The organism is Enterobacter cloacae complex sp. EB5, from assembly GCF_031432835.1.
GTDB lineage: Bacteria > Pseudomonadota > Gammaproteobacteria > Enterobacterales > Enterobacteriaceae > Enterobacter > Enterobacter hormaechei_C.
In genome coordinates this window covers 56,113-112,748 of the sequence record NZ_CP133863.1, presented here as the reverse complement: position 1 = coordinate 112,748, position 56,636 = coordinate 56,113, and the positions used below count along the sequence as shown (strand labels likewise).

Genomic DNA, 56,636 nt, shown 5'->3' with positions numbered 1-56,636 from the left:
TTTTACCCAAATGCGCGTCCCCTGGTCATTCGCTCAGGCACAAGCAAATGCTTCAGCCCGGAAGAGAGGTCTCAGGCCGTCCGGGAGCTCTGTAACCGACGTGGAACCGCGCGTAAAGTTGCACAAAGCATAGGCGTCAGCGTCCCGGTCCTGTACAAATGGAAGAAAGACCTTATCAGTGACGAGGCTTATCAATCCATGCGCAAACGAAAGGCAGCCCCTCAGGATAAAAATCAGGATACTTTACTCGGTGAAATCCAGCGTCTCAGGAAGCAGGTTCATCAGCTGCAGCTCGAACGTGACATACTGACAAAGGCGAATGAACTGATAAAAAAAGATCTGGGCATCAGCTTTCTGAAACTGAAAAACAGGGAGAAAACCCTGATAGTTGATGCCCTTAAGAAAAAGTACCCCGTTGCTGAGTTGCTAAGCGTTCTGCAACTTGCCCGCAGCTGTTATTTTTACCACAAAGCCAGCAAACGTCTGTACGATAAGTATGCGGAAATACGCGTGATCATGGCCGATATCTTTGAGGAGAATTACCGCTGTTACGGCTACCGGCGCCTTCACGCGATGCTTCGCAGTAACAACAGGGTTATTTCTGAAAAGGTTGTCCGCAGACTGATGGCAGAAGAGCAGCTCGTTGTTAAGCGCACCAGGCGACGACGATATAACTCTTACTGTGGCGAAATCGGTCCGGCACCGGAAAAATACGCTCAACGAACATGATAAACCGGTGATACACAGCGATCGTGGTGGCCATTACCGGTGGCCGGGCTGGCTCGAGCGTATCAACACCTCCGGACTTATAAGGTCCATGTCGCGCAAAGGATGCTCGTCGGATAATGCTGCGTGTGAAGGCTTCTTCGGGCGTATCAAAAACGAAATGTTCTATGGCAGAGACTGGGCGGGTATCACGCTGGAAAAATTTATCTGCTTCCTGGACAGGTACATACGCTGGTATAACGAGAAACGTATCAAGCTATCATTAGGTGCAATGAGTCCTGTGAAGTACCGGCAGCATCTTGGGATCACAACATAACAGTCCAGGAAAACATCCGCAGCCCCAAAAGTGACATTACTAAATGGTTCTAACAAAGCCTGTTATTGCAAGATTAAAATGTCACCTCATTTAGCCAGTTTCAAATGTCACCTAAAATAGCTTGCAGAACGAAAGGGAAGATAGTTTTTGCAGAGGAAAGCAGGCAGGAATGACGTCCATGCCTGTGATTGAGAGGCTATATCAGTAAGCTGTTATTCGCCTTTTTTATGGTCGTGTTCCTTCAGGCCGGGATGCTTTGGTTTATTCTCCGGCGTTACACGCTGACGTTTATCTTCTTTTCCAGTTGATTTAGCGATTGGTTTTGGACCAGTTTTAATGCCCATAAAAATCTCCTGAGTGAAAACAGATTTAAACTTGCATGCTGTGGTAGTGATACCAAGATTGTAATGAGGGTTACCAGTCATAAAACCAACCGGCGTCTTTTCAGAAGTTTGCACTTCATCACATAGCGGTGGTTAAATTCGCTACATAAGCCAAAAAAGAGCAGGGGACTAACGTTTCAGGCTGGCCCTGAATTCCGCTGGGTTTGCCAGCACCGGATTGATAGCTCTTACTTGTTCCTGCACCCGGGCCTGTGCCCGCCTTTTAGGCATCTTCTTGCTACGGTCCCGTTTCCCGTCCCGCTCCAGTTCGTCCATCTTGTCCTGAGCGAGTTTCAGAACAGCCCCAAGACGCTTGTTATCAACGATTTGCCCCTGGTCGACACATTCCAGTTTGTCGAACACCTGATATTTGAGTGAACGGTAACCGTATTTGAATGCCAGCGTGCCGTCCGGATAGTCGAAGACTGTTATTTTTTCGCCAGCGATGCGAGTATTTTCTTCACTAGGTTCAACCAGATATATCATTTTGTCATAGCGGAATGTCAGCGTTTTAGACAGCTGACGCAGTTCCTGCCAGGCAAAGATATCATCCAGCTCTTCGTTGCTTTCAGCCACGGTTCGGTGCAGATCTTTGGGGTATTTTGCTGGTCTTGCGAAGCGACGATTGAAGTCGGCAATGAAGGTATCCAGCCAGGCGTTGGCTGCTTCAATACTGCTGATTCCCTCGAGACACATATCCTTGGTAAGCCGATCCTGAAGTGTCTGATTTGCTCGCTCTACGCGGCCTTTAGCCTGCGGACTGTTGGCACAAATCAGTTCGATCCCCAGTTCAGAAAGCACGCGGCCAAACTGGGTAACACCGGTTGTGGTTGAACCACCATTATTGACCCTGAAAATGCCGTGCTTGTCGCTGTAGAACGCAAGGGGCTTGCCGTGTTGCTCGAGATACTCGCGGGTGGCCATCATGTAATCAAAGGCTGATTCAGTCTCACCAAAGCGAAGGTGCATCAGGCGACCAGTCGCGTCATCAATAAAGACGAGCAGGCAGCATTTGGGGGCACGTCCTTCAAACCAGTCATGCGGGGAACCATCGATCTGAACAAGTTCTCCGAGGCAGTCACGCCGGTATCTGGGTTGATGAACACGTGGCCTGCGACGTGAGTATGGGACCCAGAGTCCTCAGCCGTCATCCATTTTCTGAGCGTTTCAACAGACACCGTGATGTTATGGCGTTCGCGCAATTTTCCTGCGGCAAGCGTTGGTCCAAAGTCGCTGTAGTTATCGTGAAGTAAAGAAAGTACACGCAGCTTCAGTGACTCAGGAAGCCTGTGATTACCGGGGTGTCCACGCCGAAGGGTTGCCAGACCTGCGGCACCAGACTCACGAAAACGGTTCATTAACCGCTGTGTCTGACGTTCGGTCAGAGCAAGCTGATGAGCAGCATCACGACGGCGCATGCGTTTATCAACAACTGACTGAATGACGTTGATCCGGCTGAGTTCTTTATCTGACATGGTCACAAGCATCCTGATGTCTCCATGGCCTGAGGATTGGATCCTTTATGCCAGAAAAAGTGACATCACTAAATGGGTTAAAAGTGACATCAGAATATTGCAGTTACAAAGCCGGTTCGCATAACAAAGATTATGTTAAATTCAATAGTAAAATCATTATAAATCAATATCTTAAATATCGAACAAGCCCCTTTCTTCCTCAAACCTCACTGTGGTAACTTTAAAAACAATGTCCGTTCCTGAGTTTGTGATGCCTTAAAGCCATGGTGAAGATAAAAGTTTTTGGCTTCTTCAGTCAGTGCATGAACCATAATCGCACGGACTCCAATATTCTCAGCTACACGGTAACAGCGCAGAACTGCATCATGCAGTAAATCGGCCCCGAGCCCTTGGCCACGGTATGAAACATCAACTGCCAGGCGAGCAAGTATGATTACGGGAATTGGATCTGGCATATTGCGCCTGAGGCTTCCCATTGCTTCCACGTGGTTAACGCTGCCGGTGGCCAGAGAGTAAAAACCGACAACCTGTTTAGTGTCTCTTTTACAAACGACGAACGTTCGTGATGCACCAAGAGCTTGGTTTTTTAATCCCCTCTGTTTAAGCCAGTCATCAAGTACTGCCTCACCACTGACGAACTCTGCTAGTTGATGGGAGCTGGATAATGGTTCTGGTGCTGTTACACGTCCCACTGAGGTTTCCTTGCCAGAAGTTTATCAATAGCCGCCTCATCCGAAACCGGTGCATCGAGCATATCGATAAACTCTGCATACTGCTCATCGTTAAAATTAAATACGCGACGATCGAGGATCACATTCTCCGCAGCCTGACATGCCATTTCCAGGATGAAGTCCGTGCGTGATTTATGGAGAATCTCTGCTGCAGCATCAATAAGTGCTCTTTGAGATTCTTTAGCTCTAAGGTTGAGCTGAACATCTGATTTCATGAGTGCGCTCCTTGTATAGCGATTGCTTTACAAGCATATCATATGGATTCTGTATAGCAAAAGCTATACGGTTTTTTAAGTGCAGTGAACATACGAAAGAGTCAACTTGCAACTATTAGGTAAAGCTCTTCCTCTAAATTATTTTCCTTGCTCTGGCCTACCAAATCAAACCCAACGCCCTGAATTTACTGCGTGCGATGCTTGCTAGCAGTCTCATCCGGACAATTAGCATGAAAACTATGGATTGTTATCTGGTCTAACATCTGGAAAAGTTACTGATGAGAAGGTAGTATTCGGATCGTCAGCGATCGTCTTGTGGTGGGACAGATTGTTGATTCAGATTACTTTTGTGTCCTAACTCAAACTGACGGTTTGACTGCTTTGTGGTGAGGCAGGCGGGTGGCAAAAGATGGTTTTACGGAAGAAATGCGGACTTCCGGAAACAGACAGGGACAGGACGTGTCCAGTAAAACGTTCAGGAGCAGGTAACGGGATTTCCCGGAGCCTGAATGCACAAACCCCCCGACATCTGTCATCATCTTGGCGGAAGACACAGATATCAGGGGGTCCAAAAGCAGGCGCGTGGCCTGTGAAGGATTATAACGCATGCACCACATAACACAACACCCGGCCGCCATAAGAACAGGCCGCCGTGAATGACAATCAGATTTCTGTTCACTGGTCAGATCTACCGAAAGATGAGCTAACCCGTTTCTGCCAGGATGTCGATGCCGGCACTCAGGGTAATTTCCTCATTGCACCGGTCAAAAAACTGACCCGCCGCAAACGCGGTGAGCATTCCACAAAAGCCAAATGTGAGAACCCGGCCTGGTATCGCCCGGAGCATTATAAAAAGCTCTCCGGACAGCTCGGTCATGCCTACAATCGCCTGGTGAAAAAAGACAAAGAAACCGGGCAGGTCAGCCTGCGCATGCATGTTTCTCGTCACCCTCTCTATGTCGCCGGCCGCCGTAAGGCGGGACGTAAATATGGCTTCCGTCCGGAACGTCAGCGCCTGCTCGATGCGCTCTGGCCAGTGCTCATCAGCTTCTGTGATGCCGGCAAGCATACCGTCGGCATGTGTATCTCCCGTCTTGCAAAAGAACTCAGTGCAAAGGACGCAAAAGGCAATGTCATTCCTGAAACGGAGGTGACGGTGTCACGCCTTTCACGGCTTATTGAGGAACAGGTACGGTTTGGCGTTCTGGGCCTCGCAGAAGAACGCGCCTGGGATCGTGAATCCCGCACCTGGTTGCCAACGTATGTCTATATAACCCCCGTGGGATTCCAGATGCTGGGCGTCGATATGGACAAGCTGTTTAAAGAGCAGGAGAAGAAGCTCCGTCAGAGCGCCGAGCGTGAGCAGCTGATCCGGGAAGGAGTGATGAGCGAACATGATGATGTTCAGGCCCACTCTGCGCGGAAATGCTGGTCTGGCCGTAAGCGTCGGGAGGCACTCGTTTACCGCCGCAAAAAAGGCGCGGAGCGTAAACGTGCCAACAATCTGATTAAGCTGCCGGCAGATGAACGACTCCATGCAATGTCTGAATGGATTTACCGCACCCTCCCGCCTGACGAAGCGTACTGGTGCACATCTGAGCGCCTGAAGGCTCTGGCCATCCAGCATCTTTACCAGCTGGATCTGGCGCTTTCTCCCCCGGACTAGTCACAGACGACACAACAGTCTTCTTGTTTACGGGCCCCTCACTGGGGCTTTTCGTGCTGGTTTTTTTCGGCCACTCTGCTCATTTTTCAACCTTCACTCCGTTCTCCTTCCGGTCACCATGACGTTCTGCTTGTCGTTATGGCCCCCAGTGGCCACTGTCTCTTTTTTTTACACAGAAATCCGCAAACGAATAAGTGAAGTAACCCGGAAACGAATAAAAGACATTCCGCAAAACAGTCTTACTTCACCGTTTTTATCTCTCTGTTCATTTCATTCCAGAGTAGATCTTTGTCTGCAGTCACTCTGTGGATAACGAAAAATGCCTTCGCATGCAGCGGCCTCACGGCCTCGCGCTCAGAACAAAATCAAAAGTACCTCCCGTCGCAAGCGCCGGGCCCCTTTCTGGCCAGAACCCGGCACCGCATACATACCTAACCCCTGCTAAACCGACGCCGCCCCGGCCCAAAGGGCCGGAACACCCTCGCTTTAAGAGGGATGTTGTAACTAGAAATCAGAGCCGCTGCAGTTTGAGTCGCGGTAAGCTCACTGTACACGCTCGTAAGCGCCTCACGGCGCTAACGCGGAGATACAGCCCGTCAGCGGCCTGTGGCCTCGACGTGCTCACTCCGACCGCGCACATCACAATCAGGCGTGGCGGTTAACGGATATGGCTTTGCAGGGTAAGGGATGGGACAGGCAGAACCTTTCAAACCGCAGCGGCTTACGCCGGTCACGGCGCCCATCAACATTCTCGCCCTGTCTGGCCTCAGCTGGCGCCTCCATGCCGCGATGCGGCATCGGTGAGTTCTGCAGGACTGCATGCCCATTTTTTGTTGTCAAAAATCGTTTCGGGAATATGCTTTCAGAAACAGATAAGCGAGGCGATAAAATGGACACGTTGCTTTTACCCGGCCAGAATCCCCGTGCCTGGGCGGAAACCATGATCAACCTGGAGGCCCGGAAGCTGGTGAATACGGCCAACACGGTGGCGGCCATGCACCTTCAGGATGGTTTTATCCGGATTCAATTTGTGGATGAGATCAGAGCATTCATCATGACCCAGTTTGAAGCCGCGCGCCGGGCAAAAACGGATGATGACTGTATGGCCTGTCTGCGGGCCTTACGGGCTGAAAATGCCAGCCTGCTGGAGCAGTCCCGATCGCTCAAAACCGGCTATGCAAAACTCTATGCCGAGGTGAAGGTTGTCCGGGACGAGAACAAAATTGTGGGCTACATCATTTCTGCGGTCGACGTCGTGGTGGCCGGTGCGGCCATTTTTGGTGGGATCGTCATGATGTCTTCGATGACGCCGGTGGGCGTGGTGGCCGGCGCGGTGATTGTCGTAAATGGATTCAATACGATTTCACGGGAAGCCGCGCACAACTTCCTCGGAGATAAGCAGACGGAAGGTATTTTCGCTGACGGCTCGATGGAGATCGCTGAATTTCTGGGATTCAGCCGGCAGCAGGGTCTGGGAACCTATAAGACGGTCACACTTTTCAGTGAAGTCTACGGTGCGTATGGCCTGAGGCTGAAACCCGAAGCACAACGGCTGTGGTACTGGACCAGGCCCGATTTTTTCAGGAAAGTATCCAGCACGCCACGTCCCGCGATGGCGCTTAAAATTGCGGGATGGGGGGTTAAAGCCAAAGTGGCGCTTGATTTGCTGACTATTGAGCCTTCCGGGAAATAGTTTTCTGCAGGCGGAAAGCTTTCCAGCCCAGCGCAGGTGGAAAGGTCACCCAGGCAATGATAAGGACAACAAGGGAGCTCATGCCCCCGGAAAGAATGTGTGTCCTGCTGCCGGCGATGAGGGTGACCAGCATAACCAGAACCAGCGCGACCGTGATCCATGCCGACACCCGGAAGCGCCGTGAGAGCGCTTCGATGAGATGCTGCATGGTGCCTCCGCCTGCTGCAAGTCGGCCCTGTAAGTTATCCACTTCGCTCTTGCTGAAACCTGCCTCAAGCAGGTCTTTCTCACTGATAGCCATTACGTCCTCCCTAATCAGGCGAAAGTATACTGTATCAGAACAATAATCCCCAGGTGACCAGCGTAAGCATAGTAAAAGAAATTACGCGGCATGAAACGCTGGCGGCCTTCCGGACAGATTTCCCTGCAGAAAGAAACCACCACCAGGGGGAATACCAGAGTAGGCAGCGTGGCCAGTAATAATGTTTCTGCGGGCAGGTTCGGGATATGCGACAACCCGTTTAAACAAATCAGTGACAGCACGACGCCAGCGACCGCCATTCGCTTCCCTCCGGGCATGCCACTGCCTGATAAGGTTGCCATACTGATGGCCAGCGTAATTCCTGCCAGCCCGTAGCTTTCCGGCTCCAGTGGCCAAATCATTAGGGCCAGGATCAGATATCCCGCAAGCATTCCTTTCCGGCCGTGCCGGTACTGCAGGGCAAGCAGCTGCGTGACGCCGGCAAATACGAACAGAATGTTCAGGGCCCACCAGGGCTGGTGATGCAGGAAGGCCAGGCTGAACACCGGCTGCGTAATGATTGCCCAGATCCACAACCGATTGGCTCTCTTCTGAAGTCGTTCCGGGGTGCGCTGTACGTTCATCGCCCATATAAGCGTGAACAGGGGGAAGGCCATCCGGCCAAGCGCATACATCATCGGCCAGGCTGGCGACAGAAACACCGTATTGGTGTGGTCGATAATCATGGCCAGAAGTGCGAGGAGCTTGACCATATCGAGAGCAGCGGGACTGAGCTGGCACGCGTTCCGGATACTGGGAAGAACGTTGGGTACTGAATGATTCATGCTGTATATTCCCCTGGCGACACGCGGTTAACAGCCAGCCCTGAACATAATGCCAGAATGCCCTGCCAGTTTGCGATGTGACCCTGACCTTTAGTTTCTCCAGAATCTTGCGCACCGCAAATTCTGATTTATCACGCAGCACGCGCATTGCACCTGCCACATCCTTATTCTGAATACAGATATTTAAAATATGAAAATCGTTCATAACACTCCCTTCCTTACTACATATATCGGCAAATATATTGATATATTTAGTTTAAGGAGTGCAATTGCTTATTATTTTACCATATTTTGCATGGAAAGATTTTTATAATTATAAAACATGCTGCTGCAAAATAACTTAATATACATCTCAACCTAAAACCGATTATTCCTGGCTGATATCCGAAGATTGAGCAGGATGAAGCTTTGCATAATCTTCTCGAAGCGATTTTGCCGCGGGTTTCCAGGCTTTCGCCCACTCATCATCCATTCTTCCTACACCAACAATCTTCAGTGCGACAGCATAGGGGGTGCGCCCTTGCTGTTTTGAAAGCCACAGGATGTGATCATCAATTCTGTCATCAGGTATATCGTCGATAATGGAATGGATAACATCGAGATCCTCTGGCAGCCACGGCTTTCCAGTACGGGGAAACACCGGGTCCGGTTCGCGCGGTTTCTTTACCTTCTCGTTTTTAGCGATCTGTCTGGCTTCTTTCTCCGCAGAAATGAGCCGTAGTCGCTCCTTAAGCCCACCCAGTGTGGCAACCGTTTTAATTAAATTTTCTCGCTGTTCGCGAGTAATGCTTTGCTCATCGCAGATCAGGTCGTTCAGGGTATCGATGAGTGTATCTACCCGATTTTCTGTTAATTTCATTTCCAGTTCTCGCTTAAGGCTACAACTCAGCATTCTATTAGATATCTATTTGATTTCGCATCCCTGTTGATCTCATAAATGCAGTCCATAGTCTCGATCACTGAGCATGGAAGCCTGATGCTAAAATGATATACTGATGTAAGAACAAATCTTACATAATGAAACGGAGGGGTTATGGCCCGTACGATGACGGTGGACGTGGGTGATGAGCTGCGCGAATTTATCGATTCCCTGGTTAAGGCTGGTGATTACCGTACCCAGAGCGAGGTCATGCGAGATGCGCTGCGTCTTCTGCGAGAGAAGCAGGCTGAATCCCGCCTTCAGGAACTGCGCGATCTGCTGGCCGAAGGCATCAGCAGCGGCGAGGCGAAACCATGGAACAAGGATGCATTCCTGAATAATGTCAGGGCCAGGGTGGCAAATGAAAGAGATTGAGCTGACACCCAAAGCAGAAGAAGATCTGGAAGCAATCTGGGGCTACAGCTTCCGACAGTTCGGGATTGTTCAGGCGGATGCGTATATCAGCCGTATAGCAGCGGTTTTTAACGTGCTGGCCATGCATGACATCGGCACGCATCGCGCTGAGCTGGGAGACAATATCTGCTCGTTGCCGGTGGAACAGCACATGATCTATTTTGTGCCATCGCATTCGGTGGTTACGGTCATACGTATTCTCAGCCAGTCTCAGGATACGGCACGGCATGAACCCTGGATATAATCGGGCAAGAAACTTTAAATACATAAAAATCAATTACTTAGTTCGTGTAATCTATCTTATGTTAAATTTAGTCCGTCGTTCATTTAGTTCATAACAGGCCGCAGACTACGATTAATCATACACAGATATAATCTTTCATTTGGTTTAAAAAAAACGCTCCCGATCGGGAGCGTAAGCCAGTGACTTCGGCGTCAAATGAGGGTCTGACAAGTGGAGCTGCGGGTTAATTCTGGGTGATCTGGCTGCGATGCTTTTCAGCCTGCTGCTGATGAATAACGGAAGATTGACCATTATTCGCCTTCTCATGCACAACAGCGGCTTTCTCATGCTCGTTCATTTCGGAAAATGATTTTGCTGTTTCGTTAGAAGCTGCTGGCTTGGATTTCATCATTTTTTTATGCATTTCAGCCATGTCCTGATGGGCAGCAGAATTGCCGTTTTGCATCATTTCATGGGACATTGCGGCCTGATCGTGACCGCTCATATCCATCATTTTCATGCTCTCCCCCTGAACTGCACTTTTTTCAGCGGATGATTGCATCTGATGGGCAGGCGCCTGGGCATTATTTACCTGGTCATGCATGTTCATTGTCTCTGCAGCCCAGGCAGATGAAGCGACAGCCATCATAGCAATAAAGGATACAAGGATCTTTTTCATGGTTGGGTCTCCGGTGTTTTCATACCCGAACAATCAATGCTTATAACAGAGAAAGCATTTGATCTCAGGGCTGGTTGATCATCACGCCAGGAACCGGGCGATTGAATTATCACGCTGTCCTGATTTATGGCTGATTATAAAAAACCGCCTCTGTTTATCGCGTGACTGAACGATGACATTTTTGTCACCTTCCGGGTTTCTCCTGAATAACGGTATTAATCCATTAACAGACGCACACTGAACACAATTTCCCGCCCCTGCTGTTCTGCTGACAGCTCGCCGCCGTGAGCATGAATGATCGACCTTGTAATTGATAATCCCAGCCCCGCGCCTTCCGTATTGTAGAACCTTGATGAGTCTGCGCGATAGAACCGGTCAAACAAACGTTCCAGATTAGCGGGAACCTGGCCGGACATCGTATTCGTAATCATCACGTTCACACAGTCACTGTCACGCTCAAGGTGTATCGCTGTACAGGTGTTATCGGGAGAATACTTGATTGCATTGGAAAGCAGGTTACTGAAAGCACGTCGGAGCATATCGCTGTCTCCGGCAACAACGCCCTCTCCTTCAACCGTGATTGTCTTTCCTGTTTCGTCTGCCAGGGGCTCGAACAACTCACGTAATTCATTCAGTTCGGCTGCCAGATCCACATCATGTTTATCCAGCCGCAGCAGACCATGCTCTGAACGTGCCAGAAAAAGCATGTCACTGGTCATTCGTGACAACCTTTTCAGTTCTTCCAGGTTAGCGAATAAAATTTCGCGGTAATGCGAAACATCCCTTTCCTTAGCCAGTGCAAACTGCGTCTGCATCATCAGATTACTGACTGGTGTGCGCAGCTCATGCGCGATGTCAGACGAGAAATCTGACAGTTTCCGGAATGCCCCCTCCAGGCGATCAAACATATTATTGAACTCCTGCATGGTCTCAGAGATTTCCGGCGGAGCCAGATCGGGATTTAGACGCTGATCCAGGCTGTGTACAGTCATGGAGGAAGCCAGACTGGTCATTTCCCGTAACGGTTTCAGACCAATACGTGTGGTCAGCCAGCCCAGAAAAACAGAAATAAAGACCAGACCGATATTGAACCAGAACAGCCAGGTACTGAGTTTGTCCATAAACAGGGTGTGATACCCAGTATCCGTGGCAACCGTAATGATGACATGTTTGCTTTTACCCTGTTCCGGCGTCATGGCAACCCGCCGCGAGATACTGCGGTACACGGTGTTATTTTCTTCCGTCTGGATCATATAGTCGAGAATATCACCCGACTTATTAAGCAGGACCGCTGGAACAACAGAATTTTTGGCATAGAGTTCAACAATTTTTTCATTTTCCATGTTTTTTATAGAAATGAATAAACCATTGTGCCCTACCATCGCATCGTTTATTTTTTCTGATAATGACTTAATATCCGTTTTGTTCCGGAACGTCTCTGTTTTAAGAAACTCTTCGGTGAGCTGAAGTTTACCTGTCAGAAAATCGCGGTCCTGATTATCGAAATAGCCATTAAGGGTGCTAATCAGGATAAAACTTGATAACCACCATACCGTAAGCATCACCGCAGAAAAAATCAGGCTCAGGCGTGTGGTCAGGGAAATTTTGAACCTCACTCTTCTCTGATCTCCAGGACATATCCGGCACCGCGAACGGTATGGATCAGTTTTGGCTCAAAGTCATCATCAATTTTACTTCTCAGACGTCTCACGGCGACATCAATCACATTCGTATCACTGTCAAAATTCATGTTCCAGACCAGGGACGAGATAAGACTCCTGGGTAACACTTCTCCGGTGCGTTGCAGCAGCAACTCAAGCAGAACGTATTCTTTACCGGTGAGATGGATCTTCTTCCCCGAACGGATCACGGTCCGGCGCACCATATCAACGGTCATATCGGCGATGGTGCAGACTGTTGCGGCCTGCGAGCGTGCCCGGCGCAGTAGGGTTCTTACACGTGCAACCAGCTCCGTAAAATCAAAGGGCTTAATCAGGTAGTCATCTGCGCCAAGCTCCAGTCCTTTCACTTTGTCCCGCACGTTGTCCTTTGCGGTTAAAAACAGGACCGGTTCTTCGTGCCCGGACTCCCTCAGTGCGCTGATGATTTGCCACCCGTCGAGGAAAGGCAGCATCACGTCCAGTATTATCAAATCATACTGTCCCTTCGACGCGGCCCCGAGACCATCGCGGCCATTATTAAAGAGATCGGCCTGATAGCCTTCCTCAACCAGTCCCTGCTGCAGGTAACGACCTGTTTTTTGTTCGTCTTCAACGATTAAAATACGCTGCATGGTCAACTCGCTGATATGAAAGTAAAAATCTCACGCATGAGCTTTGGCTGTCCCCTAGCTGACCTGAGACGGAGCAAGCATTCCGAGCCACGCTACGGCGCCCAGAATGATAATCGCAACAACGAATTCTGTCAGGATGCTGTTTCGCATCAGGGCAACGCTGCGATCATAATTCCCTTCCCTGACCATAACTTCAAGCCGGGGACCCAGGTGAAACCGGTTTGCTGCAGCCAGAAGAAGCATCAGAACAAACAGAGCCGTCTTGGCAAGCAATATCCTCCCCCAGGAACTGTTGAATAAGGGAGTTAAGTTACCCTCAGCAATATACAGATAGTTGACCAGCGCACTCAGGATCAGGGCTACAACAATCACCGTTCCTGCCGTGGCAAATTTTGCCAGGGAGTCAGATATCACAATGACGCTCTGTGCATTATGCTCGTTTCTGCGCATCAGCAGGATAGCAAATGCAACCAGAGCACCTGTCCAGGCACCTGCAGCGCCGAGATGGGTCAGATCGCTCAGTAAATGGAGATAGTAATGCAGACCGTCATGCATAACGGCGTGTCCTCCCCAGGCAAGTGTAGCCAGCGCCACGCCCCCACTCATCGTCATCAGCAGGCAGGACAATACTCTCTTATTAGTGTAAAGGAACAAAGCACCGAGTGTGGTAAACAGGGCACAGAGCCTGACAATCCAGCTAATACCCACATCAGTTTCTTCTATCACCATCTCGATAACATGGATGGATAATTCTCTGAGGTCAGTTACTCCACTCATGGCATTAGATACCAGGAGCATATTAATGCCAGTAAGAATGATGCCTGTAACAACAGCAAAGGTTATAAACGACCTGAAATTAGTCAGGTTATAGGTTTCATGTCTGACACCGCTTATTCCATATATCTGAAAAAATGGCAATCCAAATATTACCATCAAATCCAGATAAAGAATAAAACGAATAACAATCATAATCAGGTCGTTCATAATATTACTTCACTGTAAAGGTGTAATTACCGGTAATAGGGTGCGTATCTGAAGAAACCGCGCGCCAGTCAACACGATAAGTGCCAGCGGGTAAAGGCTCTCGCGGAATAATGACCATCGATTTAGGGTCAGCGCCTGGCGCCACTTTTGCCGCGACCGGCATCGGAGAATGTGATGACATGCCTTTCATACCCGTCATCGTTAATTTTGCACCTGAGAATTTCACGGTCAGATTTTCCGAGAAATTAAGCTGAATCTTTTCCGGGGCCGCTACGGCTGAATCAGCCTGTGGCACAGAGCTTTTTAATTCCGGATGGGCCATAGCAGAGAAAGCAACGCCCATAACGAGGCCACCTGTAAGAATGGCTTTATTTAAAATCGACATTTTATTTACCTGTTTAGTTGAGTGTTTTATATCAGTGCGTTAAAACCAGATTCTGGCTCCCGCCAGGAATACTACCTGATGGTCTTTCTCACCTTCTCTTTTCGCCATATCGGATGTTTTCCCGTAAAGTTGATTCCAGGAAACGCCTATATAGGGTGCAAACTCACGGCGTATTTCATAGCGCAGCCGGAGCCCCAGCTCTGTGTCAGTCAGTCCCCTGCCGCGACCCCGCGATTCATCATCCTGACTGTAGAAATTCACCTCATAGGATGGCTGGAGTATGAGCCGGTTAGTCAGTAAAACGTCGTATTCTCCTCCCAGACGAAGGGCTGCTTTTCCGCCATTACTGACAAAACCCGTAATTTCAGACTCAAAATTATAGAGTGCCAGCCCCTGAAAACCGACAGCAGCCCAGGTCCGGGCAGAAGCAGGTCTGAAATCCTGCCTGACACCCGCAACCAAATCCCACCATGGGCCAACCGCATGTCCCCAGAGTAACTGCGCTTCAGCCGCCTCCGTTTCCCCATTGCTTCGTTCACCTTCACTCTTTAGCCAAATCCGATCTGTGTCGCCTCCAATCCAGCTGTTAACACTCCAGCTGAAATTGTTGGTGTTATCCGACCGTTGCCATTCCAGTTGATCCAGCAGAACCAGATAATTAATCGCACTGTCGTGAATCGCATGCCCCTGTAAATTGCCGAATGCAGCCTTCCGGTCGGCATCGGTAACAGGCGGAATTGGCGTTCTGCTCTCAGTTACAATGGGCTCCATTGACGTCATCTCAGTGAAATTCTCATCTGCTGGCATCTGCATGGCAGACATGTCGTGCCCGGCGTGGGGATCTGCAGAGACGGAGCCCGCCGCAATAGAAAGCTGTGAGGTAAACAAACCGGCGACCAGAACAGGTATGGCCTTCAAATTTCTCTTCATTCGCATCATTCCTCCACCCGGACTTCACGAAACATTCCCATTTCCATGTGATAGAGCAAATGGCAGTGATACGCCCAGCGGCCAAGCGCATCTGCTGTCACTCTGTAACTGCGTTTTGTACCAGGGGGAACATCTATTGTGTGTTTACGAACCATGAAATTACCGTTTTCATCTTCCAGATCGCTCCACATACCATGCAGGTGAATGGGGTGAGTCATCATGGTATCGTTGATCAGCGTGATCCTGAGCCGCTCACCGTATTTCAGCAGCACCGGTGCGGCATCTGAAAACTTGATTCCGTTAAATGACCAGGCAAACTTTTCCATGTGGCCGGTTAAATGCAGTTCTATGGTACGGCCAGGTTCACGTCCGTCAGGATCCTCAAAGCGGCTTTTCAAATCCGCGTACGTGAGAACCTTTCTTCCGTTATTTCGAAGACCAATACCCGGATCATTTAATTTCGGAGAGACGCTCATCGCCTGCATATCAACCAGTGGGTTATCCGTTTCTGACGCAGGATGACTTTGCATACCCGGCATTCCGGCCATCCGGGAATGATCCATACCGGCCATGCTGCTGTGATCCATGGGCGCGGAGGATGTCCCGCTATCCGGAAGGTCAGCACCGTCCATAGACATCATCTCTCCGCTGTTATCCATGCCTCCCATCTGGCTGTGGTCCATTCTTGCCATATCATGTCCCATTCCCCCCATACCCATATCTTCCATGGTCAACAGAGGACGGGGATCGAGGGGGGGAACGGCAGCACTTAACCCCTCTCTCGTGGCCAGTGTCCCTCGAGCGTAACCGGTCCTGTCCATGGATTGTGCGAAGATGGTATAGGCCTCACCCTGAGGCTCCACAATGACATCATAGGTTTCGGCAACGGCAATCCTGAATTCGTCAACGGTAACCGGGTTTACATACTGGCCATCTGCAGCCACGACCGTCATTTTCAGCCCGGGGATACGGATATCGAAATAGGTCATTGCCGAGCCGTTGATAAACCGTAAGCGTATCTTTTCACCGGGACGGAACAGTCCGGTCCAGTTTTTCAGCGGGGCCTGCCCGTTCATGAGATAGGTGTAGGTGTAGCCACTGACATCCGCGAGGTCAGTCGGATTCATTTTCATTTCAGCCCACATTTTCCGATCGGCAATGGTGGCTGACAGCCCCCTGGTATTCACGTCGCGGAAAAAAGAGCCAACGGTTGGTTTATTGAAATTGTAGTAATCCGACTGTTTTTTTAATTTTTTCAGCAGGCTGTGAGGATTTTCATCGGTCCAGTCAGACAACATGACCACATGCTCACGATCGTAAGCAAACGGTTCTGGCTCCCTGGCATCGATGATAATGGCACCGTATACCCCCTCCTGTTCCTGCAGACCGGAATGGCTGTGGTACCAGTAAGTCCCGTTCTGCTTAACCTTAAAGGTGTAAACGTAGGTATCATCAGGCTCTATGCCCATAAAACTCAGCCCCGGAACACCATCCATATTGGCCGGAAGAATAATGCCGTGCCAGTGAATGGACGTCTGTTCATTAAGACGGTTTTTGACCTTCAGGGTAATGGTGTCACCTTCTTTCCAGCGAAGAACGGGCCCCGGCAGGCCTCCATTGATTGTTTTGGCCTGACGCTCACTGCCCGTGATATTGACGGCCGTTTCACCAATGGTCAGGTCAAACTGAGTACCCTGCAGGGATGCGGCAACTGGCAGGCTCAGACTGGAACGCGCATTGAAACTCCATACGCCAAGACTTCCGGCTACGCCAGAGAGGGTTAACCCCTTCAGGAAAGTTCGTCGAGACGTTTTCAACAGCATGCGCATTCCCTTATTTAAAGTATGGTTACTGACAGAATTCGAGAACCGATTTAAATTAAATTACTGGTTCATCCACTTACAATGAAATGAATCTAGCACACCTTAAGAAACAAATTCATTACAATCGTGTAATGTACATAGCTGTATTACATTTACGTCATCTTCCCCACAGGTTGATTATTTTTATATATGATCATAAGGACATCTTTTATGTACCTCAGAAGGTAATTACACATGAATATATTAATCACGACCACTGCGTTTACAGCTTTATTTTGTGGGGCAGCTTTTGCTCAGTCCAGTGATATTGCCCATGAAGCACATCGATTTGTTAATAATGCCTCAGCCGTCAGTCATGTGAATTCCTCGACGCATGAAAACTTACCGGACAGGGTTAATAAAAACAACACGCCCTCATTCTCTGAAATGAATGAACATGAAAGGGCCATTGTTGCTCATTCATTTATGAACAACAGCGCGTCCTATGCGCATCAGAAAATGATTGAGGAACATAAAAAAATGCTGTCCGGCAGTGATGCAAATTCAAAGACCTCGTCTTCTTCTTTTAACGAACTGAATGCCGGAGAAAAAGCCGCTCTCGTGCATGAGCAGGTCAATAATGCCGGTGCGGAAGCACATCAGACGCAGGCAAGAAAGCTTCGCGGGCTGTATTCGACCAGGTAACTGCAGGCGGGTTAGTGCTTAGCGTCAGGTGCGCAGCAGGGCTTTACTGACGGGTTACGTAGCAGGACATGAGCCCCATATTGCTCTGCCGTAACCTGTTTCAGTCCCGTTAATCATCACCGTCGGGCTGGTCATACAGTTCCCAGAGCTTCCGGAGCAAACGGGAAACAAGATATGTTACAAAAATGACGACCATCAACGGTGCTCCCGATTAACTGACAGATGACACGCCTCCTGAAAACCCCTAGCATACGCCGCAGTGTTCATGCTAACGGCGAATTCCAGTAAATGTATTCTACCGATGTCGTAAAAGAAAATGCCTACCTTTCAGCCACCCGCTCGGGGCTGGAATCGAACGAGATCGCTACTCTTCAGCGCTCCTTGCCTTCCCGGTTTAATCTGCGGCATTTGAAAAAAAATGAATCATTAAAACTCGTACTGCAAAAGAAAGCGGGAAAATCACGTGTCGTGGCCTATAAATTTACGTCCGGTTCATTTAATTACACGGCGTATCGTATATCAGATAAAAAGTTCTATAACCTTTCCGATACTTCCGGGAAAGGCAGTCTCGATTATCCGTTACCGGCCACAGCAAGACTCAGTTCGCCTTTCAATCCTGCAAGACTTAACCCGGTATCGGGAAAAGTGAGTCCCCATAATGGCATTGATTATTCCATGCCCATGAACACGAAAATAGTCAGCGTCATCGACGGAAAAATCACCCGGGCCGAATACAACAGTACCATGGGATATTTTGTTGAAGTAACGGGAAAAGCCGGTGTTAAAACTCGCTATCTCCACCTCAATAAAATACTCGTTACTAAAGGGGCCAGGGTTACCCGGGGAGACGCTATTGCGTTATCCGGTAACAGCGGACGTTCATCCGGTCCTCATCTGCATTACGAGCTGGTCATCAATAACAATCCTGTTAACTCACTGGCGTTCCGGACGGCGGCACCCGCTGATAACAAACTCGAACAGCATGCCTTTGCGCATGCCAGAGACTACGAACGATACCTGGACTGATAACGGGACCGCGACGCGGTCCCGTCTGCCGGATTAATTTTTTTTATCGTTTTCACTTCCGTGATGTTGATGATCTCCATGCCCCCCGTGACCGTGGAAAAGATGCATGAGCGGACAAAGCAGCAGTAACAGATATGGCCAGTAGCCTGCCACATGTGACCAGTGTTCGCGCAGGAGAGCAAATGCCGCAATCGCGGCGACAGCAATAAGCGCATAGGTTGTACTTTTCATACCGGACTCCTTCTGTTCGTAACAGCCCCTTCACTCAGTGTTATTTCCCGAGCCTGACACTTTTCAGACGCAACGCATTTGCAATGACGCTAACGGAGGAAAGGGCCATGGCCGCCGCCGCAATAACTGGCGACAGCAGTATTCCATACACAGGATAAAGCAGACCTGCAGCTACAGGCACCCCAAGAGCATTGTAGATAAACGCAAAAAACAGATTCTGCCGGATATTTTTCATGGTGATCTCTGACAGATGACGGGCCCTGTTGAGTATCATCAAATCGCCTTTGAGAAGGGTAACGCCAGCACTTTCTATTGCCACATCTGTACCCGTTCCCATGGCTATACCCACGTCAGCCGCTGCCAGCGCCGGGGCATCATTCACACCGTCTCCGGCCATCGCAACCACATGGCCAGACTCTTTCAGTCGGGTTATCACTGCTTTTTTGCCATCCGGCAGAATCCCGGCTTCAACCTCATCTATTCCCAGTTTCCGTGCGACTGCTTCAGCAGTAAGCTGGTTATCCCCGGTGAGCATAACAATGCGGATCCCCGCCTGACGCAAAGCTTTAAGCGCATCCGGCGTGGTTGCTTTCACGGGATCCGAGATAGCTATCAGGCCTGCAAGGTTCCCGTCTGTGGCCACATAGATAACGGTAGCGCCTTCCATCCGCAACGTATCCGCAACGGCCTTTTGATTATCAATAACGATACTGTTTTCCTGCATAGCCAGTTCATTACCAATAACAACCCGTTGACCTTCGACATCGCCTGAGACACCTTTCCCCGACGGGGCATTGAAATTACTGACGGCAGGTATCACGATCCCCTTTTCATGCGCGGCTCTGACAACAGCCATACCCAACGGATGCTGCGAACCTTTTTCCACTGCAGCTGTTACACGTAAAAGAGATATTTCCCCACCCGGACTGAGACTGATAATCCCTGTCACCGTAGGCGAACCTTCCGTGAGCGTGCCTGTTTTGTCGACAACCAGCGTGTCCACTTTTTCAAGACGCTCAAGGGCTTCGGCATTCTTGATTAACACCCCGGCCTGGGCGCCTTTGCCCACCCCCACCATTATCGACATCGGCGTGGCCAGTCCCAGCGCGCAGGGACAGGCAATAATCAGGACCGACACAGCCGCAATGAGACCGTGCACCATCCTGGGCTCGGGCCCCCAGACAGACCAGATCAAGAAAGCAACAACCGCGATAAGTATCACCAGAGGAACAAACCAGCCTGAAACGCTGTCTGCCATTCTCTGGATGGGGGCACGCGAACGCTGTGCATCAGCGACCATCTGAACAATTCGTGAGAGCATCGTTTCATCACCGACTTTCTCTGCACGGATGATAAGACTACCTGTCTGATTAATCGTCCCCCCAATGACAGGGTCACCCTTCGTTTTGGTAACCGGCATAGACTCCCCGGTCACCATCGATTCATCCACGGTTGTTTTGCCTTCGATCACGATACCGTCGACCGGAATACTCTCTCCAGGTCTGATGCGGAGCTTATCGCCAGGCAGGACATCTTCCGCATTAATATCCGTTTCATGACCGTCATGATCCAGCCGTCTGGCGGTTTTGGGGGCAAGGTTCAGAAGCGCAGTAATGGCGCCTGAGGTTTGTTCCCGTGCCCGCAGCTCAAGAACCTGTCCCAGCAGAACAAGCACCGTAATAACTGCTGCGGCTTCAAAATAAACGGCCACCAGGCCATCCATGTTTCTGAACGATGCAGGAAACCAGGAGGGGAAGACGGTTGCAATGACGCTGTAAACCCAGGCTACGCCGGTCCCCATTGCAACAAGGGTAAACATATTCAGGGAGCGGTTACGTAACGACATTCCGGCCCGGGCGAAGAATGGCCAGCCACACCACAACACGACAGGGGAGGCCAGAAGCAACTGCAGCCATGTGTTGTACTGTGGCGGTACTGTATTCCTCAAGTCGGGAAACAGATGAGATCCCATTTCGAGTACCAGAACCGGAAACGCCAGCAACAACCCCAGCCAGAAGCGTCTTGTCATGTCGTGAAGTTCATCACTCGGCCCCGTGGATGCCGTAGCTACGAGCGGCTCCAGTGCCATTCCACAGACAGGACAGCTTCCGGGACCACTGCGGCGTATCTCCGGGTGCATCGGACATGTCCACACACCTTCAGAATTCTCTTTTTCCGCCTGGTTGTGAGGCTGTTTTATCTGATCAGGGCTGACTTCGTGATGATCGTGGTGATGGTGATGGGAATGTTCACTGGCATCTTCGGTAAAATAATGATCGGGATGGGCTTTAAATTTGCTCTCACAGCTGGCGGAGCAGAAATAAAGCTGATGGTCCTGGTATCGAATGCTGCTGTGCGCCTTGTCAGGCAGGATGACCATCCCGCACACGGGATCTCTCACCTTATGCAATACGTGGCCCTCGTCCGGGGATAATGTCTGCTCAGAAGCAGTCTGGTTGTTGTGTTGCACTGCATTGTCATTTTTCACAGTAACTCTCCTTATGCATACCGAAGCATCTTCTGTCTTCAGGGTATGTCATGGATGCGATTACCACGAATATCGCCGGCACAGGAGTGCCTGCTACCGGCGTCCCGTTATCAGCCGTTCCGCTGACTATTCGATTCGCTGGAAGACTTTTTTACTTCCATCCGGTGAGAATGCGATAACATCGTAAGCCTCTTTTCGGGCTCCCATCTCCATTCCAGGACTTCCTGCTGGCATACCGGGGGTGGCGAGACCGTATATACCCGAACCAGACTGCATTGCCTTATGTATCGTTGTCGCAGGCACATGGCCTTCAATGATCAAATTACCGGCAACCGCGGTATGACAACTTCGTAGTCCTGCAGGAACAGCATGCTTTTCTTTCAGGGCTGACAGCGCCTGATCATTCATGACGTGAGTTCGTACTTCGAACCCGTCTTTTTCCATCGCTTTGCCCCACAGGGAACAACAGCCACAGTTTTCAGATTTGTACATATCAATCACTTTTTCACTCGCCATCGCGGGTAGTGAAAGGCCGAGAGCCAGCGCCATTAGAACCACTTTTTTCATACTCACCTCTGTATATTATCGATATAAACCCTGACGTCAGGGTGAATCAGTAAAGAAGGACACCCACAGGGGGTGCCCTTTCAGGTTCAGGACACGCTTTTTTTATGTCTGCGCAGCCAGATTAATTTGTAGGCGGCAGGAATAATGAACAGGGACAGCAGCGGAGCCGTGATCATCCCACCAATCATGGGTGCCGCAATACGGCTCATGACTTCTGAACCTGCGCCGGTTCCCCAGAGTATTGGCAGCAGACCCGCAATGATCACCGCCACGGTCATGGCTTTCGGCCGGACACGCAGTACGGCACCATGATAGAGGGCTTCATCAAGACCTTCCGGTGTGAACGTCTCTTTACGGGACAATTCCGGGTGCGCTTCAATGGCATGACGCAGATACATCAGCATGACCACGCCAAACTCTGCTGCCACCCCGGCCAGGGCGATAAACCCGGTTCCGGTCGCCACTGACATATGGAAGCCCTGCCAGTACAGGAACCATATTCCGCCAACCAGGGCGAACGGCAGGCTCATCAGGATCAGCAGGGCTTCGTCAACCCGGCGGAATGCCAGATACAACAGGATGAAAATGATCATCACCGTCATCGGCACCATCAGCTTCAGTTTCTTGTTGGCATGCTCAAGCAGTTCAAACTGTCCGGAGAATGCCACACTGGTTCCCGGTCTCAGTTTCACTTTCTCGCTGATGGCCGTCTTAATGTCGTTAACCACCGACACCATGTCCCTGCCGCGGGCATCAACATAAATCCAGCTGGCTGGCCGGGCATTTTCGGTTTTCAGCATGGTTGGTCCAGAAACGACGTTAATATCCGCGACATCGCCCAGCGTGATCTGCTGCTTCATCGGGGTCAGGATCGGCATCTGTTTCAGCGCCTGCGGACTGTTCCGGTAATCCTGCGGGTAGCGAATGTTAATAGGGTACCGGGCCACCCCTTCAACCGTCTCACCCACCATAGCACCTCCGATTGCTGAAGAGACGAACAGCTGGACATCACCTACCGTCATCCCGTAGCGGGAGGCTTTCTCCCGGTTGATATCGATATCGATGTAGCGCCCGCCCTCAAGTCGCTCAGCCAGGACAGACACCACGCCAGGCACGGTTTTGGCTACCGCCTCGATACTCTGCGCCGTCGCGTCGATATCGGACAGAACAGTCCCGGACACTTTGATACCTATCGGGCTTTTGATCCCGGTTGAGAGCATATCAATACGGTTACGGATAGGCGGCACCCAGAGGTTTGCCAGACCCGGTAAACGGACTGTCCTGTCGAGTTCATCAATAATCTTGTCAATTGTCATGCCGGGACGCCACTGATCCTCAGGTTTGAGCTGGATCGTGGTTTCCACCATTTCGAGCGGCGCGGAATCCGTTGCGGTCTCTGCTTTACCGGTCTTGCCAAATACAGAAGCCACTTCAGGAACGCTTTTGATTAACTTGTCTGTTGTCTGCAGGAGCGCTGCAGCTTCTGCCGGAGAGACGCCAGGCAAGGTCGACGGCATATACAGCAGATCGCCCTCGTTAATCTTCGGCAGAAATTCACCGCCCACCTGACTCAGTGGCCAGATAACCGTGAAAATGGACAAGGCCGCAACCAGCAGGGTTGTTTTTGGCCAGTGGAGGACCCGCAGCAGCAAAGGATGATACGCTTTGATCAGCACCCGGTTCAGGGGGTTACTTGTCTCGGCAGGAATTTTCCCCCGGATCCAGAATCCCATCAGAATAGGAATGACGATGATGGCCAGTGCGGCCGCTCCCGCCATGGAGTACGTTTTCGTGAATGCCAGCGGGCCAAACAGACGACCTTCCTGCCCTTCCAGGGTAAAGATAGGAATAAAGGACAGGGTGATGATCAGCAGGCTAATGAACAACGCGGGTCCCACTTCCACGGAGGCGTCGGTAATCACCTTCCAGCGGGTGGCGTTGTCAATCTGCTCACCCGGATGCTGATGATCCCACTCCTCAAGCCGTTTGTGCGCATTTTCAATCATCACAATGGCGGCATCCACCATCGCACCGACGGCAATCGCTATCCCTCCCAGCGACATGATATTGGCGTTCAGTCCCTGGAAGTGCATGACGATAAAGGCGATACACAGGCCAAGCGGCAGAGAGATAATCGCCACCAGGGCAGAACGTACGTGCCACAGGAACAGAGCACAGACGATGGCCACCACGATAAACTCTTCCAGAAGTTTGGAACTGAGGTTATCAATCGCCCGGTCGATTAACTGGCTGCGATCGTAGGTGGTCACGATTTCAACGCCTTCCGGCAGGCTGGCCTTCAGCGTCTCCAGTTTATCCCTCACTGCCGTGATAACGTCGCGCGCATTTTTACCCGACCGCAGGATCACCACGCCGCCAGCGACTTCTCCCTGGCCGTTCAGCTCGGCAATACCACGCCTCATTTCGGGCCCGGTCTGCACGCGGGCAACATCCCGCAGATAAACCGGCACGCCGTTCTCACCTGTTTTCAGGACGATGTTATTAAAATCATCAATGCTCTGAAGATAACCGCTGGCACGGACCATATACTCCGCTTCGGCCATTTCAACGGATGAGCCACCGGCCTCCTGGTTAGACGATTCAAGTGCCTGTTTCACTTCGGGCAGGCTGATACCGTACTGGGACAGTTTTACCGGATTGACCTGAATCTGGTACTGTTTCACCACGCCGCCAACCGAAGCGACCTCAGCCACGTTCGGGATGGTTTTCAGCTCAAATTTCAGGAACCAGTCCTGCAGAGAGCGCAGTTCTGAAAGGTCGTGTTTTCCGTTGCGATCGACAAGGGCATATTCAAATATCCAGCCCACTCCCGTGGCGTCCGGGCCGATTTCAGAGCTCACACCCGCAGGCAGTTTGCCCTGAACCTGATTCAGGTATTCCAGCACGCGCGAACGGGCCCAGTACAGATCGGTGCCGTCTTCAAAAATGACATACACATACGAATCACCGAACTGTGAAAAGCCACGCACGGTTTTTGCGCCAGGTACGGACAGCATGGTGGTGGTAAGCGGATAGGTGACCTGGTTTTCTACAATCTGCGGGGCCTGTCCGGGATAGCTGGTTTTAATAATGACCTGCACATCTGACAGGTCAGGCAGCGCATCGACCGGCGTGTTAATTATCGTCCATGTGCCCCAGATGCTGAGAAACAGTGCGCCCATCATGACCAGGAAACGGTTGGCGACAGAGCGCCGGATAATCCATTCAATCATCGTCGTCTCCTCAGTGCCCTGAATGCATATTTACAGGCTGCTCAGACATTGCTGGCATACTGTTTTCTGTTTTTTCAGGGTGGCGCATACGTTCCAGCGCGCCCGTAATATTGGCTTCGGAGTCAATGAGGAACAGGCCACTGACCACCACGGTATCGCCTTCATTCAGGCCGGAGCCAATGCCGGACTGTTGCTGTGATTCATGCAGAACGTGGATCTGTTTCGGCACAAACTTGCCTTCATCATCAACAGTAATCACGCGCTGTTCTTTGCCGGTATCGATAACGGCCTGGCTTGGTATCAGCAGCATCTCCTGGCTCTTGGTATTCAGTTTCAGATAGGCATTCATGCCCGGCTTGAGAAACTCATCCTTATTAGAAACCTGGAGACGGACCTGAAGCGTACGGGTTGTCTGATCCACGCTGGGAAGAATGTTCCATTTTTCGACATGGAATGTTTTATCCGGATAAGCCGGTACCGAAATTTCAAACTGCGACGTATCTTTCAGCAGATAGGCGATAGATTCTGGCACTGCAGCGCTGATCCAGACCGGGTCCATCCCCTGAATCTGAGCCACTACTTTATCTTTCGAAATATTCATTCCGGTGCGCAGGTCAAACGCAGTAATGACACCATCAATAGGTGCTTTAATGGTAAAACGGGTCTGGATTGTGCGGGTTGAACGCAGCCTTTGAATATCCTCTTCCGGCATACCAGCCAGACGAAGTCGCTCCAGAACCCCTTTTATCTGGGTTGACGTACCGCCTGTACCGGATAACAGCAGGAACTCACTTTGTGCCTCAACCCATTCAGGAATGGTGATATCGATAAGCGGAGTGCCTTTCTTCACATGATCGCCAATCGTCAGGGGATACACTTTTTCGACGAAACCGTCAGAACGCGCCTGCACAATGACAAACTGATACTCGTTGTAACTGACATTAGCCGGGATTGTCTGGGAATAATTCAGCATTCCTCGCGTAACTTTTTGCGTTTTTAATCCCAGATTCTGAACCTGGGTTGGATCGATACGGATCCCGCCACTGCTTTTATCGCCACTTTCATCAGCATATTTCGGCACCAGGTCCATATCCATAAAGGGAGATTTTCCGGGTTTATCAAATTTGGTATCCGGTTTCATCGGGTCATACCAGAAAAGTACCTTTCGCTCCGGTGCCTTTTGTTCGGTTTGTACTGTTTTTTGTGATGAGTTTACATACTGCCAGGCAGTAACCGATATCAGCCCCCCTGCTATGAGGCTGCTGATAATTATTGCAGCATATTTTATCTTTAAAGAAGCCATACAATTTCTCGCTGAAAAATCAAAACACCTGGCATATGCGCCCGATCATTCATTCACAGTAATCCCTTAATGAATGTTCAGGCGCACTGGATGTATTCGCTCCGGACTGATAATCAGGATTGCGTAACGTTAATGCTTTTGAGTAAGGAGATATTGCCCTGCTGAATAAACGAGAAATCGACATGGTTGCCGGTTTTCAGGGCATTGATAGCGTCGTCTGCATTAACAAAAGTGAAGCGCATGGTCATTGCAGGCCAGCCCACAGCAGGGATTGCTTCGTGCGAAATGGTAATCTTTTTACTATTCATATCAATGTCTTTAACGACACCGGTGCCCTTGATAACCTGCTGTACCGAAGCATCACTGGCAGCATTCATATCGCCATGCTGATGTGTTTCAGCATGAAGACCGGCAGAAAACATGACAGAGAAGGCACCAAATAAAACGGCTTTAAGTGAATTACGCATTTTTAATTTCCTGATTAATTAAATAAATTTACTCTACCCAACCGCCACCCAGCGCGGTAAACAGATTAATTTCGTTAACCTGTCGGGAATAGGTAAGATCGAGAATGGTTTGCTGCGTAGCGAAGAGGGAACGTTCTGCATCCAGCACTTCGATGTAACTGACAGCACCACTTGCATATAATCCTCTGGCACGCTGGAGAGTTATCTGAAGTGAATCAAGATAACGCTGCTGTGACTCAAGTTGCTGGCTAAAGCTGTCGCGCAGCGCAAGCGTGTCGGAAACATCCTTAAAGGCTGACTGAATTTTTTGTTCGTAATTAACCACCGACTGTTGCTGGCGAATTTCAGCCAGCTTCAGATTGGCTTTATTCCTGCCAGCATTAAAAATAGGAATTTCAATTTTAGGGATAAAATTCCACATTCCACTTCCTGACGTAAACAGGCTTGACAGCTCCGTACTGCTTGCGGAAAGACCACTGGTCAGGGTAATGGAGGGGAAAAAGGCCGCTCGCGCTGCGCCAATATTGGCATCAGCCGCTTTCAGCTGATATTCCGCTTCCATAATATCCGGTCGCTGCAGCAAAATTTGTGAAGATAGATTTGGTGGCAATTTTACTGGTGCGATCTCCCCGCCTTTCATCCCTTTTTCTGACGGAAGTGCGCGGTACGTTCCCAGCACCAGTTGCAGGGCATTGTTTGCCTGAGCCAGATCGCCTTCTCGTTTGGCTATTTCGGCGCGGGTACTTTCGATTTGTCCTCTCGCCTGTTCAAGTGCCAGAACGTTCGTACTCCCGGTCACGAGCTGTTGCTCAACGAAAGCATAGGACTGTTCATAATTTTTCAGCGTTTCCCGCGCAATACGGAGTTGTTCGTACGCCAGTTGCTGGCTGAAATAGCTCTGTGAAACGTTGGAGACCAGCAGGATGTGTACGGCACGACGGGCTTCTTCGCTGGCAAAGTAGTTCTGGCGATCAGCCTCACTCATGTTCTTAAGTTTGCCAAAAAAATCGAGCTCATAGCTGAGCTCCAGACCCGCGTCGTACTCCTGTGTGGTCGGCTTGTCACCTTTCAGATCACCGTTGTATGTGATCCCGGATGAGGCATTCAGTTGGGGATAACGATCTGCATCCGTGACGTTGAACTGGGCCCGGGCCTCTTCAACCTTCAGGGCAGCCATTCTCAAATCACGGTTATTATTCAGGGCTTCACCGATCAGCCTGCTGACCTGGGGATCGACAAAAAAGTTTCGCCAGCCCGTATCCTGATAGCTGTTTACCGCAGGCGTCAGACTGTTTTTAGACAATGAAAACTGCTGGGGAACCGGAGCTGGCGGACGCTGATATTCAGGTGCCAGAGAAACACAACCAGCCAGGATGAATATGGTACTGATGCTGAGTAATTTTAATTTGAACATAACGCTTCTCGTACAGGCAGACCTGGTAAATGGTTCAAACGAAGTCCAGAGTATTGATAGGGATACTTTACCGAACGCTCTCTGTTTGCCGGGTGACAGGATAATGACAATGTTGTCATTTTTGCTGTAATCCGTTGATAACGATCGTGGGCGCAATAAAATGACATTAGCAGCCAGCCGGGGAGCATGATGAAAATATTAATCGTTGAAGACGAAATTAAAACAGGTGAATATCTCAGCAAGGGGCTGACAGAGGCGGGGTTCGTCGTGGATCACGCTGATAATGGTCTGACCGGATATCATCTTGCCATGACAGCCGAGTATGATTTAGTCATCCTGGATATCATGCTGCCTGATGTAAACGGCTGGGATATCATCCGTATGCTGCGCAGTGCCGGAAAGGGGATGCCGGTATTACTGCTGACGGCCCTTGGCACGATTGAACACAGGGTCAAAGGACTTGAGCTGGGTGCGGACGATTATCTGGTGAAGCCCTTTGCGTTTGCTGAACTGCTCGCCCGGGTAAGAACCCTCCTCAGGCGGGGAAACACGATGATCACGGAAAGCCAGCTTAAAGTGGCTGACCTCTCGGTTGATCTCGTATCCAGAAAAGTCAGCCGCGCCGGGAACCGCATTGTGCTCACCAGTAAAGAGTTCAGCTTGCTGGAATTCTTCATTCGCCATCAGGGAGAAGTTCTTCCCCGCTCCCTGATTGCCTCTCAGGTCTGGGACATGAATTTTGACAGCGACACTAACGCGATTGATGTCGCAGTAAAGCGACTCCGCGCTAAAATAGACAACGATTACGGGACAAAACTGATCCAGACAGTGCGGGGCGTGGGCTACATGCTGGAGATCCCGGATGCATAGCAAACCGTCCAGACGACCTTTCTCACTCGCTCTGCGGCTGACCTTTTTTATCAGCCTGTCCACAATACTGGCGTTTATCGCCTTCACCTGGTTTATGCTGCATTCTGTTGAAAAGCATTTTGCCGAGCAGGATGTCAGCGATCTGCAACAAATCAGCACCACACTGAGCCGTATACTCCAGTCCCCGGCAGATCCGGATGAAAAAAAAGTAAGCAAAATAAAGGAATCAATTGCCAGCTACCGCAACGTTGCCCTTTTGCTCCTCAATCCCAGGGGTGAAGTGCTCTTGAGCTCAGCTCAGGGGGCGGCACTACGCCCGGCAGTGAATTCAGCAGATTTTAGCGAGCACAGCCGCGCACGGGATGTCTTTCTCTGGACGGTGGAGGATCCTGCGGGACCGATGGATACCGGGTCCGGAATGAAGATGGAAACATACCGGATTATCGCCTCCTCTGGCCAGGCGATATTTCAGGGCAAACAGCAGAACTATGTCATGCTGACTGGCCTCTCCATTAATTTCCATCTCCATTACCTTGATGCGCTGAAAAAAAATCTGATTGCAATCGCTGTTGTGATAAGCCTGCTGATTGTTCTGATCATTCGCATCGCTGTCCGTCAGGGGCATCTGCCCCTTCGTAATGTCAGCAATGCCATTAAAAGCATCACCTCCGAGAATCTTGATGCGCGGCTGGAACCGACACGGGTTCCCATTGAGCTGGAGCAACTGGTTATCTCGTTCAATCATATGATTGGAAAGATTGAGGATGTCTTTACCCGCCAGGCCAATTTCTCTGCCGATATCGCGCACGAGATCAGAACGCCCATCACCAATCTGGTGACACAGACTGAAATCGCACTGAGTCAGGATCGAACCCAGAAGGAACTTGAGGATGTCCTCTACTCCAGCCTGGAAGAGTATAACCGGATGACCAAAATGGTCAGCGACATGCTGTTCCTGGCGCAGGCAGACAATAATCAGCTGATACCTGACAGGGTCATGTTTGACCTCAGAGCGGAAGTCATGAAAGTCTTCGAGTTTTTCGAAGCCTGGGCCGAAGAACGCAATATCACGCTCAAATTTGACGGGATGCCCTGCCTGGTTGAGGGAGATCCACAAATGTTCAGAAGGGCGATCAATAATCTGTTATCCAATGCCCTGCGTTATACCCCGGAGGGACAGGCAATCACCGTCTCAATAAGAGAGCAGGAGAGCTTTTTTGACCTTGTGATTGAAAATCCGGGGAAACCGATCCCTGAAGAACATTTATCAAGGCTGTTTGACCGTTTTTATCGGGTGGATCCATCCAGACAACGAAAAGGAGAAGGCAGCGGCATCGGCCTTGCGATTGTGAAGTCAATCGTGGAAGCACATCACGGAAGAGTGCAGGTGGAATCAGACGTACGCTCCACGCGTTTTATCTTATCCGTGCCCAGACTGGAGAAAATGATCCCGGAAACCCAATGCTGAAAATAAAGATGTAAATGACAAAGATGTCATTAGCCTGTCATGCAGCAAACAGAAGCCATTCGATATAATTAGTGCAACTTATCAGGAAGGCTGGATTGCTTCATCAATACCCGGCGTCAGAGTACGCCAGGAAATGAATATCCAGCCCTCTTCCGGAGAAATAAACGCTGCCGAACTTGTTTCAGTTATGGAACTGAAAACACCGGTTGTACTTCCCCGGACATCACTAATTCAGAAATGGAGAGTTATCATGAAAAATATCGTATTAGCATCCTTGCTGGGCTTTGGTTTAATTTCATCGGCCTGGGCCACTGAAACCGTGAATATCCATGATCGCGTCAACAATGCACAGGCTCCTGCTCACCAGATGCAGTCTGCTGCGGCTCCTGTCGGGATCCAGGGGACTGCTCCTCGTATGACCGGTATGGACCAGCATGAACAGGCCATTATTGCTCATGAAACCATGACGAACGGCTCGGCGGATGCGCACCAGAAAATGGTGGAAAGTCATCAGAAGATGATGGGAAATAACACGGTATCCACGACCGTCCCGTCAACGTCTTACGCGGCGATGAATGAGCATGAAAGAGCAGCGGTTGCCCATGAATTCATGAATAACGGGCAATCCGGCCCACATCAGGCCATGGCCGAAGCGCACCGCCGCATGATCAATGCAGGCTGAATGCGACGGTAGTATCCGTGCTGTTACCTTTTCCCTGATAGATTTTCCTGAAACAACGTTGCTACATTTTTGCCCCCCGTCAGGGGGCTTTTTTGTCTGACTCAGCTACACTTAACCGGTACCTGTCTGAAAGGAATTATTATATGAAAATCAAAAACACCCTTTTTGTAATATTAATGTTATCCCTGCCAGCCATTTCTGCTGAACATTCGGAAATGAAAATGTCAGATATGCACTCATCGGCATCATCACAGGAATATATGGCTGGCATGAAAAATATGCATGAAAAAATGATGGCCGCCGTTAATGAATCCAATCCCGATAAGGCCTTTGCAAAAGGTATGATCGCACACCATGAAGGGGCAATCGCAATGGCTGAGACCGAGCTCAAATACGGAAAAGATCCGGAAATGAGAAAGCTCGCGCAGGACATCATTAAAGCTCAAAAAGGTGAAATTGAGCAGATGAATAAATGGCTTGACAGTCATAAATAATGAACACTGGAGTGTTGTCTTGCGCACCCTCTTAGGGTACCCTCGGACACGAAAACATATAGTACTTAACTAATTAAAAACCCGAATAATTTCGGGTTTTTAATGTAACTTTCTTTTCTGAACGGAAATAATAGTCATACAATTTAATTTTTTTGTAATTATTCCTACTTTTGATCAGGTACTGGACGATGGATAACGACTCCCGCCTGAGAGGGAAAATCCGTCTGGTTACCTGGCGCTATACTTAACCGATTGATCGACATGCCATGCTGGTAAAATATTAAAATCCTCCCCCATAAATCTGAACCACATGACAGGATTGATAGTCAGGCAGTATTTCACATTCATTGCTAAAAATAAAAATAAGCATGCATCTTCTCGAAGATTAATTACCTTCCATCTTGTAAAAAAGAATCAAATCCTCTAATAATATCTCGATTCCCGCTTTTTTTAATACATCTTTCCGCTCGGCATATATTCTCCTCAACATATCTTCAAACCCCTTGCCAAGATGAATTTGTTTATGGCAGTTGCAACATAGTGATATGATATTCTCTTCCACATCCAGTGAATTCTCAAAATAGTCTTGCTTTGACATCGGGACAATGTGATGAGGTTCTGTGTAATTTAGGGGAGAGTTTCGCCTTCTGAACGTTGGATGGTCGCAATTAATTTCACATTTATAATCCGCTTTGTTAAGCGCATTTTTTGAAACAGATTTACTTCTTGGGTATGAGAGTCCATTTTTGACTTCTATTGCAGCTTTCTTAGGTTTCGCTTTTTCGCTATACTCAAATGTCTGAGTAACGTCAAAGTGATTACTTTCTTCTAGAGCAGTGATCAAATCATTATCTGAGTAAAAATCAATGCTTGAGCTTTCGTTCGTACTAAAAAAATCTAGTTCTTTTATTGCCTGAACAAGTTCTTCACGGATAGTCCATAAATTTCGCTTTGGGTTTCCTTTAATTTCTCTACTTTTCATGACTGTAATGAATTTTGTCCCGGAAGCAATCTTTCCGACTCCTTTAACCTCGAATCGGCCAAGCTGCTTCTGAACTCTTCCACCCAACCCATTGATTACACCATTAGCACTCATACTGTGCAGGTCGTACTTCTTGCCGATATCGAAACATGTACAGGAATGGTCTGGCTCAATGAACCATTTTTTTAACGCTGCAATACTTTTGTCATCAAAAACTTTTTTATCCCTTAATAAAATCTTCCATTCTTCAACGCTAATATCTATATCACAGACGTATTCACCATCAATTACTTCACATATTTTTTCAATCATGTCCATAACTCTCTTGTAACACAGGCTTTGTAATAATGTAAAATCCATTACACGGCGTTGTATGTAATGTCATTGTCTCTTGGACTCCTACAGTCCAAAACAACTTTGTGTTTTGTTGTCCAAAAACTTTTTGTTGCCGTGAGTTCTCACTGAGATAAATCCCGCCTTGAGCGTATCACATCAGCAGACTTCCTCTCAACCTTATGGACTTAACCCGGTCATTCTTCACGACAAAGAAAGTACGGCATTTTACATGACGAAGAGACGGTCTCAGCTTCACATGACCGGATAACATTTTTAATGTACTTCGTTATTACGGCACGGGTGTTCAACGAGTATTTTTAAATATTAATCATTTTGTTTAACGGGTGGATACCTACAAATTTTAACATTTACTAATCAAGATAGCAGTTGACCTGCTCCCCGTTGATTAGTACACCCCGATGTTAGTAATGTCTTCATAAGCCACATGAGGACATCCCCATGAAGAAGCGTTTTTCCGACGAACAGATCATCAGTATTCTCCGCGAAGCCGAAGCTGGGGTACCCGCCCGTGAACTCTGCCGCAAGCATGCCATTTCCGATGCCACGTTTTACACCTGGCGTAAGAAGTATGGCGGTATGGAGGTGCCTGAAGTTAAGCGCCTGAAGTCGCTTGAGGAAGAGAACACCAGACTCAAGAAGCTGCTTGCCGAAGCCATGCTGGATAAAGAGGCGCTTCAGGTGGCTCTTGGGCGAAAGTACTGACGACAGACCAGAAGCGGGAAGCCGTGATGTTGATGTGTGATGCGACCGGTCTGTCGCAACGTCGTGCCTGCAGGCTTACAGGTTTATCCCTGTCGACCTGCCGCTATGAGGCTCACCGTCCGGCTGCTGATGCGCATTTATCAGGGCGCATCACTGAGCTGGCACTGGAGCGCAGGCGTTTTGGCTACCGTCGTATTTGGCAGTTGCTGCGCCGTGAAGGGCTTCATGTTAATCATAAGCGCGTGTACCGGCTTTATCACCTCAGTGGCCTGGGCGTAAAACGCAGAAGACGTCGTAAAGGGCTGGCAACAGAACGTCTGCCGCTGCTCCGTCCGGCGGCGCCCAATCTGACCTGGTCGATGGATTTCGTCATGGACGCACTTTCCACCGGTCGCAGGATCAAGTGTCTTACCTGCGTCGATGATTTCACAAAGGAATGCCTGACGGTCACTGTTGCCTTTGGGATTTCAGGCGTTCAGGTCACGCGTATTCTGGACAGCATTGCACTGTTTCGAGGCTATCCGGCGACGATAAGAACTGACCAGGGGCCGGAGTTCACTTGCCGTGCACTGGATCAATGGGCCTTTGAGCATGGTGTTGAGTTGCGCTTAATCCAGCCGGGCAAGCCAACGCAGAACGGATTTATTGAGAGCTTTAACGGACGATTTCGCGATGAATGTTTGAATGAGCACTGGTTCAGCGATATCGTTCATGCCAGGAAAATTATTAATGACTGGCGGCAGGATTATAACGAATGCCGCCCGCACTCCACGCTGAATTATCAGACACCGTCTGAATTTGCAGCGGGCTGGAGAAAGGGTCATTCTGAGAATGAAGATTCCGACGTTACTAACTGAGTGTTGTATCTAATCGTGGGGGCAGGTCACAGTTATACGTACTTTCCCGGCAAAAATCCTGAGGTTTACAGATTCCCTCACCGTAACAGACCCGGTCATTCCCCTGGTCCTCCGGAGAGTCTAGTACGAGTGATAAACGTGAATTCCTGTACCTGAAGTTCAGCCGCTGGCAGATAAGTCGTGAACTATAATTACACTCAGTCAGATCCAAACACCTTTTCATCTGCATATATACTTTGTACATACCAGGAGATTACATGCAGGCACCCGGTATACCGGAGAATGAAGAACAGAGGCTGAAGTCCCTGTATATTACCGGCCTTCTTGATACCCGTGACGATGAGCGTTTTGAACGCCTGACGCGGCTGGCCCGCAAAGCCTTTCAGGTCCCGGTGGCCCTGATAAGCCTGCTGGATCGCGAGCGCCAGTGGCTCTTCGCCTGCCAGGGCGTCGGCGTGCGCGAAACTCCACGTGATATTTCGTTCTGCGGACACGCCATTCTGCAGGAAGGGCCTTTTATCATTCACGATGCGGCTGCCGATGCGCGATTTCACGATAATCCCCTGGTTACCGGTGAGCCACACATCCGGTTCTACGCCGGCCAGCCGGTGAGCCTGCCGGACGGCACGGTGGCCGGCACGCTGTGCCTGATCCACACCGTTCCCCGCGCCTTCACGGATGAGGACATTGCGTCCCTCCGGGACCTGGCCTGTATCGTGGAGGACGAATTCGAGGCCATCAACATGGCTATGACGGACAGCCTGACGGGCATTCCCAACCGGCGCGGGTTTTACCGCGCCGGCGACAAACTCTTCCGCGCAATGAACCGGCAGGATGCGTCGTTCAGCCTCATCTATTTCGATCTGGACAGGTTCAAACCGGTTAACGATCTCTGGGGACACGCTGAGGGTGACGAGGTGCTGAAGATCTTTGCCGGCTTTTTACATCAGCACCTCGAACCGGGCGAAATAGCAGGCCGCCTCGGCGGGGATGAGTTTGCCGCCCTGATCCGGCGAAACGGGAATACCGGCTCTTATCTTCATGCGCTGAGTGCCAGTCTCGATCATTACAATGACACCTCGGGCAAGCCCTACAACATCAATTATTCCTTTGGCGAACTGATCAATAACGCAGACCAGTACACGACGCTGGCGGAGATGATCGGCAAATGTGACGAAGTGATGTACCTGAAGAAAAAACGAAAGACCCTCTCCCGGAAAACAGAACCGTGACGTTCTCCTTCCCGGCTGATCCCCTGACCCGGGGTTCAGCCGGACGGCATGAACAATATATTTAACCGCAGGACGCTTAAAGTCATTTATATTTGCTCATGGTGCAATAGTCCACTCATCGCAACAATTACTCGTTTTTTGTGTCCATGCTGCAATAATTCCTCTTCTCCACTTCTGAGATCCGAAAAAAGCAAGTTCCGGATCACGGCGATTTTCTGCGCTGATTTGTGAAACGAAAATTAAAAATGTGCTACACTTTAAGTAGTTAGATAACTTTCACCCTCTCCGCATCAGACCGACCTGACGAGTAAATCCTGTTAATCTGTTCATCATCGCTTCCGAAAACTTTGCTATTATGAATTTTTCGGAAGTCTAAAAGAGTGAGATCCGGTAATTGCGGGCGGTGACTGTTATTCTGCTAATCACTGCGGGCGGGCAACGGAATGTTCTGCTGGCGATGATAAATAAATAGAACTAATAGATATTAAATAATAAGGAAGTTGATTATGAATATGAAAATTACACTGAGTGTTTTATTTGAGGCTCTCATAATCCTTGGGCATGACAGAGTCTGGATGGAAGAATCGGAGTTTGAGCACATATACGGATACGGCTGCTACCGTGAGATACACACTTGGGACGATCGCACAGTTGCCTGGTGGGATGATGCTGATGACACATGGTATCTGTCCACAGAAGTCGATGTGATAACTCCTTTCCTTGGCCCTCTCCCAAAGAAAGAAGGAGAGCTCTCCGAGGAAAAATGCTTCCAGTTAATGACTCTTGGTCGCTACTGATAGCCGACAGCAGCATTTAATGAGTGGTCGGCTGGACACCCTCTGGCGGCCACATGTCACTCGATAGTGTAGTCCGGCGGGATTTCTCCTTGAAGATGATCCAGACATTAACGTAAAGGATACAGGAACGATGTGTAAACTGACCGGTTTTATAATGGGGCTGACGATCCTGCTGGGTGTGACTGCACGGGATGCAGGGGCGGCAACGCTCAGTGAAATGCGGATGGTTAATGCCAGTCAGAAACCCGGGATGGTGATTATCTGCAGCCGGACCTCGGAGATTCCGCAGAAAGGTGAATCCCCCGTTCGTATAGAAAGTCTCCTCAGGGGCGTGGTACTGCAGAACGACGGTGATCGCATGATGTTTGACGTGACCTATACACAGCGAAACGCTGAAGAGAGTATTCCTTTTCGTACGGAAAAATACCGGCTGACCACTGAGCTGGAAGCCACCCGCCAGAAAATGGCCATCGATCCTGAGACGATAGAACTATCGCTTCCGCGTGCCCGCGGTCTTGAAGAAACTTTTCTCGCGGGGATGAAAGCAAGCCCGGTTTCGTTTGAAGATTACACCAATTACCGTGTCAAATCTGCTACCGAGTATCTGATCCTGCCGGGTCCGGCATCCCCGGATGCACCGGTGATGCACTGCACACTCTAATGACAATGGTGACATAACATGATGCCAGCACTGCCAGGCCATAGCGGGGCTTTTTCCTCTGCTCAGCTGCCGGTGGCCATCGATTACCCGGCCGCGCTGGCACTGCGCCAGATGGCGCTCGTTCAGGACGAACTGCCGAAATACCTGCTGGCGCCGGAAGTGAGCGCCCTGCTCCACTACGTGCCCGATCTTCACCGTAAGATGCTGCTGACCACCCTGTGGAACACCGGCGCCCGTATTAACGAAGCACTGGCCCTGACCCGGAGTGATTTTTCCCTGGCCCCGCCCTACCCGTTCGTGCAACTGGCAACCCTCAAACAGCGGGTGGAGAAAGCGGCCCGAACGGCCGGCCGTGCTCCGGCCGGCAGCCAGCCTCATCGTAACGTTCCGCTTTCCGATCCGCAGTATGCCCGCCAGCTGGAAATGATGGTGGCCACCCTGAAAATACCGCTGGAACGCCGGAATAAGCGCACCGGCAGAACGGAAAAGGTGCGCATCTGGGAGATCACCGACCGTACCGTTCGCACCTGGCTGGGCGAAGCTGTTGAAGCGGCAGCCGCCGACGGGGTGACGTTCTCCGTGCCGGTGACGCCACACACGTTCCGCCACTCCTACGCCATGCACATGCTGTATGCCGGAATTCCGCTGAAGGTGCTGCAGAGCCTGATGGGGCACAAGTCGATCAGCTCGACGGAAGTCTATACAAAGGTATTTGCGCTCGATGTTGCTGCAAGGCATCGTGTGCAATTTTCAATGGCAGAGGCTGATGCTGTTGCCATGCTGAAAAAAAGATAACTAAATTTGTCAAAATTTACAGACAGTTGTAATGACATCCACTTATTCGATAATAAATTAATCTTGCGTTACGTGAAAACTGACAGGGGTCCAGGCTGTACCAGGCCGGAATTCACGTAACGCACTTTACGTCTTCTTCATTACTTACCTTTTCGTTCCGATCCTGTTCATCCCTGCATTGCCCCCTTTTCTTCATAACGCATTTCACTGTTGCCGAAAGCCCATGGGGTCGACTTTGCGACCGCGGCCGCACTCAGAAGGATGGCCACTTTAACCGGCGCCACCCTGGCGTACCTACTCGTCCCCGAAGTGAGAGCCCTACTCTTCTATATGCCGGATCTTCACCATTAAATGCTGTTCTCTACTTTCTGGAACACGGGAGTGCGGATCAGTGAATCCCGGACGCTGCCCCCGGAATCCTTTGATCTCGGTGGGTTAAGACCCTTTGTGAAAGTACTGGGCTAAGGGCATCCGCCCTGACGAACAATATTGACTAAGTGATGAAAGTAAACATATCGCAGTGAAGATGTTGAGCAGACTGCCCGCTCTTCCACACACCGCAGTCAATATCAATACTCCGGTAGGCCTATCCGCATATCGCAGTCAAGGCAAGCAAAACCTAAACGGAATGATGAATCAGTATAAATTGACTGTGGTATGCGCTCTGCATACCACAGTCAACAAACTCTAAAACGGCATTCCTCAGTCATTTCCCGGTTTCACGCTGGCGAGCGCTTTTGCTAGTTTCTGAGGATCAATACCTGCAGCCTTCAGGGCTTTAATAACTTCGTCATAGTTCTGCTCAGGTACTTCCTCTTCCGGCTCACGGGGAACAACGACCTTGCTACTGATGAGTTTCGGATTACGGTAATGCACGCTGAAGTAGGTGGCCCGGCCGCGTTTGAATTCGGTGTAATCCAGATAGCCGATATCCTTCAGCTGCGCCATGGCTTTGCGCACCGTGTGGTTCTGCGTGTAGAGGTTAGACGTCAGGTTGAGTCTGTCTCGCATACGCTTCATGGAGATGGGGGCCGGATTCTGTGGCAGACTTTCAATGTAGGTATAGAGTGCCTGTGCGGACTCCTTGCGCTGCAGGGCATCAATGGCTTTCAGACGCAACAGGACCCGCCTGTCCATCTGATAAAGCTCAAAGAGCTTGGGCTCTGCCCTGATCTCCACGACATCGGCAGTGATGTCGTAATAGGCAGACTGAACCAGGTGCGTAGTCCACCCTTTCGTTTCACTCTGAAACTTGAGGGTTACGGATGCCAGCTTGAACAGGGAGTTGCTTATCCTGTCACGCATTTTCTTGTTAGAGCGCCGGGAGTCAAAGCCACACATTTTAACAAACTCAACAAAAGACAGCTTGAGCGTGTCATCCTTAACGCCAAAATCATACATTGAACGGATGATTCCAAGCCAGACTTTGAAGTCCGTATCCATATCGAGGCGCGATCCGGTGATCCTGACATCGGTATACCCTTCACTCCGGGCAATGGACAGCTGTACGAGCTCCTCAGTCGCATCCGTGACGTTTTTGCGGTTCGTCTTACTCCTAGAGGTCGATTTGAGGGTAGGAACGAACAGACCAAGCCTCATGAGCGCAACAGGCTGAACAGTACTGGCGCTGTTGACATCCAGCTTAACAACTTCACCCGTTGTCTTATTGACCTCCTGAAGATTCAGGGGTAACTCATTATTTTCCATAGCCATTTTATTAACCCGCGGTTATCCACAAACGAAAGTATATACGCATATCACAGTCAACGGAAATACATACCCCAGTTAATACAATTGCATACCGCAATAGTTGATCTCGCACACAACAGTCAACATACCACACACCACAGTTAATGAAGATAGTCTCCAGGCTCAGGCGTAGCGGGGCGCTAAACGATCCGGGGATCTCTTTTTGATCTCAACATGATCTCCTTAAGGATCAATTACTGGATCGAAATATGGAATAACAGCCAGCATCCAATACATATGGACCACTGACATGACACAATGTGAATCTTGGTACAACAACCCAGTAATACAACACCAGGAAAGGCAATAGTCTTGACTGTGATATGCAGAAAAATGCATGTCATTACTCTTCCCTATTCCTATTCAGCTTCATACCGCAGTCAATAATCTGCATACTATAGTCAATTCCTTACCATTCAGTTCCTTCCAGTGGAGCTTCGTTAGCTTCAGAGCGTCAGCCACACCTTGTTAGTACGGAGTAATTCCGCTTCCTCGACGCATGCGCCTACGCGCGCATACTTTCTGCGGCGAGCGGATGATATTGACTGAAGCATGCGGCAGCCTTTCAGGCGGATGCTGAACTGAACAAGACTATATTTTGATCGGCTTTGCAATATTTAAGACGGTTTGCAACTTTAATGTTGCTTTGCGCCTTTTACCAAGATTTAATAGATTAATGCAAAGATAATAATAAGGAACAAAGAATGGGACTGATGGAAACGCTTGACCAGTGCATTACGGCCGGTCATGAAATGACGAAAGCTATCGCGATTGCACAGTTTAACGATGATAGCCCGGAAGCCAGGAAAATTACCCGTCGCTGGCGTGTGGGTGAGGCCGCCGATCTGATTGGCGTTTCTTCTCAGGCAATCCGTGATGCAGAAAAAGCAGGACGCCTTCCCCATCCTGATATGGAAATGCGTGGACGTGTAGAGCAGCGGGTGGGCTACACCATTGAACAAATCAACCATATGCGGGATGTATTTGGCACCCGTCTGCGCCGTCCTGATGACAGCGTTCCGCCCGTCATCGCGGTGGCAGCACATAAAGGGGGTGTCTATAAGACATCTGTATCTGTACATTTGGCACAGGACCTGGCGCTGAAAGGGCTGCGAGTACTGCTTGTCGAAGGGAACGATCCTCAAGGCACAGCCTCCATGTACCACGGCTGGGTCCCTGATTTGCATATCCATGCCGAAGACACACTGCTGCCTTTTTATCTTGGTGAGCGCGATGATGCAGCCTATGCCGTCAAAGCCACCTGCTGGCCGGGTCTCGACATCATACCTTCATGCCTGGCTCTGCACCGCATTGAGACAGAACTAATGGGAAGGTTTGACAACGGGAAACTGCCGACAGAACCTCATATGATGCTTCGCCTGGCCATCGAAACAGTGGCCCATGATTATGATGTCATTGTTATCGACAGTGCACCGAACCTCGGTATTGGTACCATCAATGTCGTCTGTGCTGCAGATGTACTCATCGTGCCAACGCCAGCAGAGTTATTTGATTACACCTCTGCCCTTCAGTTTTTTGACATGCTGCGCGACCTGTTAAAAAACGTGGACCTGCAGGGTTTTGAACCTGACGTTAGAATTCTTCTGACCAAGTACAGCAATAACAATGGCTCACAGTCACCCTGGATGGAAGAACAGATCCGCGATGCCTGGGGAAGCATGGTACTGAAAAACGTTGTTCGCGAGACCGACGAAGTCGGTAAAGGTCAGATCCGTATGAGAACGGTGTTTGAGCAGGCTATCGATCAGCGCTCATCTACAGGAGCCTGGCGAAATGCGCTGTCTATCTGGGAGCCTGTCTGTAATGAAATTTTTGATCGCCTGATTAAACCTCGCTGGGAGATCAGATAATGAAACGTGCACCAGTCATTCCAAAACATACCGTAAAAGATATCCGCCCCGAAACTGAACCTTCAGCGGCACCCGCTGCACCGATGGTTGATTCATTAATTGCACGGGTTGGAGCCATGGCCCGCGGGAATACCATTCTGCTTCCGGTTTGTGGCCGGGAAGTGAAATTTATTCTGGAAGCGATCCCGGGCGAGAGTGTTGAGACGGCATCAAGAGTCTGGTCAGGTAATGAACGTGACCAGGAACTACTGACCGAAGACGCGCTTGATGATCTGATTCCATCTTTTATGCTGAGTGGTCAACAGACGCCTGCGTTCGGACGAAGGGTAGAAGGTGTCATTGAAATTGCTGATGGTAGTCGCCGTCGTAAAGCCGCCATACTGACATCATCAGATTATCGTGTTCTCGTCGGGGATCTCGATGACGAACAGATGATGGCTTTATCACGGCTGGGTAATGATTATCGTCCTGTCAGCGCTTATGAACGGGGCAACCGTTATGCACAGCGGTTGGAAAATGATTTTAACGGCAATATCTCTGCTCTGGCTGAAGCTGAGAATATTTCCCGTAAAATCATCACGCGTTGCATCAACACGGCCCATTTGCCAAAATCAGTGGTTGCCCTGTTTACTCATCCTGGTGAACTTTCCGCCCGCTCTGGGGAGACGCTGTACAAAGCATTTTCGGGAAAAGAAGCTTTATTGTTGCAACGGACACAACAGCTTCATGAGCAAAAGAAAGCGGGAGTTATCTTTGAATCCGAGGAAGTTATTGGTTTACTGACGGATGTTCTGAAAGAGCCATCAGGTAAAAAAGTAAACCTTAATACCCGTCATCAATTTGTACCTGGTGCGACAGCCCTATACAAAGGCGATAAGGTGATTTTTAATCTCGATAAATCTCGTTTGCCTGCCGAGTGTATCGAGAAGATAGAAAGCATACTGCGCGACTTACAAAAAGTTTAGCCTGTTTAATGATACACGCGAGAGTCTTCATTAATTTCCAATATCCTTAATGCGTTACATGCTGCTTCGGAATATATACATCCGAAGCAGTTATTTTCTGCACTATAGCCCAGTGTTGTTAAAAAGATCTGTTTACTTCTCCCAACCTGATTGTTACCACAATCTAAAGATCCAGTTTTTTCTAGTTTTCCTTAACTAGTTCCGCAGTTCACCCCTCAACCTGCATATCAGAACTCAGACGGTAACCCATCCCGGAATACTGATTTCATACACCAGATTAACTGGGACCACGGTCCCACTTCCTACTTGCGTGTCAGAACTCACCCGTCAAGCCCGCTTGGAATATCGATTCCACACGCCGGATTTAACTGGGACCACGGTCCCACCTCCTACTTGCGTGTCAGAACTCATCCTTCAACCCCGCCTGGAATATCGATTCCACACGCCGGATTTAACTGGGACCATGGTCCCACTCTATTCAGCTGTTTCTATCACAATACAGATTTTGAGATTGTTACTGTGATTCCTGTATTAGGTGCGTAAGAAGATTATGTTCGTTTTGTTCCCTGGTGCTTCCTCGCTCACTCGCGGGCTTCGCCCTGTCGTTCGGCTGCGGCGAGCACTACTGGCTCTCTCAGAAAAGCAGAATTTATCTGATCCTCGCAACGGGAATATCTTTCCAGCGGGTGGTGTACGCAGGGGAGAGCATATCGCGTTTCATTTGCCATGATGGCGCTATCCCTCGCCCGGCAAACCAGATCTGTCCCAGACCGGAATGATTAATGCCATCGAGAACCTTCATCAGCTCAGAGCTGTGAGGACGTGGCGGACGTTCGTCGAACAGCTGCAGCTGCGAAACGCCGGAGCCGGTGAAGTCATTCAGCATCACACCGGCTTTGGCATACAGGTGCCCATCCTTCCAGATACGCTCCAGAGCCGTTGTGGCGGCCGCAATAATGTCCCGGGTGTCCTGAGTGGGTGTAAGCAGTTTCTCCGTGGCCACGTTGCCGTAGTAAGGCTCTTTAACGGCGAACGGAGACGTTTTGATGAAAACGGAAATATGCCGGCAGTACTGGCGCTCTTTCCGCAGCTTTTCAGAGGCCCGCTCTGCGTACTGACAGACAGCCTGGCGGAGCGAATCGTACTCCGTGATTTTCTCTCCAAAGCTGCGGCTGCAGACGATCTGCTGTTTCGTCGGTGGTGCTTCCTCAAGCGACATGCAGCTTTCCCCGTTCAGTTCGCGTACTGTTCGCTCGAGAACGACGGAGAAATTTTTGCGTATAAAGGCCGGGTTCGTCAGGGCCAGATCGAGCGCGGTCCTGATACCCAGTACATTAAGTTTGCGTGCAATACGGTTTCCCACGCCCCAGATCTCTTCGACCGGCTGCAGTGAAAGCAGTTTCCGCGTTCGCTGAGGATTCCCCCTGGTCAGGGCGAGCACACCACGAAACTGTTTCCACTCCTTTGAGGCCCACTGGGCTGATTTTGCCAGGGTTTTCGTCGGCCCGGCACCCACGCCGATGGTCAGACGGGTACAGTCATACACGTGCTGGCGCAGCTGCCGGCCGAAGTCCTCCAGGTCCATGCAGTGCTCAACGCCGGTCAGGTCGAGGAACATCTCGTCAATCGAATACTGTTCCACCCTTGGGGCCAGCTCCTCCAGGCAGCTCATCACGCGCGCTGACATCGAGGCATAAAGTTCATAGTTGCTTGAGAACGCGTATATTTTTTCCGGATACGTTTCGTTTTTCATCTGAAACCACGGCGTGCCCATTTTGATCCAGGGCTTTGCCTCGGCACTTCTTGCGATAACGCAGCCATCGTTATTACTGAGCACCACAACCGGCTTTCCTTTCAAATCCGGGCGGAAAACACGTTCGCAGCTGGCATAAAAGCTGTTCACATCGGCCAGGGCAAACATCAGTACATCTCCCTCGGGCGGTGGATGATGTGCGTGACGACGCCAAAGATATCCAGATCGTCCGGGTCGGGATAAATCGGCGGCCAGGCGGCGTTCATTGGCTGCAGCGTCAGTCGTGGCGTCAGCAGAAGCCGTTTAACCGTAAACTCCCCCTGCACACTGGCCACAACAATATCGCCGTGCCGGGGCTTCTCTGCACTGTCCACAACCAGCAGATCGCCATTGTAAAGGCTGCCGTCGGACATACTGTCACCGCTGGCACGGAGATAGTAAGTCGCGCTCGGGTGCCGTATGCAGTAATCATGGAGATCCAGGTCGGACTCGACATAGTCAGCGGCAGGGCTCGGAAAACCGCAGCTGGCCAGGTCTGCAAACAACGGATGGGCCTGTGGCGGGAGTGCTTTCCCGGTGCTGAAAAGCTGCAGTTTCATCTTTCCTCCTGACGTCTAAATATACTGGATATGCATACAGTATATTTAACAGCGTGAGGATAATCCAGATCACCTGCTTCATGAACAGGGTGAGTAACCTAAGTTACTCAAAATGCTATTTAATATCATTATGGGACATTTAAATTACTCATAATGAGAAGCATGGCTTTTATTTTGCCATTTTGCTCTTATAATATGTATCAAATTGAGTTTAATTGACGGAGCATAATGATGAATATTTACTGCGATGATGGTTCAACTAATGTTAAGCTGGCATGGTTTGAAGGAAACGAGCTGCAGACCCGGGTTTCAGCTAACTCCTTCCGGCATGGCTGGAAAGTGGCGGAATTCAGTGCCGCAACGTTCAACTATCAGGTGGGCACGCTGAAATACACCTGGGACAGCGTCAGCCGGGATGCCATCCCGACAACAAACGTGGAATACCAGTACGGTGATCTCAACCTGCTGGCCGTGCATCATGCCCTGCTGAACAGCGGACTTGAGCCGCAGCCGGTGAGCCTGACCGTGACGCTGCCCCTGAGCGAGTATTATGACGGGGACTGCCAGCGGAACGAGGAGAACATCCGACGCAAACGAGAAAACCTGATGCGTGAGCTGGTTCTGAATAAGGGCAGGGCATTTACCGTAACGGACGTGAAGGTGATGCCTGAATCACTGCCGGCGGCGTTCTCCCGTCTCGCGGAGCTGAAGCCCGGACCCGCTGAGACCACCCTGATTATCGATCTCGGCGGAACCACGCTCGATGCCGGCGTGATTGTCGGACAGTTTGATGATATCAGTGCGGTACACGGCAATCCGTCTGTCGGCGTGTCACAGGTCACCCGCGCAGCTGCAGGCGCGCTGCGGGCTGCAGACAGCGAAACCAGCGCGCTTATTGCTGACACGGTCATCCGCAACCGCAATGATCGTCAGTATCTGCAGCGAGTGATCAACGATGCCGGAAAAATTGACGATGTTCTGAACAAAATTACAGAGGCAATCACTTCCCTGGGCGCGCGTGTCACCAGTGAGCTGACGGTCTTCAGGAGCGTTAACCGGGTATTCCTGGTCGGGGGAGGGGCATCCCTCATTGAAGAGGCTATCCGTCAGGCCTGGCCTCTGGCTCCTGACCGTATCGAGGTTATCGGCGATCCGCAGCTGGCGCTGGCCAGAGAGATTGCCCTTTACAATAAAGAGGACTAAACGTGCCGGACGGCCAGTATTCTTTCTATCTGCACAGCGACGATCGCACCGACATCACGGCGATGGCGACCATCAGCACCATCTCACAGCCCCTGCGCGGTGACTTCATCCGGACCGCCGCCACCGCCGGGGCGGTGATGTACCAGACGGATGCCCGTTTACCGGCGCTGATCCCGGTGTTCTTTGACGGACATCTGAGTGCCATCCGGCTTTGTGCCGTGATGGCCCTGGTATCCGGCACCTGGTCTTCACTCTCAGGACTTCCTGATGAGCCTGATGGTGGCGTGGCTGCTCTGGCCATGTCACCGGAGACGGAATACCAGCGCCGGCGTTACACCCTGACGCTTCAGGATGACCGGAGCAGTGAACGGGTTGAGCGTGTGCTGACGGGCGTGTCATCCCGCCTGCGCGGAGAGCTGCTGAGAAACCTGATTATCACCGGTCTGGCCCTGCATACGACCGCACCGGAGCTGCCGCGTCTGCTGGCCAGTATGCCGGTACCGCCCGGCACGGTCAGCGAGCTGCAGGTTCTGGTTCAGCAGATGGCTGGTACGGCTGACGTGAGTATGGCTGCAGTGCCGGAGAAACCAGCGGAGCCTGCCGCACCGGTATCCGCTGAAGCGACCAGCATAAAGAAAAATATGCGCCGGGCATTCGGAGACTAGAGCATGTCAGTGATTAAACAAAAAGCAGTGCAGTGCATTCATAACTTTCTGCGCGCCCGGAACGTGCCTGAATCTCAGTGGCCGGAACGGGTCAAAAAGACCGGCAGGGGAATGATACTGGCAGGCGTGGCCGTCGTGGTTCCTGGCGTTCTGGTTGATAACATCTCACTGCCGGTGACAATCGCGATGCAGGTCTGCTATGCCTCACTGATCGGCCTCGGGGTTCTCTTGGCGTTTGACAAGAAAAAACCAGAGGGGCGGGGATGAATATGAACATTAACCTGAAGGAAACAGTATGCTGCTTGAAGAACTGACAGGAGACGAACGTACGCTGGTCGTTGTGGCACTGCAGGCGTTGTTCCGCGAGAGATTATCCGCATCAAATGCCGTCTTTACGGTATGTAGCCTGTCCGGAAAAGAGCAGCCGCCGGAAGATATTTTTGGGCTGCGTGAAGTAGAGGATGCGCTGAGACGTATTGGTGCAGCTCCTGCGCGTTAAATCCGGTCCCGTACACTTCAGAAAAAAACGGCAGGGTGACATCTCATCCCTGCCGTCAAAACTAAACGCTTAATTTTTCGGCGATTATAATGTATTGTTTTGTGATGTAAATCACATTTTAATTTAATGTGAAATTTTTCCTCCGCTTTACATCTCCCGTAAAAAATTACCCGCCGTGCCTTCACGCTAACCCGGCCGCTGCGGTCGCAAGGGTTCACGTTGTCTCCGTCCTCACCCGTTCGCGCCCTGCACGGTGCATTCAGCCCGTGAAGGGCTTGCGCTGCGGCTTCGGCGTCGCCCTGGCGTCCTCCGCTTTACGCCGTGTTTTTGTGGCGGCACGGCGCAAGAGGGTGCCGGATGCTGAGGACACAACCATGTTCAGACTGACCTGTATTGAACTCGATAACGGCGAGTTTGCCGTCTATATCAATCACCATTACCTGGGGAGTGAAGATGCCAGCGGAGAGCGACTTTCTCTGGGGGAGGTTCTGGAGCAGCTCTCCCTGCTGCCGGGCGTGGAATTACAGACCCTGCTGGAACCCGTACCGGAGTGCGATGACTGGTGCTGGAACGACATCGCTGATCGCGTCCTGCCGTCGCGTCCTGCATGTCGTGATGATGTGACGGTGGCAGGGCTCATCGCCAGGCTGAAGCAGTACCCACCGGATGCACTGTGTATGGGGACGTTCTGGCTGGAAGATGATTTTCTGTCCCTCGATGGCAGTCTGTCGGAGGAGGAAATTGCAGAAGCCATGCGTATCTGCGACCACAGCCACGATGCAGGCATCGGTTTTAACTGGGACACGCTGCAGTTCGCTATCGACCACGTGAAGGGGCGCTAAAAAAAAAGGACACCTTCCGGGGAGGGGTGTCCTGAAATGTGTCATATTCGTTGTAAGTGAAAACCCATCAGATGTTTTCGGCACAGATAATTGCACAATCGCTGCCTTTTTTCACCTGCCATATATCCGACTCAAAAAAAAGACGTCTCCGGTTGGGGACGTCCTGAAATCAAAGGCACACATGTCAGATAACGGCGCGAATCCATTATCAGTGTGCATTCTGCCATACACTCACGGACTCATCAGCTACCAGAACCGGTACCGAAGGATGTCGGTTCCCTCCGCCTTATTGCCGCCAGCCGGCGGCGTGTTCAACGCCGTGCCTTCACGCTAACCCGGCCGCTGCGGTCGCAAGGGTTCACGTTGTCTCCGTCCTCACCCGTTCGCACCTTTCACGGTGCATTCAGCCCGTGAAAGGCTTGCGCTGCGGCTTGCGGCGTCGCCCCTGCGCCCTCCGCTTTTCGCCGGGTTTTTGTGGCGGCACGGCGCAAGAGGGTGCCGCATATCAGAGAGGAGTGTGTCTATGTCCCGTTTTATTCTGGGTGACTGCGTGCAGGTGATGTCCCGTTTTCCGGCGCGTGCCGTCGATTTTATTCTTACCGACCCACCGTACCTGGTTGGCTATAAGGACCGTACCGGCCGCACCCTGGCCGGGGACAACTCTTCCGAATGGCTCCAGCCCGCCTGTCATGAAATGTACCGCGTGCTGAAAAATGACAGCCTCATGGTGAGTTTCTATGCCTGGAACCGCGCGGATCTGTTTCTGAATGCGTGGAAAACGGCCGGTTTCAGGGTGGTTGGCCATATCGTCTTTGCCAAGAGCTACGCCTCAAAATCGACGTTCGTGGGTTACACCCATGAGAGTGCCTACCTGCTGGCAAAGGGAAGGCCGCAAACCCCGGACCGTCCCATCCCGGACGTGATCCCCTGGAAATACACGGGCAACCGACATCACCCGACGGAGAAGCCGGTGCAGAGCCTGCGGCCGCTGATTGAATCGCTCACGCGTCCGGGGGCTATTGTCCTTGACCCGTTCGCCGGCAGCGGCTCCACCTGCGTGGCCGCCGCCGAAGCCAGCCGCCGCTATATCGGGATCGAGATGCTTGAGCAGTACCACGCCGCCGGCGTTCGACGTCTGGCACAGGTTGAACGGGCAAGAAGGATGCCGGCGGCCAATGACGGCGCGTTTTACCCCGACTATCCGGAGGCGGCATGAACTACCCGGGCCTTGAAAACCTGCGCGCGGACGTGGCCGCGCTCAGCAATGCCATGTGTGACGTGCGGATGCTGCTGAACCGCCTCGAATCGCAGCACCGGCACGACGCGGCAACGCTTACCGAACGTATGGCTGCGCAGACTCTGCGCCGGATCAACACCCTGCTTCTTGAAGCCTACCGCGAAGCCCTGGTGCTGGACGAAACCTTTCAGGACTGACTGACCCTGCCGGGCTGATGCCCGGTCTGTAACCCCTTACAAGAGAGAACAAACGATGTACGGAACCCGCGAAGAACTTTGTGTACAGCTTGAAAACATGTTCACGTTTGACGAACCCCTGGTCCTGCTGGTCTGGACGGAAGAGGGGATTAGCGTGGCCTGCCGTGAAGCCCAGCCAGAACCGGACGGGGCTGAAATCCGGAATCTGATGAAGGCGATCGGCGAAATGAAAATGACGCAATACCGCCAGGAGGGGGTAAATAATCTGACTGTCAGCGATCTCCTGGCCCGTCAGCGGGAAGCGGCAAACCGTCAGGTGAGTGTTCCGGCGGTACTCCTGCCCCGCGTCCTGCGTAACTATGAATGTGAGCTGGAAAACCGGATCGGTATGGCCTGGGAAGCCGGGCGGCAGGAGCCTGAATCCGTCAGGAATGAGCTGAAGGACGTTCACGCCTTACAGGAGACGCTGGCCGCGTAAGGGAAAGAGCCGGGGTAACGCCCCGGCAACCGGTGGACATCCACAGCGAAAAGGATGTCAGTGCCTTCCGCTTCTATCCGCCGCTGCCCTCCGGGCCACGTCGGGACAATGAAACTCCCCTGAAGCTCCGTGCGGTGACGGCATGCGCCGTGACTTCACTGTAGCCCGGCCGCATCGGCCACAAGGGTTCGCTGACGCCTCCGTCCTCACCCGTTCGCACCCTTCACGGTGCATTCAGCCCGTGAAGGCTTTGCGCTGCGGCTTGCGGCGTCGCCCCTGTGTCCTCCGCTTTTCGCCGGTCTGTCGTGTCGTCACGGCGATGCCGGAACCGAGAATATGTTAACCGTGGAGGATCTATGAACCAGACCGTGACCTGTGATGCTGTTCGTCTTGAGGGTGCGCAGCGCCTGACTTTCCTGCCTGATTTGTTTGGCGGCGATTTTATGACGTCCGAGGCATCCGTGTACGCCTATGCCCAGCGTTACTGCCCTGAGTATCAGGGGGGATTCTGGCAGTTTTACCGGCTGCCGGAAGGTGGCGGATATATGGCGCCTGACGTGGAGAGCCTGACCCTGTGCAATCCGGACAACTGGTTTGAGCAGACTGTCAGCGGGGAAGTGGCGGGGATCATTCTCACGGCGCTGGTACTGAATCACCGGAGCTGGCACCACAGCAACCATGACCATGAAGAGCTGTGCCGCCGCTTCTGCCGTCGCTATGAGCAGCTTATGGCATTTGCTGATACCCATCCTGAAAGCGCCACGATCTGGCGTGCCCTTGACTGACTGACCACGGGCGGCGATGCCGCCCGACTAAAGGAGAAAACATGATTGGTACAGCAAAAGAGATCGCTATCGAAATGCTGCGTGATGACGATAATGACGGCGAGAAATTTGTATTCGCCAGCTGGAGCCGGAACGATATTCGCGGTCTCTGCATTGACTGGGATCTCAGTGATGAAGAGATCGACGTGGTGATGGAAAGACTGGAGGCAGAGCTGTATCCCTCCGGATGTGTCCCTCTCATCTACAACATTGTTGAGATGATGGTGGAAGAAAAACGGAAACACCGTAATGTCACCATTCCGGCTGCGGCGCTTGCGGTGGTGATGCAGCTTGCAGGGAAGGAAATGGAGCGTATCGCTATATGCGCGGAGGATGGAGGCGGATCAGCGGCAGAAACCCTGAAAGAAGAAAATGAAGTCATGTTGCGCCTGCGCGCTGCACTCAATGCCTGACTGAGAAACCGGAGGCATTGCCTCCGGAAACTGAAAAAAGGAGAACACCATGCAACTGTCACCGGAAACCCGCAGCATCCTGCGCCAGTATAAAACGCTCATCAACGAGCGACGTCGTGAATCATGACTCAGCCCCGTAACCACAGCGAAAGTGCTGGATGAGATCTGCGAATCCGCTACCCGCCAGTGCGCCGTCTATCTTTGCGGCCACTTCATTCTCCAGGGCGGTCAGGGGGATGGAAAGTAAATAATCCGGGCGGGGCATAGGCGCCGCCTGTTCGCGCGCGAAAACCCAGTCATCCCTTCGGGCTGACGGGGCGGCAAGGCCAGCGCCTGCGGCGCTGCCCCCTCCCGCCCCTGGTTTAAGTCAGGAGAAATGCAGAGGAATGGCATTGTGGGGGCAAATTGTCACGGATACGGTCCTGCGTGGCGTGGCGTGGCGTGGCGTGGCGTGGCGTGGCGTGGCGTGGCGTGGCGTGGCGTGGCGTGGCGTGGCGTGGCGTGGCGTGGCGTGGCGGCTCTGAAACCCGATCAGCAAATTCTCTGAAAACACCTGAATCCCACTTCTGGCCCCCTTCGGCTCCCGGCCAGCGCTGCTGTCCGGTCGTCGAGCCCCACTCCGCCAGGGCGGCCGCTGCGCACCCGCCGGGCTCCGCCGAACCCCTCCGGGTTTCGGGCTGACGCTAGGGTCTGATGGCGAAGGTCAAGGGCTGCGGCTTCTCCGGCCGTGCCGTCCGGAACGCCTTCACCGCGCCGGCTGATGCCGTCGCTTTAATGGCGCCACGCCGTTCCGACGTGTCGGGTGTGTGCATCCTGTTCCCCCGGTGAAGCCATCCCCCGTGCGTCCTCACGCGGAGGGCTGCTTGTAGCACCGTCGGGTCGTCATCCAAGGGGTGAAATGCACTCCGCCAAAACTTTTTGCGGGGCGCAAAAACTTTCGTCTCCGCCCCTTTCCTTCCTCCCTTCGCCGTTGCTCCTTTTGCCCTTTGCCGCGAGAGAACTCACCAGGGAGATGGACAACCATCACCACAGGAGAGAACCAGGATGCACACACGAAACGTCAACGTCAAAACCGCCGCTCAAGAATCTTCCAGGAAGATGGGGGAAGAACAAAACCCTGTTTCTGTCGCACGGGAGTGGGTGGCTCAGGCCACTTCGCTGAAGGCGGGGGTCACCGTCACCCTGTCCGATGTGTCCCGATACGGCGACGTGCAGGTGGAGATCCGCACCAACGGAACGCTTAACTGGCGCGCCTGGTCGTTTGAACCGGATTTTCTTTTTGAACTGAAACGCAATCTGCAATACGTGCAGCTTTAACCGGAGGCCGGATGTCCGGCTCTAACCCAGAGAAGGAGGAAACATGCAGAACCTTAACACCCGTCCGGCGACCCGTAAGGTCGGGCAGAGCACCGAAATCGTGAAGCTGCTGCGCATTCAGGCCAGCGACACCCACGTGGTCGAGTTTGACAACGTGGACACCCGATTTAATGACTGCAACAACTGGCAGGTGATGGCAGGAGGCAAACGAGTCCTGTTCAGCAACCGCATGTATGAGCGTTTTTCAGATGTGAAATCGGGGATCATGGCAACGATCAACGTTTGTGAAAACAGCGGCAGCGTAACGGATAAAGCGATGCTGGAAGGGGCAAAAGTCATGATGCAGCTTCTTGATGGCTATCCGTCCTTTGGAGCACTGGCAGCACACCCGAAACGCATTACCGGTTAACCGAGTGCCGTGACCGGATCGCACTCCGGCCACGGCTAACCACAACTATCACTGAGAGGTAAAAATCATGGTCGCCACCAATACTACGGCAAAAAAACCAGCTAAGACCACCCGTCAGACAAAATCTGCGGAAAAAATCGCGCAGTCTACCGAACAGAAGCTCGTCCAGCTGCTCGCTGATACGCCCGTGCAAATCTTCCCGTACTCCCGCCTGTCACACACGGGCTTAAACACGCGCATCATTCCGCATACCGATCGGGAAGTGGAAGAGATGGCAGACAGCATTCAGGCAATGGGCATCCTGCAAAACCTGATCGGTGCAGAACTGCCGGACGGTACGATCGGCATTGTCGGCGGGGAAGGTCGCCGCAGAGGCACAGGCATTCTGGTGATGCGCGGTGTTCTCGATGCAGACACGCCGTTTGTTCCGGTGAAAGTCCTGCCCGTGGAGATGGCTGTGGCGGCCTCGATGATCGAGAACGGTCGACGTAAAAACATGCATCCCGCCGAGCAGATTATCGGTTTTCGTACCCTTCAGCAGGAAGGTAAAACGGCTTCTCAGATCGGCGCACTGATGGGTTATCACCCGCGCCACGTTCAGCGCTGCCTGAAGCTGGCTAATCTTGCCCCCTCCCTGCTGGATGCGCTGGCGCGGGATGAAATCACCCTTGAGCATTGTGAAGTGATGACCCTTGCCGACACTCATGAACGGCAGCTACAGGTCTGGGAAGAAGCGAAGGCACAGTGGAACGGCAGTATGCCAATGCCCCATACACTTCGCAAAATGGTGACTGACGACAAGATGGCCATCAGCCACCCGATGTTTGAGTATGTGGGCGAGGAAGCCTATACCGCCGCTGGCGGTACGCTGACCGCCGATCTGTTCAGCGACAGGGACAGTACCTTTGCCGATGCGGCGCTGGTGAGATCCCTGCTGGCTGGCAAGCTTACCGTGCTCGCCGCTCGCGTTAAGCAGGAGCAGGGCTGGGGCTGGGCTGAGTTCCGCATGACGGAACTGCGCGCCAGCGGTGAGGACGGTGAACTGTACCGTTTTGCCATGCCGAAAGCTGTCCTGACGGAAGAAGAACAGAAGCGCGTCAGTGAGCTGGAAGAACAAATGGAAGCTACTGAAAACTACGATGACGAATACGAGCTTCAGCAGCAGATCGATGACATTTACTGCGAGGCGGAGTATCGCGAAGCCACGCCGGAATTTCGCGCCGCGCACGGTATCTGGGTGTCATGGGATGGTGACAATTTCCAGGTTCAGCCTGGTATCCGCAGGCTGACCGACGAAGACCGGGCAGAAGAAGAACAGGCGCGTCAGGAACGTGAAAACAACGTGATCAGACACACCACGCCTGAAATACCCGCTGACGCCTATCCGGCAACGCTGGTTAAGGCCATGTCTGCGGAGCGCACTCTCGCCGTTCAGGCAGAACTGGCGGGTCGCCCTGATGTATCGGTGGCACTCCTGACGTGGACGCTATGTCTTACGCTCTTTGACCGCACCCACGGCAAGCGCAATGAACCGCTGAAAGCCTCCGTGTCCTCGAATCAGTATCACCTTGCATCACTGGCTCCATCCGGTGAGGAAGGGAAGGCGCTGACGGCGCTCAAAGCACAGAAAGAGGCGCTTCAGGCAACGCTTCCCGAAAACTGGCATCTCGATTTCACCTGGCTGCTGTCATGGTCAGCAGAGCAGGTGAACACCCTGCTGGGATTCTGTGCAGCGCACGGTATCAACGGTATTCAGGAACGTATGTATAACCATACGCAGAAAAGCGAACTGGACGGGCTGGAAGCGGCGCTGGACTTTGACCTGCGCAAATGGTGGCAGCCGGATGCTGAGAGCTACTTCGGTAAGCTCACGATTTCCCAGATTGGCAAAGCCTATGAAGAAGCCGGACTCAGCGCCCGTGCGGGTGAAGTTGTGAAACTCAAGCGCCGCGATGCGGCGAAGGCAGCCGAGCAGGATCTGAATGCTCAGGGCTGGCTGCCTGACTGGATGGTGCGCCCAGCGCCAGCCGCTGAGGCTGAAGAAGCCACCGAAACCGACGCTGACACCACTGACCACGCTGCTTAATACCGGAGGCCGCCGCCTTCGGGCGGCGGGAACAGACATGACCATGCAATATGACCTGAACCGAATTAACACCCTGACCGCATCCGACCTGGAGTTTATCCGCCAGCAGGGCGAAGACGCGCGCCGCGCACTCAGCGACGCCGTGACCGGCCTCCTGTCCACACCTGAAGGATGGTGCGTCTGCGCCGAGTTCCGCAGCGAGTTCGGCGGCTTCTTCCCTGTCCAGTGCCGCTTCAGCGCGGACGGCAGTGATGACTGGCATCTGTGCGTGTGCAGCCCCGGCGAAGTCTCGCCGTACTGGATTCTGGTGCTGCTCTCCTCCGGCGGTGAAGTGGTGCGTACCCTTTACCAGAGCGACACGCTCCAGCCTGACCGGATAAATCAGCTGATCGCGCAGCTGGCAGGTATGCGCCGCTTTAACTGCACTGCCCGCACCGTGGTGAAGCTGATGAATGTGGAGGTGACAGCATGATCCCGTCCTCACACGCGCTCGTTTCCCTGAAGCCCGCCCGTCAGGCAGCAATACAGGCTATCAGCCATGTTGAGTCTGCCCGCGAACGCGGCGCACGACTGCCCGCCATGCCGTATGTGCGTACCTTTCTGCGCCTTCTTACGGGCAGCGGTCGCCTCAACGCCACGGTGGCCAATAAAATACCTGGCCTGCACTGGGTACCAAACAACCGCCATTCGAACCTGAAACAGGTCGAGGAGGCACTCAACACCATGATCGCCACCGGAGGGGAAGCCTGCCCGCTGCCGCTCACGATTGACGTTCAGGCCGAGCTATTCCCTGAAGTCATGCACACCCGCACGGGTCGACGGCTGCACAGATCCGGCAATAAGACCACGCGTCAGCTTCGCCGCCAGTCCCGTGAGTACGAACAGCGCTGGAAACTGCGCCAGAACCTGCTGGAACAGGCAAAAGTCGATCTGAATTTTCAGTCACCGGAAACCGTCTGCACCTGGTATACCCGGTGGAGCGACGAGTTTGACGCGGCAGAGCTGGCCACACCGTTCTGGAACTGGCAGACGCGGTTCGCGTCGCTGAAGGAACTTGACTGGCTTCGCATGAGCGGCGACCCGCTGTATTCAGTCATGTACCAAATCCCGTTTATTGTCCGGGAAACACCTGAGCACATCCGGGTCGCTGAACGCTGGCAGATACCGAACAAGCTGCGTTATCAGCAGGGGGCAGAATGAGAAATAACCCCCGTAAAACGGAGCTGAAGGTCGCCCGCAGCCAGCGAAATAAGCTCCGTACCATGTCCGCAAAGCTGA

The 56,636-nt window shown here is 51.6% G+C and carries 58 protein-coding genes and 4 pseudogenes (2 of these 62 only partly in view); 37 read left to right on the top strand and 25 right to left on the bottom strand.

Annotation, left to right across the window (positions count from 1 at the left end; genetic code table 11):
• Positions 1–1,042 (top strand): annotated as a pseudogene (locus RHN82_RS23885) (IS3 family transposase); it begins 297 nt to the left of the window's first position.
• Positions 1,043–1,254: 212 nt separating this feature from the next.
• Here RHN82_RS23885 and RHN82_RS23880 read toward each other — a convergent pair.
• The 4 genes and pseudogenes from RHN82_RS23880 to RHN82_RS23865 form a co-directional block, all read right to left on the bottom strand.
• The gene (locus RHN82_RS23880; RefSeq protein ID WP_255409921.1) at positions 1,255–1,386 is read right to left on the bottom strand and encodes a hypothetical protein; all 132 of its coding nucleotides are present in this window, start codon (positions 1,384–1,386) and stop codon (positions 1,255–1,257) included.
• Between the two features lie 168 nt (positions 1,387–1,554).
• Positions 1,555–2,900: pseudogene (locus tag RHN82_RS23875) on the bottom strand (ISNCY family transposase).
• A gap of 206 nt (positions 2,901–3,106) precedes the next feature.
• A complete protein-coding gene (locus RHN82_RS23870) occupies positions 3,107–3,592 on the bottom strand; it encodes a GNAT family N-acetyltransferase (protein ID WP_045358131.1) in 486 nt (161 codons plus the stop codon).
• On the bottom strand, positions 3,580–3,846 hold the full coding sequence (locus RHN82_RS23865; RefSeq protein ID WP_007869691.1) for a DUF1778 domain-containing protein: 267 nt from the start codon (positions 3,844–3,846) through the stop codon (positions 3,580–3,582). The genes RHN82_RS23870 and RHN82_RS23865 overlap by 13 nt, the downstream gene beginning before the upstream one ends.
• A gap of 652 nt (positions 3,847–4,498) precedes the next feature.
• Here RHN82_RS23865 and repA point away from each other — a divergent pair.
• Positions 4,499–5,512, top strand: coding sequence for a plasmid replication initiator RepA (repA, locus tag RHN82_RS23860; RefSeq protein ID WP_032670853.1), 1,014 nt, complete (start codon positions 4,499–4,501; stop codon positions 5,510–5,512).
• A gap of 889 nt (positions 5,513–6,401) precedes the next feature.
• A complete protein-coding gene (locus RHN82_RS23855; protein WP_032670854.1) occupies positions 6,402–7,205 on the top strand; it encodes a DUF4225 domain-containing protein in 804 nt (267 codons plus the stop codon).
• On the opposite strand, the gene RHN82_RS23850 is transcribed toward RHN82_RS23855, so the two are convergent.
• From RHN82_RS23850 to RHN82_RS23840, 3 genes are all read right to left on the bottom strand, one after another.
• Positions 7,183–7,506 carry a hypothetical protein gene (locus RHN82_RS23850; protein ID WP_015572034.1) on the bottom strand — a complete coding sequence of 108 codons (324 nt, stop codon included), beginning with the start codon at positions 7,504–7,506 and terminating at the stop codon, positions 7,183–7,185. The genes RHN82_RS23855 and RHN82_RS23850 overlap by 23 nt on opposite strands.
• Positions 7,507–7,520: 14 nt before the next feature.
• The gene (locus RHN82_RS23845; protein WP_032670855.1) at positions 7,521–8,291 is read right to left on the bottom strand and encodes a TraX family protein; all 771 of its coding nucleotides are present in this window, start codon (positions 8,289–8,291) and stop codon (positions 7,521–7,523) included.
• Positions 8,292–8,658: 367 nt separating this feature from the next.
• A complete protein-coding gene (locus tag RHN82_RS23840) occupies positions 8,659–9,183 on the bottom strand; it encodes a hypothetical protein (RefSeq protein ID WP_310399489.1) in 525 nt (174 codons plus the stop codon).
• 141 nt (positions 9,184–9,324) lie between these two features.
• Here RHN82_RS23840 and RHN82_RS23835 point away from each other — a divergent pair, with 141 nt between their 5' ends.
• Positions 9,325–9,585: a type II toxin-antitoxin system ParD family antitoxin gene (locus RHN82_RS23835; protein ID WP_015572037.1), complete on the top strand. Its 261-nt coding sequence runs from the start codon at positions 9,325–9,327 to the stop codon at positions 9,583–9,585.
• Positions 9,572–9,868, top strand: coding sequence for a type II toxin-antitoxin system RelE/ParE family toxin (locus RHN82_RS23830; protein ID WP_015572038.1), 297 nt, complete (start codon positions 9,572–9,574; stop codon positions 9,866–9,868). Before RHN82_RS23835 ends, RHN82_RS23830 begins: the two co-directional genes overlap by 14 nt.
• A 223-nt stretch (positions 9,869–10,091) precedes the next feature.
• Here the strand turns inward: RHN82_RS23830 and pcoE are convergent, their stop codons facing one another.
• The 7 genes from pcoE to pcoA form a co-directional block, all read right to left on the bottom strand.
• Entirely contained in the window at positions 10,092–10,526 is a 435-nt protein-coding gene (gene pcoE, locus RHN82_RS23825; protein WP_004388336.1) for a copper resistance system metallochaperone PcoE, read from the bottom strand.
• Between the two features lie 215 nt (positions 10,527–10,741).
• Positions 10,742–12,142 carry a copper resistance membrane spanning protein PcoS gene (pcoS, locus tag RHN82_RS23820; RefSeq protein WP_032638101.1) on the bottom strand — a complete coding sequence of 467 codons (1,401 nt, stop codon included), beginning with the start codon at positions 12,140–12,142 and terminating at the stop codon, positions 10,742–10,744.
• Positions 12,139–12,819 carry a copper response regulator transcription factor PcoR gene (gene pcoR / locus RHN82_RS23815; RefSeq protein WP_001188930.1) on the bottom strand — a complete coding sequence of 227 codons (681 nt, stop codon included), beginning with the start codon at positions 12,817–12,819 and terminating at the stop codon, positions 12,139–12,141. The genes pcoS and pcoR overlap by 4 nt, the downstream gene beginning before the upstream one ends.
• Before the next feature lie 54 nt (positions 12,820–12,873).
• Complete coding sequence (pcoD, locus tag RHN82_RS23810) at positions 12,874–13,752, bottom strand: copper resistance inner membrane protein PcoD (RefSeq protein ID WP_229692861.1); 879 nt, start codon at positions 13,750–13,752, stop codon at positions 12,874–12,876.
• A 55-nt stretch (positions 13,753–13,807) separates the two neighbouring features.
• Positions 13,808–14,188 (bottom strand): copper resistance system metallochaperone PcoC, encoded by a 381-nt coding sequence (gene pcoC / locus RHN82_RS23805; RefSeq protein ID WP_000025662.1) that lies wholly within the window; start codon positions 14,186–14,188, stop codon positions 13,808–13,810.
• A 39-nt stretch (positions 14,189–14,227) separates the two neighbouring features.
• Entirely contained in the window at positions 14,228–15,118 is an 891-nt protein-coding gene (pcoB, locus tag RHN82_RS23800; RefSeq protein ID WP_001378118.1) for a copper resistance outer membrane transporter PcoB, read from the bottom strand.
• A 5-nt stretch (positions 15,119–15,123) separates the two neighbouring features.
• On the bottom strand, positions 15,124–16,941 hold the full coding sequence (pcoA, locus tag RHN82_RS23795; RefSeq protein WP_000925243.1) for a multicopper oxidase PcoA: 1,818 nt from the start codon (positions 16,939–16,941) through the stop codon (positions 15,124–15,126).
• A gap of 234 nt (positions 16,942–17,175) precedes the next feature.
• Here pcoA and RHN82_RS23790 point away from each other — a divergent pair, with 234 nt between their 5' ends.
• Together RHN82_RS23790 and RHN82_RS23785 are read left to right on the top strand one after the other, a co-directional pair.
• Positions 17,176–17,625, top strand: coding sequence for a copper resistance protein (locus tag RHN82_RS23790; protein ID WP_001023257.1), 450 nt, complete (start codon positions 17,176–17,178; stop codon positions 17,623–17,625).
• A gap of 288 nt (positions 17,626–17,913) precedes the next feature.
• Complete coding sequence (locus RHN82_RS23785) at positions 17,914–18,651, top strand: peptidoglycan DD-metalloendopeptidase family protein (protein ID WP_004388332.1); 738 nt, start codon at positions 17,914–17,916, stop codon at positions 18,649–18,651.
• Positions 18,652–18,684: 33 nt separating this feature from the next.
• Here RHN82_RS23785 and RHN82_RS23780 read toward each other — a convergent pair whose 3' ends face one another.
• From RHN82_RS23780 to silC, 7 genes are all read right to left on the bottom strand, one after another.
• Positions 18,685–18,882 carry a DUF2933 domain-containing protein gene (locus RHN82_RS23780; protein ID WP_004388331.1) on the bottom strand — a complete coding sequence of 66 codons (198 nt, stop codon included), beginning with the start codon at positions 18,880–18,882 and terminating at the stop codon, positions 18,685–18,687.
• A 40-nt stretch (positions 18,883–18,922) separates the two neighbouring features.
• The gene (silP, locus tag RHN82_RS23775) at positions 18,923–21,370 is read right to left on the bottom strand and encodes an Ag(+)-translocating P-type ATPase SilP (protein ID WP_045357992.1); all 2,448 of its coding nucleotides are present in this window, start codon (positions 21,368–21,370) and stop codon (positions 18,923–18,925) included.
• A gap of 126 nt (positions 21,371–21,496) precedes the next feature.
• Positions 21,497–21,937 (bottom strand): DUF411 domain-containing protein, encoded by a 441-nt coding sequence (locus tag RHN82_RS23770; protein WP_008322815.1) that lies wholly within the window; start codon positions 21,935–21,937, stop codon positions 21,497–21,499.
• 86 nt (positions 21,938–22,023) lie between these two features.
• Complete coding sequence (gene silA / locus RHN82_RS23765; protein ID WP_000574021.1) at positions 22,024–25,170, bottom strand: Cu(+)/Ag(+) efflux RND transporter permease subunit SilA; 3,147 nt, start codon at positions 25,168–25,170, stop codon at positions 22,024–22,026.
• Positions 25,171–25,180: 10 nt separating this feature from the next.
• Positions 25,181–26,473 carry a Cu(+)/Ag(+) efflux RND transporter periplasmic adaptor subunit SilB gene (gene silB / locus RHN82_RS23760; RefSeq protein WP_001485328.1) on the bottom strand — a complete coding sequence of 431 codons (1,293 nt, stop codon included), beginning with the start codon at positions 26,471–26,473 and terminating at the stop codon, positions 25,181–25,183.
• A gap of 113 nt (positions 26,474–26,586) precedes the next feature.
• Positions 26,587–26,940: a cation efflux system protein CusF gene (gene cusF / locus RHN82_RS23755; protein WP_001246153.1), complete on the bottom strand. Its 354-nt coding sequence runs from the start codon at positions 26,938–26,940 to the stop codon at positions 26,587–26,589.
• A 28-nt stretch (positions 26,941–26,968) separates the two neighbouring features.
• Positions 26,969–28,354 (bottom strand): Cu(+)/Ag(+) efflux RND transporter outer membrane channel SilC, encoded by a 1,386-nt coding sequence (gene silC, locus RHN82_RS23750; protein ID WP_045357991.1) that lies wholly within the window; start codon positions 28,352–28,354, stop codon positions 26,969–26,971.
• A 189-nt stretch (positions 28,355–28,543) separates the two neighbouring features.
• Here silC and silR point away from each other — a divergent pair, with 189 nt between their 5' ends.
• The 4 genes from silR to RHN82_RS23730 all read left to right on the top strand — a co-directional run bounded on the left by silR (position 28,544) and on the right by RHN82_RS23730 (position 31,868).
• Positions 28,544–29,224, top strand: coding sequence for a copper/silver response regulator transcription factor SilR (gene silR / locus RHN82_RS23745; RefSeq protein ID WP_001572351.1), 681 nt, complete (start codon positions 28,544–28,546; stop codon positions 29,222–29,224).
• Positions 29,217–30,692 (top strand): copper/silver sensor histidine kinase SilS, encoded by a 1,476-nt coding sequence (silS, locus tag RHN82_RS23740; RefSeq protein ID WP_032638115.1) that lies wholly within the window; start codon positions 29,217–29,219, stop codon positions 30,690–30,692. The genes silR and silS overlap by 8 nt, the downstream gene beginning before the upstream one ends.
• Before the next feature lie 250 nt (positions 30,693–30,942).
• Positions 30,943–31,374, top strand: coding sequence for a silver-binding protein SilE (gene silE, locus RHN82_RS23735; protein WP_000790483.1), 432 nt, complete (start codon positions 30,943–30,945; stop codon positions 31,372–31,374).
• Positions 31,375–31,517: 143 nt separating this feature from the next.
• Positions 31,518–31,868, top strand: a complete 351-nt coding sequence (locus RHN82_RS23730; RefSeq protein ID WP_000694953.1) for a DUF305 domain-containing protein — start codon at positions 31,518–31,520, stop codon at positions 31,866–31,868.
• 385 nt (positions 31,869–32,253) lie between these two features.
• On the opposite strand, the gene RHN82_RS23725 is transcribed toward RHN82_RS23730, so the two are convergent.
• Entirely contained in the window at positions 32,254–33,162 is a 909-nt protein-coding gene (locus RHN82_RS23725) for an HNH endonuclease (protein WP_045358000.1), read from the bottom strand.
• Positions 33,163–33,645: 483 nt separating this feature from the next.
• Here RHN82_RS23725 and RHN82_RS23720 point away from each other — a divergent pair.
• The 6 genes and pseudogenes from RHN82_RS23720 to RHN82_RS23695 form a co-directional block, all read left to right on the top strand.
• A protein-coding gene (locus tag RHN82_RS23720) for an IS3-like element ISSen4 family transposase (RefSeq protein WP_085950818.1) occupies positions 33,646–34,766 on the top strand; the annotation gives its coding sequence in 2 pieces (ribosomal slippage) (positions 33,646–33,904 and positions 33,904–34,766; 1,122 coding nt in all).
• Between the two features lie 257 nt (positions 34,767–35,023).
• A complete protein-coding gene (locus RHN82_RS23715) occupies positions 35,024–35,998 on the top strand; it encodes a diguanylate cyclase (RefSeq protein ID WP_001148755.1) in 975 nt (324 codons plus the stop codon).
• A gap of 506 nt (positions 35,999–36,504) precedes the next feature.
• Positions 36,505–36,795, top strand: a complete 291-nt coding sequence (locus RHN82_RS23710; protein WP_013087126.1) for a hypothetical protein — start codon at positions 36,505–36,507, stop codon at positions 36,793–36,795.
• Positions 36,796–36,925: 130 nt separating this feature from the next.
• Positions 36,926–37,456, top strand: a complete 531-nt coding sequence (locus RHN82_RS23705) for a hypothetical protein (protein ID WP_013087127.1) — start codon at positions 36,926–36,928, stop codon at positions 37,454–37,456.
• Between the two features lie 18 nt (positions 37,457–37,474).
• Positions 37,475–38,251, top strand: a complete 777-nt coding sequence (locus RHN82_RS23700) for a site-specific integrase (RefSeq protein ID WP_015572054.1) — start codon at positions 37,475–37,477, stop codon at positions 38,249–38,251.
• 201 nt (positions 38,252–38,452) lie between these two features.
• Positions 38,453–38,710, top strand: a pseudogene (locus RHN82_RS23695) (site-specific integrase); the annotation flags it as partial.
• Positions 38,711–38,953: 243 nt separating this feature from the next.
• On the opposite strand, the gene RHN82_RS23690 reads toward RHN82_RS23695, so the two are convergent.
• A complete protein-coding gene (locus tag RHN82_RS23690) occupies positions 38,954–39,964 on the bottom strand; it encodes a RepB family plasmid replication initiator protein (RefSeq protein WP_015572055.1) in 1,011 nt (336 codons plus the stop codon).
• Between the two features lie 740 nt (positions 39,965–40,704).
• Between RHN82_RS23690 and sopA the strand changes: the two genes are divergently transcribed.
• Complete coding sequence (gene sopA / locus RHN82_RS23685) at positions 40,705–41,871, top strand: plasmid-partitioning protein SopA (RefSeq protein WP_023327689.1); 1,167 nt, start codon at positions 40,705–40,707, stop codon at positions 41,869–41,871.
• Entirely contained in the window at positions 41,871–42,836 is a 966-nt protein-coding gene (locus RHN82_RS23680) for a ParB/RepB/Spo0J family plasmid partition protein (protein ID WP_013087134.1), read from the top strand. The genes sopA and RHN82_RS23680 overlap by 1 nt, the downstream gene beginning before the upstream one ends.
• Positions 42,837–43,485: 649 nt before the next feature.
• Here the strand turns inward: RHN82_RS23680 and RHN82_RS23675 are convergent.
• Together RHN82_RS23675 and umuD are read right to left on the bottom strand one after the other, a co-directional pair.
• On the bottom strand, positions 43,486–44,757 hold the full coding sequence (locus RHN82_RS23675; protein ID WP_015572056.1) for a Y-family DNA polymerase: 1,272 nt from the start codon (positions 44,755–44,757) through the stop codon (positions 43,486–43,488).
• The gene (gene umuD, locus RHN82_RS23670) at positions 44,757–45,188 is read right to left on the bottom strand and encodes a translesion error-prone DNA polymerase V autoproteolytic subunit (protein ID WP_013087136.1); all 432 of its coding nucleotides are present in this window, start codon (positions 45,186–45,188) and stop codon (positions 44,757–44,759) included. Before umuD ends, RHN82_RS23675 begins: the two co-directional genes overlap by 1 nt.
• Positions 45,189–45,419: 231 nt before the next feature.
• Here umuD and parM point away from each other — a divergent pair, with 231 nt between their 5' ends.
• The 18 genes and pseudogenes from parM to RHN82_RS23580 form a co-directional block, all read left to right on the top strand.
• A complete protein-coding gene (gene parM, locus RHN82_RS23665; protein ID WP_023327692.1) occupies positions 45,420–46,391 on the top strand; it encodes a plasmid segregation protein ParM domain-containing protein in 972 nt (323 codons plus the stop codon).
• A 2-nt stretch (positions 46,392–46,393) separates the two neighbouring features.
• Complete coding sequence (locus RHN82_RS23660; protein WP_032664819.1) at positions 46,394–47,056, top strand: plasmid partitioning/stability family protein; 663 nt, start codon at positions 46,394–46,396, stop codon at positions 47,054–47,056.
• Between the two features lie 3 nt (positions 47,057–47,059).
• Positions 47,060–47,323, top strand: coding sequence for a hypothetical protein (locus RHN82_RS23655; protein WP_015572058.1), 264 nt, complete (start codon positions 47,060–47,062; stop codon positions 47,321–47,323).
• Positions 47,324–47,351: 28 nt separating this feature from the next.
• Positions 47,352–47,555 carry a hypothetical protein gene (locus RHN82_RS23650; RefSeq protein ID WP_015572059.1) on the top strand — a complete coding sequence of 68 codons (204 nt, stop codon included), beginning with the start codon at positions 47,352–47,354 and terminating at the stop codon, positions 47,553–47,555.
• A 374-nt stretch (positions 47,556–47,929) separates the two neighbouring features.
• Complete coding sequence (locus RHN82_RS23645) at positions 47,930–48,397, top strand: hypothetical protein (protein ID WP_023327694.1); 468 nt, start codon at positions 47,930–47,932, stop codon at positions 48,395–48,397.
• A gap of 523 nt (positions 48,398–48,920) precedes the next feature.
• Positions 48,921–49,613, top strand: a complete 693-nt coding sequence (locus RHN82_RS23640; protein ID WP_008502212.1) for a DNA methylase — start codon at positions 48,921–48,923, stop codon at positions 49,611–49,613.
• Entirely contained in the window at positions 49,610–49,831 is a 222-nt protein-coding gene (locus tag RHN82_RS23635) for a hypothetical protein (protein ID WP_008502213.1), read from the top strand. Before RHN82_RS23640 ends, RHN82_RS23635 begins: the two co-directional genes overlap by 4 nt.
• Before the next feature lie 55 nt (positions 49,832–49,886).
• Complete coding sequence (locus tag RHN82_RS23630; protein ID WP_015572060.1) at positions 49,887–50,309, top strand: DUF1380 family protein; 423 nt, start codon at positions 49,887–49,889, stop codon at positions 50,307–50,309.
• Positions 50,310–50,665: 356 nt separating this feature from the next.
• Positions 50,666–51,094: an antirestriction protein gene (locus tag RHN82_RS23625; RefSeq protein WP_032664816.1), complete on the top strand. Its 429-nt coding sequence runs from the start codon at positions 50,666–50,668 to the stop codon at positions 51,092–51,094.
• Between the two features lie 41 nt (positions 51,095–51,135).
• A complete protein-coding gene (locus RHN82_RS23620; protein ID WP_015572061.1) occupies positions 51,136–51,546 on the top strand; it encodes a DUF1380 family protein in 411 nt (136 codons plus the stop codon).
• Positions 51,547–51,595: 49 nt separating this feature from the next.
• A pseudogene (locus RHN82_RS23615) lies at positions 51,596–51,793 on the top strand (hypothetical protein).
• Between the two features lie 139 nt (positions 51,794–51,932).
• Positions 51,933–52,070: a hypothetical protein gene (locus RHN82_RS23610; protein ID WP_182382129.1), complete on the top strand. Its 138-nt coding sequence runs from the start codon at positions 51,933–51,935 to the stop codon at positions 52,068–52,070.
• Between the two features lie 520 nt (positions 52,071–52,590).
• Entirely contained in the window at positions 52,591–52,863 is a 273-nt protein-coding gene (locus RHN82_RS23605) for a hypothetical protein (protein WP_023337954.1), read from the top strand.
• 43 nt (positions 52,864–52,906) lie between these two features.
• Positions 52,907–53,272 (top strand): hypothetical protein, encoded by a 366-nt coding sequence (locus RHN82_RS23600; protein ID WP_045357975.1) that lies wholly within the window; start codon positions 52,907–52,909, stop codon positions 53,270–53,272.
• Between the two features lie 67 nt (positions 53,273–53,339).
• A complete protein-coding gene (locus RHN82_RS23595; RefSeq protein WP_015572065.1) occupies positions 53,340–55,358 on the top strand; it encodes a ParB/RepB/Spo0J family partition protein in 2,019 nt (672 codons plus the stop codon).
• A gap of 37 nt (positions 55,359–55,395) precedes the next feature.
• On the top strand, positions 55,396–55,830 hold the full coding sequence (gene psiB, locus RHN82_RS23590; RefSeq protein WP_015572066.1) for a conjugation system SOS inhibitor PsiB: 435 nt from the start codon (positions 55,396–55,398) through the stop codon (positions 55,828–55,830).
• Positions 55,827–56,558: a plasmid SOS inhibition protein A gene (locus tag RHN82_RS23585; RefSeq protein WP_015572067.1), complete on the top strand. Its 732-nt coding sequence runs from the start codon at positions 55,827–55,829 to the stop codon at positions 56,556–56,558. Before psiB ends, RHN82_RS23585 begins: the two co-directional genes overlap by 4 nt.
• Positions 56,555–56,636, top strand: the start of a protein-coding gene (locus RHN82_RS23580) for a hypothetical protein (RefSeq protein WP_015572068.1). The gene runs 149 nt beyond the window's last position; only the first 82 of its 231 coding nucleotides appear in the window; it begins with the start codon at positions 56,555–56,557; the stop codon falls past the right edge of the window. Before RHN82_RS23585 ends, RHN82_RS23580 begins: the two co-directional genes overlap by 4 nt.

Excerpts from the sequence above, each read along its gene's own strand:
- RHN82_RS23655 (WP_015572058.1), top strand. The coding sequence starts at position 47,060 with ATGTCAGTGATTAAACAAAAAGCAGTGCAGTGCATTCATAACTTTCTG.
- RHN82_RS23780 (WP_004388331.1), bottom strand. The coding sequence starts at position 18,882 with ATGAAAAGTACAACCTATGCGCTTATTGCTGTCGCCGCGATTGCGGCA.
- RHN82_RS23650 (WP_015572059.1), top strand. The coding sequence starts at position 47,352 with ATGCTGCTTGAAGAACTGACAGGAGACGAACGTACGCTGGTCGTTGTG.
- RHN82_RS23630 (WP_015572060.1), top strand. The coding sequence starts at position 49,887 with ATGTACGGAACCCGCGAAGAACTTTGTGTACAGCTTGAAAACATGTTC.
- RHN82_RS23640 (WP_008502212.1), top strand. The coding sequence starts at position 48,921 with ATGTCCCGTTTTATTCTGGGTGACTGCGTGCAGGTGATGTCCCGTTTT.
- silA (WP_000574021.1), bottom strand. The coding sequence starts at position 25,170 with ATGATTGAATGGATTATCCGGCGCTCTGTCGCCAACCGTTTCCTGGTC.
- pcoC (WP_000025662.1), bottom strand. The coding sequence starts at position 14,188 with ATGTCGATTTTAAATAAAGCCATTCTTACAGGTGGCCTCGTTATGGGC.
- silB (WP_001485328.1), bottom strand. The coding sequence starts at position 26,473 with ATGGCTTCTTTAAAGATAAAATATGCTGCAATAATTATCAGCAGCCTC.
- silE (WP_000790483.1), top strand. The coding sequence starts at position 30,943 with ATGAAAAATATCGTATTAGCATCCTTGCTGGGCTTTGGTTTAATTTCA.
- RHN82_RS23600 (WP_045357975.1), top strand. The coding sequence starts at position 52,907 with ATGCAGAACCTTAACACCCGTCCGGCGACCCGTAAGGTCGGGCAGAGC.
- RHN82_RS23855 (WP_032670854.1), top strand. The coding sequence starts at position 6,402 with ATGGACACGTTGCTTTTACCCGGCCAGAATCCCCGTGCCTGGGCGGAA.
- RHN82_RS23675 (WP_015572056.1), bottom strand. The coding sequence starts at position 44,757 with ATGTTTGCCCTGGCCGATGTGAACAGCTTTTATGCCAGCTGCGAACGT.
- silR (WP_001572351.1), top strand. The coding sequence starts at position 28,544 with ATGAAAATATTAATCGTTGAAGACGAAATTAAAACAGGTGAATATCTC.
- RHN82_RS23715 (WP_001148755.1), top strand. The coding sequence starts at position 35,024 with ATGCAGGCACCCGGTATACCGGAGAATGAAGAACAGAGGCTGAAGTCC.
- RHN82_RS23770 (WP_008322815.1), bottom strand. The coding sequence starts at position 21,937 with ATGAAAAAAGTGGTTCTAATGGCGCTGGCTCTCGGCCTTTCACTACCC.
- parM (WP_023327692.1), top strand. The coding sequence starts at position 45,420 with ATGAATATTTACTGCGATGATGGTTCAACTAATGTTAAGCTGGCATGG.
- RHN82_RS23850 (WP_015572034.1), bottom strand. The coding sequence starts at position 7,506 with ATGGCTATCAGTGAGAAAGACCTGCTTGAGGCAGGTTTCAGCAAGAGC.
- pcoE (WP_004388336.1), bottom strand. The coding sequence starts at position 10,526 with ATGAAAAAGATCCTTGTATCCTTTATTGCTATGATGGCTGTCGCTTCA.
- RHN82_RS23830 (WP_015572038.1), top strand. The coding sequence starts at position 9,572 with ATGAAAGAGATTGAGCTGACACCCAAAGCAGAAGAAGATCTGGAAGCA.
- psiB (WP_015572066.1), top strand. The coding sequence starts at position 55,396 with ATGACCATGCAATATGACCTGAACCGAATTAACACCCTGACCGCATCC.
- pcoA (WP_000925243.1), bottom strand. The coding sequence starts at position 16,941 with ATGCTGTTGAAAACGTCTCGACGAACTTTCCTGAAGGGGTTAACCCTC.
- pcoR (WP_001188930.1), bottom strand. The coding sequence starts at position 12,819 with ATGCAGCGTATTTTAATCGTTGAAGACGAACAAAAAACAGGTCGTTAC.
- RHN82_RS23625 (WP_032664816.1), top strand. The coding sequence starts at position 50,666 with ATGAACCAGACCGTGACCTGTGATGCTGTTCGTCTTGAGGGTGCGCAG.
- RHN82_RS23635 (WP_008502213.1), top strand. The coding sequence starts at position 49,610 with ATGAACTACCCGGGCCTTGAAAACCTGCGCGCGGACGTGGCCGCGCTC.
- RHN82_RS23595 (WP_015572065.1), top strand. The coding sequence starts at position 53,340 with ATGGTCGCCACCAATACTACGGCAAAAAAACCAGCTAAGACCACCCGT.
- RHN82_RS23865 (WP_007869691.1), bottom strand. The coding sequence starts at position 3,846 with ATGAAATCAGATGTTCAGCTCAACCTTAGAGCTAAAGAATCTCAAAGA.
- RHN82_RS23690 (WP_015572055.1), bottom strand. The coding sequence starts at position 39,964 with ATGGCTATGGAAAATAATGAGTTACCCCTGAATCTTCAGGAGGTCAAT.
- RHN82_RS23705 (WP_013087127.1), top strand. The coding sequence starts at position 36,926 with ATGTGTAAACTGACCGGTTTTATAATGGGGCTGACGATCCTGCTGGGT.
- silS (WP_032638115.1), top strand. The coding sequence starts at position 29,217 with ATGCATAGCAAACCGTCCAGACGACCTTTCTCACTCGCTCTGCGGCTG.
- umuD (WP_013087136.1), bottom strand. The coding sequence starts at position 45,188 with ATGAAACTGCAGCTTTTCAGCACCGGGAAAGCACTCCCGCCACAGGCC.
- RHN82_RS23610 (WP_182382129.1), top strand. The coding sequence starts at position 51,933 with ATGGCATTGTGGGGGCAAATTGTCACGGATACGGTCCTGCGTGGCGTG.
- pcoD (WP_229692861.1), bottom strand. The coding sequence starts at position 13,752 with ATGGTAATATTTGGATTGCCATTTTTTCAGATATATGGAATAAGCGGT.
- RHN82_RS23605 (WP_023337954.1), top strand. The coding sequence starts at position 52,591 with ATGCACACACGAAACGTCAACGTCAAAACCGCCGCTCAAGAATCTTCC.
- RHN82_RS23645 (WP_023327694.1), top strand. The coding sequence starts at position 47,930 with ATGTTCAGACTGACCTGTATTGAACTCGATAACGGCGAGTTTGCCGTC.
- RHN82_RS23845 (WP_032670855.1), bottom strand. The coding sequence starts at position 8,291 with ATGAATCATTCAGTACCCAACGTTCTTCCCAGTATCCGGAACGCGTGC.
- sopA (WP_023327689.1), top strand. The coding sequence starts at position 40,705 with ATGGGACTGATGGAAACGCTTGACCAGTGCATTACGGCCGGTCATGAA.
- RHN82_RS23880 (WP_255409921.1), bottom strand. The coding sequence starts at position 1,386 with ATGGGCATTAAAACTGGTCCAAAACCAATCGCTAAATCAACTGGAAAA.
- RHN82_RS23680 (WP_013087134.1), top strand. The coding sequence starts at position 41,871 with ATGAAACGTGCACCAGTCATTCCAAAACATACCGTAAAAGATATCCGC.
- RHN82_RS23785 (WP_004388332.1), top strand. The coding sequence starts at position 17,914 with ATGTATTCTACCGATGTCGTAAAAGAAAATGCCTACCTTTCAGCCACC.
- RHN82_RS23835 (WP_015572037.1), top strand. The coding sequence starts at position 9,325 with ATGGCCCGTACGATGACGGTGGACGTGGGTGATGAGCTGCGCGAATTT.
- pcoB (WP_001378118.1), bottom strand. The coding sequence starts at position 15,118 with ATGAAGAGAAATTTGAAGGCCATACCTGTTCTGGTCGCCGGTTTGTTT.
- RHN82_RS23710 (WP_013087126.1), top strand. The coding sequence starts at position 36,505 with ATGAATATGAAAATTACACTGAGTGTTTTATTTGAGGCTCTCATAATC.
- RHN82_RS23840 (WP_310399489.1), bottom strand. The coding sequence starts at position 9,183 with ATGCTGAGTTGTAGCCTTAAGCGAGAACTGGAAATGAAATTAACAGAA.
- cusF (WP_001246153.1), bottom strand. The coding sequence starts at position 26,940 with ATGCGTAATTCACTTAAAGCCGTTTTATTTGGTGCCTTCTCTGTCATG.
- RHN82_RS23700 (WP_015572054.1), top strand. The coding sequence starts at position 37,475 with ATGATGCCAGCACTGCCAGGCCATAGCGGGGCTTTTTCCTCTGCTCAG.
- RHN82_RS23620 (WP_015572061.1), top strand. The coding sequence starts at position 51,136 with ATGATTGGTACAGCAAAAGAGATCGCTATCGAAATGCTGCGTGATGAC.
- RHN82_RS23585 (WP_015572067.1), top strand. The coding sequence starts at position 55,827 with ATGATCCCGTCCTCACACGCGCTCGTTTCCCTGAAGCCCGCCCGTCAG.
- silC (WP_045357991.1), bottom strand. The coding sequence starts at position 28,354 with ATGTTCAAATTAAAATTACTCAGCATCAGTACCATATTCATCCTGGCT.
- RHN82_RS23730 (WP_000694953.1), top strand. The coding sequence starts at position 31,518 with ATGAAAATCAAAAACACCCTTTTTGTAATATTAATGTTATCCCTGCCA.
- RHN82_RS23725 (WP_045358000.1), bottom strand. The coding sequence starts at position 33,162 with ATGATTGAAAAAATATGTGAAGTAATTGATGGTGAATACGTCTGTGAT.
- RHN82_RS23790 (WP_001023257.1), top strand. The coding sequence starts at position 17,176 with ATGAATATATTAATCACGACCACTGCGTTTACAGCTTTATTTTGTGGG.